Below are 57671 nucleotides of genomic sequence, written 5' to 3'. Positions count from 1 at the left end.
TTGGTAAACTTAACTACATTTTAGAAGATCCAGAAGAAGCTATTAAAGTACTTGTAAAAGCTATAGAAAAACAACGTTTTTCTAAAGACAATATTAATATTGCCGAGACTTACAAAACTTTAGGTCTAGTTTATTTAAACTATAAAAAGGAATACAATTCGGCTATAGACTATTTCAATTCTGCTATTACCATTTTTGACGATAAAGATTTACATGCATACGAAGCCGAAACTATAATGTATAAAGCAGATGCGTATACAGCTTTAAAAAGTTATACCATTGCAGAAGAATTATACGAAGAAGTTATTAGTATTTCTAAAAGATACCAAAACAACAAAGTACTTAGTAGCACTTACATCAAACTAGCTAATGTAAAAGCTGCTTTAGACAAATTAGAAGAAGCCGATAGTCTTGCTAATTTAGGTTTTCAAATTGCCGAAAAAAATAATTTTAAACACATTTTAAATCTAGGATTTAAAATAAAAAGTCAGATTAAAGAAGAAGCTGGAGAATTTCAATCGGCTAATTACCTACTAAAACAACATCTAGCCTTAAACGACTCTTTACTAAAGGCAAAACGCTCTTATCTAGCGCCAGAAAAGCGTTTAACTTTTATGTTTGATAATCACATAGATTATCAAAAAGAACGAGAAGCTAATCTAGAAAAAGAAGTTAGCAGTTCTTGGTTAGAAAAGCTTACTACCATATTAAGTATAGCTTTAATTACAATACTATCACTTTTAACATTATCGTTGTACAAAAACAATAATATTAGATTAAAATCTAATAATATATTACATAAAAAAAATGCCGAGCTTACCATTGCAATGGAAAAAGCAGAATTAGCTACAAAAACAAAAGCTAACTTTTTATCTACCGTAACGCACGAGCTAAGAACACCTTTGTACGCTGTAACTGGATTAACAAATATGTTACTTGAAGAAAACCCAAAACCTGAACAAGTACAGCATTTAAAATCTTTAAAATTTTCTGGAGATTATTTACTAACCTTCATTAACGATATTCTTCAAATAAATAAAATTGAAGCCAATAAAGTAGATATCGAACCGGAAGTTTTCAATCTAAAAAAGAAGGTAGAAAATGTCATATCAGCATTAAATAATTCGGCTTTAGACAATAACATCACGATTCATTTTGAATACGATAGAGAATTACCAGAAAATTTTGATGCCGATCAGTTAAAAATTTCTCAAATACTAATCAACTTAATAGGTAATTCGATTAAATTTACAAAAGATGGCGACATCTGGATAAGAATAATTAAACAAAAGGAAGCTGGAGATAATCTAGAAGTTAGATTTGAAGTTGAAGATAACGGTATAGGAATTAGCAAAGAAAAACAACAAAATATGTTCGAAAGTTTTTCTCAAGGCTCAATTCAAATTAACAGAAAATATGGTGGTACCGGATTAGGATTATCTATCGTAAAAGGTTTAATTGATATCTTAAAAGGAAAAATCTATCTAAAAAGTGAGCTTGGTAAAGGCACAACCTTTTTCTTTGAATTACCTATGAAAAAGAGCCACCAAGAAATTAAAGTATCTAAAACAAACTTCTTTAAAGACGTAGACGAAATCGAATTAAGCAATATAAAAATACTAGTTGTAGAGGATAATAAAATTAATCAAATGATTACTAAAAAAATCCTGAACAAAATGAAATTGTATTGCGATGTTGTAGACAATGGTGAAGAAGCTGTAGACATGGTAAAAATCAACAACTACGATGTTGTACTAATGGATATTCATATGCCAGGCATTAGTGGTATGGAAGCTACTAGAATTATTAGAACTTTTGATAAAGAACTTACCATTTTTGCATTAACTGCTGTAACAATCGAGGATAAAATGCAAGAATTTGAAGATGCTGGTTTTACAGACATTATCCCTAAACCATTTAAACAAGAAGATTTTGAGCGTAAATTATTTAATGCGCTTATGATTACAGATAAAAAATCGTCTTAAGCTGTTATATACTTATTGATTAAACTATCAAAAGCTTCAGAATTAATAATCTCTGTTTGTATTGGTAAATAATACAGTTTATCTTTTAATAAAGATTCATCTTTTAATCTCATGTAATCTTTTTCAGTGGTTACAATCAGATCTAATTCAGATAACTTTTTAATATCATTTGCAGTAAAATTATAATGATCTTTATAGGCTAAGTGGTTAAACTTAAGTGTATTTTTATTTAAAAAATCAACAAAAGGTGTAGCATTTGCAATTCCAGTAACTAAAGTAAAATCCGGTAAATCTTTTAATGCTATTTTGCTAGAGTTATTAAGTACAAAATCGGCATAACTTATATAGCTAAAAAACACATTTTGATAAGATTTTGCGTTTAATTTTAAAACAATTGCTTCCTGTTGTTCTTGACTAATAGTTTCTGGACACTTTGTTACAACTATAACATTTGCTCTTTTATAACCAGATCTTGGTTCTCTTAAATTTCCTGTTGGTAAAACAATATCGTCTACAAATAAATTATGGAAAGTCGTTAGCAATATATTAAATCCAGCGGTTACTTTTCTATGTTGGTAGGCATCATCTAAAATTATAGTTAAAGGCGAATTACAAATTTTAGTTAATTGTGCAATTCCATGTTGTCTATTTTCATCTACTGCAACTTGTATTTCATCTTTAAATTTATGGTAAAATTGAAATGGCTCGTCACCTAATTCAGTCGCTGTAATATTGTCTTCTGCTAATAAAAATCCTTTTGTTTTCCTACCATAACCACGACTTAAAGTAGCTAAGTTAGTTTTATCTTTTAACAGTCTGATTAAATACTCAACCATTGGCGTTTTTCCTGTTCCGCCAGCACTTAAATTACCTACACAAATTACAGGAAAATCGTAAGATTTTGAAGATTTCCAACCTTTATCATAAGCTAAGTTTCTAAACCAAGTTACCAAATAGTAAATAGGTACAACAGGAAAAAGTAAGCGTCTTATTAACTTCATTCAGGATAAAATTTCTGTTTTATTTTAACAGATTACAGTAACGAAAGTAAATATTTTATATTTGTTTTAAATTATTAAACATAAAAAAGTATGCTAATAAAAGACATTATTGAAGCATTAGAAAAAGATGCACCATTACAATACGCAGAAGATTTTGATAATGTTGGTCTTTTGGTTGGCGATAAAAATACTAAAGCAACATCGGCTTTAATCACGCTAGACACAACTGAAGCTGTGGTAGACGAAGCTATTGCAAAAAACTGCAACTTAATAATAAGTTTTCATCCTATCATTTTTAAAGGTTTAAAAAGCTTAACAGGTAAAAACTATGTAGAACGTGCTGTATTAAAAGCTATAAAAAACGATATCGCAATTTATGCAATTCATACCGCTTTAGACAACTACAAAAAAGGCGTTAACGCTATGCTATGCGATCAATTAAACTTAATTAATCAGCGTATATTAATTCCGCAAAAGCAAACCATAAAAAAACTAACAACTTTTGTTCCTAAAGCAGAAGCAGAACAATTACGTAATGCCTTATTTGATGCTGGAGCAGGTAGTATTGGCAATTACAGTAATTGTAGTTTTAATGTAGATGGTATTGGGACATTTAATGCCAACCAAGATGCTAATCCTACAATTGGTAAAAAAGGCGAAACACATTACGAAAACGAAACTCAAATAAACATCACCTTTCCTAAACATTTAGAAACTAAAATTTTAAGCACGTTATTTAAAACACATTCTTATGAAGAAGTTGCTTATGAAATTTCTACATTAGAAAACACAAACCAATCTATAGGAATGGGTATGATAGCTCAATTTGAGCAAGAAATGGAAGAAAAAGACTTTTTAAATTATCTTAAAGATAAAATGAAAGCACCTTACGTAAGACATACGCAATTACTAAATAAAAAAATTAAAAAAGTTGCTGTTTTAGGTGGCTCTGGCAGCTTTGCAATTGGCGCTGCAAAAGCTTCTGGCGCAGATGCTTTTGTAACTGCAGACTTAAAATATCACGACTTTTTTCAAGCCGAAAACAACATTCTTTTAGTAGATATTGGCCATTACGAAAGTGAACAGTACACAAAAAACGGTTTAGTAGCAATACTTACAAAAAAAATTCCTAATTTTGCATTCGTTTTATCAAACACAAATACCAATCCTGTTAAGTATTTTTAAAATATGGCAAAGACAAAAGAAGCAACAGTAGAAGAGCGTTTAAGAGCATTATACGACTTACAATTAATCGACTCTAGAATAGACGAGATAAGAAACGTTCGTGGAGAATTACCTCTAGAAGTTAGTGATTTAGAAGATGAAGTTGCTGGTTTAAAAACAAGACTAGAAAAACTAGATGACAGTCTTGCTAATATTGACTCTGAAATTAGCGCAAGAAAAAATTTAATTGAAGAATCTAAAGCTTTAATTAAAAAATATACAGAGCAACAAAAAAATGTTAGAAATAACAGAGAATTTAACTCTTTAAGCAAAGAAATTGAATATCAAGAATTAGAAATTCAATTAGCTGAAAAGCACATTAGAGAATTTAAAGCTCAAATCGAGCAAAAGAAAGAAGTAATTGCTAAAACTAAAGAACACGCTAAAGATCGTGAAACTCACCTAAAACATAAAAAAGGTGAATTAGATGCTATCTTAAAAGAAACTGAAAAAGAAGAACAAGCATTATTAGAAAAATCTGAAGCTTCTAAAAAGAAAATCGAAGAGCGTTTAGTAAAAGCTTACGAAAGAATAAGAGCTAATGTAAAAAATGGATTAGCAGTTGTTCCTGTTGAAAGAGGTGCATCTGGTGGATCTTATTTTACAATTCCTCCACAAGTACAAATGGAAATTGCTTCTCGTAAAAAAATTATTACAGATGAGCATAGTGGACGTATACTTGTAGATCCAACTCTTGCCGAAGAACAAAAAGAAAAAATGGAAAAATTATTTGCTAAGTTATCTTAAGTCTAATAATCTCTTTAATACAAAAAAAGCCTTCAATAATTTGAAGGCTTTTTTATTTTAAGACAATTTTATTAAAAATAAATTAAGGGTTTAGTAATTTATACGTCTAAACATGAAAAAGAAATTCTCAAATGAAACGATTAATTCCAATCCTATTACTAACATTATTTTTTAGCTGTAATAATCAAGCACAAACCAATCCAAAACAAGATGCTGTAAAAAACGCTAAACCCAAAGAAGTACCTTTAGAAAACGGATTAGCAAAAGCGTATTTTGCTAGTGGCTGTTTTTGGTGCGTAGAAGCTATTTACGAAAGCGTTAAAGGTGTAGAAGAAGCTATTAGCGGTTATTCTGGTGGACATACACAAAATCCAACTTACGAAAAAAGCAACACTGGATTAACAGGTCATGCCGAAGCTGTAGAAGTTATTTATAATCCTAAAGTAGTTAGCTTTTCTACCTTAGTAGATGTGTATTTCGCATCACAAAATCCAACACAAGTTAATGGACAAGGACCAGATCGTGGATCTCAATACCGTTCTATTATTTTTTATCAAAATGAAGCCCAAAAGAACATAATAGAACAGAAAAAATCTGCTTTAGCAAAACAATTAAACGCTACAATTGCTGCTGAAGTCTATCCGTTTCAAAAATTTTGGATAGCAGAAGACTATCACCAAAATTATGAGAAGTTACATCCTGAAAATCCGTATATACAAAACGTTTCTATACCGCGTTTAAAAAAATTTCAAGCTAAAATGCCAGAAGTTTTAAAGGAAAAGCATTAAATTGTATTAAGTTAAGCACAACCCAAATAAACCTAGTCCGTATTTTATGAAAAAAATATTATTTCTAATTACTATAACATTTTTAACAAGCATAAATTCATTTGGTCAAATAAATGACTTTGAATACAATGAAGAATTATATTTAGAATATGCAATTACTGGAATTAAAGAATATTATTATGTTTCTAACATTAAAGAAAAATTTCAAGAGCAATTTGATATTAAAAATTATTTTACAGCAAGTAAAATTATAAGTGACTGTAACCAAAATCCGACTAAAATAATTCTTTACAGTTTTAAAAATTATGAGAGTAATTCTAACGCAAGTATCTACATAGTTATTTCAGATGATAATCTTTTCGATTCATTTTTAATTAGAGGTCATTCTATCATATCTCCTGAAGAGGAGCTAAAACAATTCATCAAAAAAGAAAATAAAGATGAATTATTCAAATGTGGTTTATAATTTATTTAAAACTTATTAGCTTTTATCTCAAAAATTAAAGGATACAATTTGTCTTTAGTAACGTATGTTCCCGATTTAGTTGCTTCTAAATTCGGCAATACATTATACGGACTTTCATCATACTCGTTTAAATAATCAATACGTAAACCAGCTTCGGTTAAGGCGTTAATAACTTCGCTTAAACCATGATTCCAACCGTATTCTTTACTTATCATTTTAGCGTTAGTATCTCCGTAAGTTCCTTCATATTCTTCATAAATGGCTTCATCTTGCATATAACCATATTTCATTTTTGGTTGTCCGTCTAAATAATCAAACATCCAAACTATTGGATGAAACTCGACCATATAAAATGTACCTCCATCTTTTAAACGCTCTGCAATCATTTTTCCCCAAGGTTTTAAATCGGGCAACCAACCTATTACGCCATAACTGGTAAAAACAATATCAAACTGTTCTTTTACATGTTGCGATGTGTCTAAAACATTACAACATACAAAGTTGGCATCTAATTTTAACTGGTTATTTAATTGCTGTGCTAGTTTAACACCTTCGTCACTTAAATCTACTCCAGTACACTTTGCGCCTAACCTACTCCAGCTTAAAGTATCTTGACCAAAATGACATTGCAAATGTAATAACGACTTACCTTTTACGTCTGGCAGAGCGTTTAACTCGTATGCATTAAGCGAGTTTTCACCATTTATAAATGCGTCTAATTTGTAAAAATCACTATTGGCATGCGCTTTTACTTTTTCATTCCAAGTGGCTTTGTTTGTACTAAAGGCGTCGTTTAGGTCTTTCATTATTGTAAATTATTGATGATAAATTTCATCTAAATTAAACTAAAAAAGTGATTCAAAATTTCAATTACGTAACTTTACACAAAAACTTATGAGATTACTTTACACAATTTCTATCCTTTCTTTTTTACTTTTTAGTTGTAAAAACGAAACTAAACCAGCCCAAAAAGAAGAAACAAAACCGCTTACAACTGCTGAAAAAATTGCAAACAATTACGGTTTTAAACACTTTAAAGACATTACCGAAATCGGTTTCACCTTTAATGTAGATAGAGATAGTTCGCATTTTGAACGTTCTTGGATTTGGAAACCAAAATCTAACGAAGTCACCTTAATTACCACAAAAGACACAATTACCTATAATCGTAAATCTGTTGATAGCACAAACATAAAAGCCGATCAAGGATTTATAAATGATAAATTTTGGTTGCTGGCACCTTTTCAGTTAATCTGGGATAAAAGCGCTACAATTAGTGAATTTTCAAAAGAAAATACACCAATTAGCAATGTTGAATCCAACAAAATAACGTTAACCTATCCAGATAAAGGTGGTTACACACCTGGTGATGCTTACGACTTTTATTTTGACGATAATTACCAAATCACAGAATGGGTTTTTAGACAAGGTAACAGCAATGAACCTTCTATGATTAATACTTGGGAAGATTATCAAAATTTTAATGGATTAAACCTTAGTTTAACACATAAAAACAAAGAAGGAAATTTTAAACTTTACTTTACAAATATTAAGGTTGTTAAATAAATATTAAACCCAAACTAACTAACATCCAACATAAAAAAGTACCACGTATATAAAGCATAACAAAGTTAAAATTCCGCGTTATGCGTCTCTATATATTCAAAGCGCTTCATTTAAAAAATGAAGCGCTCTTTTTTTGATTTATTATCCTTATTTTTATACTCAGATTACAAAAATCAACTAAAACCAAACACATTGTCTGACTATAAAACCGGTCTTGATTACGCAAAAACACAAGATCAAAACGATACATTAGCGCAGTACCGCAATCAATTTCATATTCCTAAAGACAAAGAGGGAAATGATTGGTTATATTTTACAGGAAACTCGCTTGGACTACAACCAAAAAGCACGGAAAAGTACATTCAACAAGAGTTAAACGATTGGGCAAATCTTGGTGTAGAAGGTCATTTTGAAGCCAAAAACCCTTGGATGCCATACCACGAATTCTTAACTGAAAGTATGGCAAAAATTGTAGGTGCAAAACCTATTGAAGTTGTGGTGATGAACACGCTAACCACTAACCTACACTTGCTAATGGTTAGTTTTTATCAACCAACAAAGACCAAATACAAAATTGTAATTGAAAGTGATGCGTTTCCGTCAGATCGATATGCTGTACAAACACAACTAGATTTTCATGGTTTTGATGCTAATGAAGGTTTAATTGAATGGCAACCACGCGAAGGCGAAGAATTACTAAACATTGAAGATTTAGAAACCATTTTAGATGAACAAGGTGATGAAATCGCTTTGCTTCTAATTGGTGGCGTTAATTATTACACAGGTCAATATTTAGATTTAAAACGAATTGCCGAATTAGGTCACGCCAAAAACTGTATGGTTGGTATCGATTTAGCTCATGGCGCAGGAAATATTCAACCAGAATTACACAACTCAGGAGTCGATTTTGCAGCTTGGTGTACTTATAAATATTTAAATTCAGGACCAGGTAGTTTAGGCGGACTTTTTGTTCACGAAAAACATGCGCACAATAAAGAGTTAAAACGTTTTGCAGGTTGGTGGAGTCACAATAAAGACACGCGTTTTAACATGCGTCAGCCATTAGACGTTACACCTGGCGCCGAAGGTTGGCAACTCAGTAATCCGCCAATTTTATCTATGGCTGCCATAAAAGCGTCATTAGATATGTTTAATGAGGTTGGTATGAAAGCGTTACGCAAAAAATCTGAACAACTAACTGGTTATTTTGAATTTTTAATTAATGAATTAAACAACGATAAAATAAAAATAATCACACCAACAGATCCAAAACAACGTGGTTGCCAATTATCGATTCAAGTTAAAGATGCCGATAAAAGCTTACATCACAAATTAACCGAAGCTAATATTATTACAGATTGGCGCGAACCTGATGTAATACGTTGCGCACCAGTACCACTTTACAACAGTTTTGAAGATGTATTTAAAATGGTAGAAAAGTTGAAAGAAATTTTGTAGATGAAAAATTTTTTTTCACTAATAAAGGATGAAAATATTTTACTCAAAATCAAGAAGAAATCTGAAGCAAGTTTTTGGGAATATCAAATTTTAGGTCTGTTCTATTATCTTTTTAATTTAAGCTTTGACTATTTTATAATAACTGACAAAAAAATAGTTTATGTAATAAAAGATAAATTAATAAAAATTGCTGAATACAGTGATTTTTCAACCTTAGAATTTAATTCTAAAAACGATATTTTTTCTTATAAAAACATTGATAATCAAGAACAAAAATTAAATTTAAATAGACTTAGATTATCATATGAAGAAATTCAAAAAATAAAGAAAGTATTGAATCATAATATTTAGACACTTGATTAAACAAGGATAAAATAATGAAACAAAAAGAAAATATATTAATCATTGGTGCAGGTTTATGCGGTTCACTTTTAGCACTACGTTTAGCACAACGTGGCTATAACGTTAATGTTTACGAAAGCAGACCAGATCTACGTACAACAGATATTTCTGCAGGTCGTTCTATCAACCTTGCCTTATCAGATCGCGGTTTTAAAGCCTTACGTTTAGCTAATGTTGAAGATAAAGCGCGTGAGATTTGTATCCCAATGAAAGGTAGATTAATGCACGATACCAAAGGTAATACCTTTGCATCCAACTATTCTGGTCGTGACAACGAATACATCAACTCTATTTCAAGAGGTGATTTAAACGGAATGCTACTAACCGAAGCCGATACATACGACAATCTAACCATTCATTTTAATACAGAATGCGAAACGGTAGATCTAGACACCAATACCGTTCATTTTAAAAATCGTAATACAAATGAAGCTTTTAACGTGAATGCAGACGTTATTTTTGGTACTGATGGCGCAGGTTCAGAATTAAGAAAAAGCTACTTTTTACAGCGTAAATTCTTGTTTAGTTTTTCTCAAAATTTCTTAACACACGGTTATAAAGAATTAGAAATTCCTGCAGCTGTAGACGGAAGTCATCAAATCAGTAAAGACTATTTACACATTTGGCCAAGAGGTGAATATATGCTTATCGCTTTACCCAATTTAGATGGAAGTTTTACTGTGACGTTGTTTTTAGGACATGAAGAAGGCGAGTATAATTTCAAAGATTTAGATACAGAAGACAACATAAAAGCCTTTTTCAAAGCGCAATTTCCTGATGCTTTAGCGCTAATTCCAAATATTGCTGATGAATTTGCAAACAATCCAACAGGTGCGTTAGGGACTATAAAATGTTCACCTTGGCATTATCAAGGTAAAACTTTAATTTTAGGTGATGCAGCGCATGCTGTTGTTCCGTTTTACGGACAAGGAATGAATGCTTCTTTTGAAGATGTAGCGGTGTTAGATAGCATTATCGATAAACATGAAGGCGATTGGGAAACCATTTTTAAAACCTATCAATCGGTAAGAAAAGCAGATGCAGACGCTATTGGCGAATTAGCCGAAGAGAATTATTACGAAATGCGCGATCATGTTGCTACCCCAATGTTTAAGACAAAGCGCCAATTAGAAATGCAATTAGAAAAGCATTTCCCAGAACATTATTTTTCAAAATATTCGATGGTAACATTCAATGAAAATATTGGTTATCACGAAGCCATGACCAAAGGTCGTGCGCAAGACAAAGCCATTTTAAATATGATTGCAGATAACGAGATATCGATATCAGCAGATATGACTTATGAGCAATTAGAAAAGGCTTTACAAAAAGTACAAGAAAAAACTAACGATATTATAGACGATGACAACGTTGCAAAAACGATGCATCACTAAATTCCTGCGAAAGCAGGAATCTCATAAAAAAGAATAAACTGTCACTTCGAGCGCAGTCGAGAAGTCTCAGGAAGATAAAATAATCAAAAAATAGATTCTGAATCAAGTTCAGAATGACAATCAATATGAACACAAACGAAGGAACTAAAGTAACACCAAGAGGCGCATATCCTCACGTGAAAATGGTCGGCGATTTCATTTTCGTATCAGGAACCAGTTCAAGACGCGCTGACAATACGATTGCTGGTGTAGAACTTATTGACGAAATGAACACCAAAAAATTAGATATCGAAGTTCAAACTAGAGAAGTTTTAAAAAACATCGATAAAAATTTACAAACCGTTGGTGCAAGCTTGAAAGACGTGGTTGATGTAACTACCTTTTTAGTAAATATGAACGATTTTGCAGGTTACAACAAAGCCTACGCCGAGTTTTTTGAAAAAGCAACAGGACCAACAAGAACAACCGTTGCTGTACACCAATTACCGCATCCAGATTTGTTGGTTGAGATTAAGGTGATGGCGTACAAAAGAAAAGAGTAAAGAGAAGAGAACAGAGAGAAAAGACAAAAACTCTATTTTCTATATTCTTTTCTCTATTATCTGTGAATAAAATGAACATCAAAAACTACATAAACGGAGATTTCTCTCTTCCCATTGCTAATGGGTGGATTGACAACTACAACCCTTCAAATGGAGAAGTCTATGGACAAATCCCAAACTCATCAAAAGAAGACGTAGAACAAGCTTATCAAAGTGCTAAATCTGCTTTTCCTAGTTGGAGTCAAACTACTTTAGAAGAACGTAGCAGAATTCTAATTAAGATTTCAGAATTATTAGAAGCCAATTTAGACCGTTTTGCAGAAGCCGAAAGTAAGGACAACGGAAAACCAGTAAGTCTCGCCAAAATGGTCGATATACCTAGAGCTGCAAGTAATTTCAGATTTTTTGGAAATGCCATTACCCAATTTGCAAGTGAAAGCCACGAAAGCGTTGGTCAAAATGCTGTAAATTATACTCTACGCCAACCTATTGGTGTTGTTGGTTGCATCAGTCCTTGGAATTTACCTTTGTACCTGTTCACTTGGAAAATCGCACCAGCAATCGCTGCAGGTAATTGCGTTGTAGCCAAACCAAGCGAAGTTACACCAATGACTGCTTATTTGTTGGGAGAAATTTGTAACGAAGCTGGTTTACCAAAAGGCGTTTTAAATATTGTTCATGGTTTAGGCACTACGACAGGTCAAGCTATAGTAGAGCATCCAAATATCAAAGCTATTAGTTTTACTGGTGGAACAGCAACTGGCACACATATTGCCAAAGTTGCCGCACCAATGTTTAAAAAATTGTCTTTAGAATTAGGAGGTAAAAACCCAAATATCATCTTTGCCGATTGCGATTATGACGATATGCTGAACACAACGTTACGCTCGTCGTTTGCTAATCAAGGCCAGATTTGTTTATGTGGAAGCCGAATTTTTGTAGAGGAAACTATTTATGAGAAATTCAAAGCCGACTTTGTCGAAAAAGTTAAAAGCTTGAAAGTTGGTCATCCTTCAGAAAAAGACACGAATATAGGTGCTTTAGTTTCAAAACCGCACCTTGAAAAAGTGAAAAGCTACATCGAAATTGCTAAAGAAGAAGGTGCAACTATTTTATGTGGCGGAAACGAAGTTACTGTTAAAGGTTATGAAAACGGCTACTATTTACAACCAACAATTATTGAAGTTAAAACAGACGATTGTCGTGTAAACCAAGAAGAAATTTTTGGTCCAGTAGTGACCATTATGCCATTTAAAACTGAAGACGACGTGTTAGAAATGGCTAATAAGGTGAAATATGGATTATCAGCAACGCTATGGACGAATAACCTAAAACGCACGATGAGAATGAGCAACCAACTACAAGCTGGAATAGTTTGGGTAAACACTTGGATGATGCGCGATTTACGCACACCTTTTGGTGGCGTTAAAGCAAGCGGTGTTGGTCGCGAAGGTGGTTTTGAAGCTTTACGCTTTTTTACTGAGGCTAAAAATGTATGTATAAAGTATTAATGTCATTCCTGCGAAAGCAGGAATCTAAATTTTTAATTATTAAAAATTGTTTAACTAAATTTCAACTTGAAACTCTATTTTAATGCCTACTGTTACGTTTAATAGAATAAGTGAATACGAAAATAGATTTAGGAAAATTCGGTTAGAAGTGAATGGTAAATTATTCACAAAAATAAATAATGGCGAAATAAAAAAACTAGAGTTACCTTATGGTAAACATTATTTTCAAGCAAAAATTGATTGGTGTACTTCAAATATCTTAGAAGTAGAACTTATAGAAGATATCGATATAAAGTTAATGAAAGGTAAAGGGTCAACTCTATATAGGACAACCTTTGGATATAAAAAGTATTTATTATTACAGTTGGAAGTCAATTAAATATAACTTCCAATTAACATTAAAAAAGATTCCTGCCTACGCAGGAAGTTATTATGGACTTAAAACTAAACAACAAATACGCACTAGTTTGTGGTAGCACAGCAGGTATTGGTAAAGCAACTGCTTTAGCTTTAGCTGAAGAAGGTGCAAATATTACACTAGTAGCAAGAAACGAAGACAAGCTAAAAGCTGTTTTAGACGAATTACCAAAACACAGAAACCACGATTATATCGTAGCCGATTTTTCTAATCCGATGGAATTAAAAGAAAAAGTTGAAAGCTATATTAAGAATAATCACGGATTTCATGTCTTGGTAAACAATACTGGTGGACCAGCTGGCGGACCAGTTTTTGATGCAAAAATTGAAGAATTTGAAAGCGCTTTTACACAACATTTAAAATGTAATCATGTATTGGCACAAGCTGTTGTTCCGTTTATGAAAGATGAAGAATATGGACGTATTGTTAACGTAATTTCTACCTCTGTAAAACAGCCATTAGATGGACTTGGTGTAAGTAATACCATTCGTGGTGCTGTAGCCAACTGGAGCAAAACCTTGGCTAACGAGCTTGGACAGTTTAGTATTACTGTAAACAATGTGTTACCTGGAGCAACAGGAACAGAACGTTTAACTGAAATTATTAAAAACAAAAGCGCTAAAACTGGTAAAACAGAAGAAGAATCTGCTAATGCTATGAAAAGCGCTGTACCAGCAAAACGTTTTGCAAAACCAGAAGAATTAGCTGCAGCAATCACCTTTTTAGCAAGTGATAAAGCGAGTTACATTAACGGAATTAACCTTCCGGTTGATGGTGGTAGAACAAAAAGTTTATAAGCCTAATATTTCAAAAATATTATTCTTAATTTTATTGAATTGATGAATCTGCGTTAAGGATTGAAAGGTTTGTTTGAGCTCCTCGCAGAGAGCGAGCCTTGAAAGCCTGACCCGATAGGGTAACGCCCAAAATATTATATTATGAGCAAATTATTTCCGCCTATTAATTTTAAAGCATGGATTGAAGAAAATCGTCATTTACTAAAACCACCTGTTGGTAATAAAGTGGTTTGGAAAGATGCCGATGTTATTGTTATGGTTGTTGGTGGACCAAACGATAGACAAGATTATCACTATAATGAAACACCTGAATTTTTCCATCAAATTGAAGGTGATATGGTCTTAAAAGTGATTGAAGATGGTAAACCAAAAGATATTCATATTAAAGAAGGTGAAATTTTTGTGTTACCGCCAAAAGTACCACATTCACCTCAACGTAGTGCAAACACTGTTGGTTTGGTGATCGAATATCCAAGACCAGAAGGTGTTATGGATAAGTTACAATGGTACTCGGATGAAGATACAAGTTTGATTTATGAAGAAGAATTTATGCTTGATAATATAGAAACTGATATGCCTGCTATTTTTGACCGTTATAACGATATGGTTAAAAAAGGTGCTTTTAAAAAATAAATCAAATTACATCTAATCAACACAAAAACAGTTACTAAAATTTAAGATTTGGTAATCCCTTAAACAAATGAGCAAACGCAAACTAAGAATTAACGGTCATTCACACTTACTGCCTTATCCGGAAGAAATTCCGCAATTTATGAAGGATAAAGGTATTTTTTGGGTAGATAAAGACCGTAAATACATGCTTCAAAAAGATTGGAATAGACCTATTACAGATTCTAGTTTTTTCTTAAACGAAAAATTAGAATGGATGGAGCGCAACAAAATAGACCATGCAGTTGTGCTAAACTTATCTCAGTTATATGGTAATGGTTTGCGTGTTGAAGAAATGAAGCAAGCCTTACGTTTTCAAAATGATTTTAATGCTAAAATTCAGCATGAAAATCCAAGTAAATTTACGACAGGATTTGTAGTGCATCCAGGATTTGTACGTGGTGCTTGTTGGGAAATTGAACGTTGTGTGGAAGAATTAGGTATGCGTTTATTGTGTCTACCAACGCATTACATGGATACGATTGGGACTTGGCGTTGTATTTTTGATGAAGAAAACGAACCTATTTTTGAATTGGCCAATAAATATAATTTAGCTGTTGAAATTCACCCGTACGATGGTGAAAAATTTATTAAATTAGAAAATACCTCGTGGCGATTTCATTTGATTTGGATGTTAGCACAATGTGCAGATGCGTATCACTTTTTAACCTTAAATGGCTATCAAGATAAATATCCAAACATGCGAACTTGTTTTGCGCATGGCGGACAATTGGCACAGATTAATTTAGGACGACGCATACAAGGTTTTGATGGGAGACCAGATTTATTTGAAGGTAAACATCACCCAAGAAAAGCTGTAGCGCATCCTAATATTTTCTTTGATACATTGGTACATGATACTGGCGGACTTCAATTATTGATTAAAAATCAAACATCTAAACAAGTCTTAATGGGATTAGACGATCCATATCCTTTAGGTGAAATGGAAAGCGTAAAACAAAGTTCTTATCCTGGTAAAATACTAGATCTAGCTATAGAAAGAGATATTATTAATGAAACCGAACGTGATGCAATATGGGAAGACAATGTAATACGTTGGCTTTGCGGAAATGATGAAGCTGAAAAAGATAAATTATATAAGCGAATTTTAGGATAATGTATTTTTTACCAGAAAAATTAGACGATTATGTTGTTGCACATTCTGAAGAAGAGCCTGAATTACTACAACAACTAACTAGAGAAACCTACCAAAAAATTTTACAACCAATTATGCTTTCTGGACCGTATCAAGGTCGTGTGTTAAGCATGATTTCTAAATTAGTGCGTCCAAAAACTATTTTAGAATTAGGTACTTTTACAGGTTACGCTACACTTTGTTTAGCTGAAGGTTTAGATAAAAATGGTCAAATCCATACTATAGATATTAATGAAGAATTGCATGATTTTCAGCGTAAATATTTTGACAAATCGGCTTATGGAGATCAAATCATTCAGCATACAGGAAGTGCTTTAGATATTATTCCTGCTTTAGATATGACATTTGATTTAGTATTTATTGATGCCGATAAACCTAATTACGTAAATTACTTTCATTTAATTATTGAAAAGCTAAATCCTGGCGGAATTATTCTATCGGATAACGTCTTATGGCACGGTAAAGTGGTTGAGCCTTTAAACGAAAAAGACACATCTACAAAAGCTGTTTTAGAGTTTAATACACTTTTAAAAGACGACCATCGCATAGAAACTGTCTTACTACCAATACGTGATGGATTGACTATTAGTAGAAAAAAATAGGTTTTATGAAGTTAAGAGATATCATAATATTAATTTTGAAATGGCTACCAACAGTAGCAATCTCTATTTTTTATATATTAAATGCTGTAGATAAAATTATTGATTCAAATCAGACCGAAAAGGTGATTTCTAATTCAAGTGTTATGATTTCTACTGGGATTTTCTTACTTGTTTCAGTGATATTATTTTTTTATAACAAGACGATGTTTATAGGAACTTTTTTACTATCTCTTTACATGACTCTTATAGTATTTATACATATCTATAAGGATAAACCTTTTGAGGTCGCAGCATTAATTGTGATTTCAACCATTTTTGCTTGCTATATAAGAAATCCTAAACAATTCAATTAAAACTAAGAGTAATTACTCTCTTTAAAAGCAAAAAAACCTCTTCAACTTGAAGAGGTTTTTTTGTGACTTATTTCAATTTAATTATTGTACAGCTTGTAAAGCATCTATTGTTCCGTAACCAAAACTAGAATGTTTATTTGGATATAGATGTGCAGATTGTTTTAGTTTATTTAAGACTTGGCTTCTACTCCAACTTGGATATTTAGACCAAACTAATGCAGCAATACCAGCTGTTGTTGCAGTAGCTACAGAAGATCCGCCTGTATATTGTCTTTGTCCGTTATAAAATCCTAAAACTGGCGGATGTTTACTTGTATTGTTATCGCCTTCCATTACGATAGTAAAATCTATTTTATCACCTTCGTGACAAACATCGCAAGTTTCATAATAAGCGCCATCTGTAATTCCAGTTACTGCAACTGTTTCGCTCATAGTTGCCGGAAAAATAACACCATACCAATTGGTAAAACTAGTTGATGTTCCTCCAGCAGCAAAAATTAATTTTCCTTTACTGTATGCGTATTTAACTGCATCTTTTATATTACCAATTGACCACGGATAACCTATTGACATCGAGATTATTTTAACATCACTTCTGTTTCCTAATTGAGTTAATGCATCACTTACACCTTTACGCTCGTGATAATCATTTAAAACTACATCTTCCGTAGCTCTGTAAGCCACAAGGTTTGCATTATAAGCAACACCAACTGGCATTCCGTTATCGTTACGTGGCGCTGCAATAGTCGATCCCATTTGTGTACCATGACCACATTTATCATGTGGACCATCATAATTGCTACTCCACCACCAAGAAGAATCTATAAATGTTCCATATTTTTGAACAAAACGACCGTTTGAATATCCGTCGTTAAATCCAGAACTATTTAATAATGTTTGAGATTGAGATACACCTGTATCTATTAATCCTACAGTAATACCTGATCCTGTTGAATAGTTCCATGCTTGTGGAATATTGTGCTGATAGAAGTGCCAAGACACTTGCGCATTATTTGGCGCTACTGTAGAATAATGTGCAGAATTTATAGTTTCTCCATTTTTAGAACAGCCAGAATCTGACAAAGATCGTTGACTACTAGTGTTAGTAGAATAATATTGGTTATATCCATTAGGCTCTAAATACCTAACACCATTGATTGATTTTAAGCGTTTTATTGTTTCAAAATTTTCAACTTGAACATCGATAACATTAATAATATCGTGCTCTACTAATGTTTTTTCGCTTCGTTTATATCCTTCTGTAGCTTCTACAATTTGAAGAATATTTTCTAGGTTTTGTTTTAGTCTTTCAGATTTTACTTCACTAAAATATTCGTCTTCTTGACCATAACCTATTGTTAAAATATTATTACCGTGTGTAACTGCACTCCAAAGTGTATGTGCATCTACTTGGCTCCAATCAAAATCACCAGTAGTTTCTAAACTATTTGTTATAATAGTATTTATTTCTTGAACAGATAATGGCTCTTTTGCTTCTTCTGATAATGATTCTTCTTGATCATTAAGAATGGGTTCGTCTTGACAAGATTGAATTGTAAGGAATACAAAAAGTAAAGTAAAAAGTTTAAGGGAAAAGGTTTTCATACATATAGGTTTAAATGGTTAATTACCTAAATATATGAATATTTAATAATTATAATTGATTAAAATTAAGAATTAATTAATTTAACTGAAGTTTTTATACGAAAAACAAAATTACTTATTACGTTTTATAGAACCAGTAAATTGTTCTAAATCGTCTTTAACTTTATTAAGTTCTTCGTTTACATCTTTAGTGATACTGGTATCGATGCCATGATTTTCGGCAGATTTGGTAATTTCTTGTTTAATATCGTTAGTCGCATCTTTAAGTGTACGCATTCCTTTACCTAATCCTCTAGCGATTTCAGGAATGTTTTTAGCACCAAATAACATGACTACAACCACAAGAATAAAAAACACTTCTGGAGTACTTATAAATAAAAATGTTGTTGCCTTTATCATGCTACAAATATACTAAGTTGTTTGTTTAGTCCTTAAAAATATACCTCTAAAATTTCTGCATTATTAGACTTTAACAAAACTTGATTAATAGACGCTGGAAAAAGCATGGTTTCTCCTGTTTGTAATACATACTCTTTTTCAGCATGTGTAATACTTAACGCTCCAGAAACACACATATATATTACAAATGAATCTGTGTTTGTATAGTCTTTTGTTACTTCACCCTTAACAGGTAAAAAATTAGTTTTGAAATAAGGCGAATGAATTAGCGTATTTGATCTATTTAATTCTTTATCATATAGTGTTTTATAGCTATTCTCTACATTAAAATCTAGTACTTCTAAAGCTTGATCTGTATGTAAATCTCTTGTTTTTCCGGTGGTTTTATCTACACGATCGTAATCGTAAACGCGATAAGTGACATCTGACGTTTGTTGTATTTCTGCCAACATAACTCCTGCTCCAATTGCATGTATACGACCAGTTGGAATATAAAACGCATCACCTTTTGTAACATTTTCGTGATGCATTACATCTAAAACAGTTTTATCTTCTAAATGCTGTTTAAATTGTGTTTTATCAATTTCTTTTTCAAAACCTACAATAATATTAGCGTCTTGATCTGCTTGCATGATATACCACATTTCGTTTTTTCCAAAAGAATTATGGTGAGTTTTTGCATACTCGTTATTTGGATGAACTTGAATAGATAACGGTGTTTTTGCATCTATAAATTTAATTAGCAACGGAAAAGCTTCACCAAACTGTTTATAAACACTTTCACCAAGAAATTCTCCTTTAAACTCTTGTATTAACTGCTTTAAAGTATATCCTTTAAATTGTCCGTCTGCGACGATAGTTTCATCATTAGGTACATCTGAAATTTCCCAAGATTCGCCAATAGCATCACTATCATAATCTTTATTTAAAACAGATTTCAATTTTTCTCCGCCCCAAATTCTATATTTAAATAACGGAACAAACTTTAATGGAACTAACATATTATAAGTGTTTAGAATACAAAAATAAAATTAATTATTTAGTTTACTATAGTTTTATTTGTTGGTCACTATTTATGTAAATTTTAGTATTTTTACCTATTACAAAGCCTATAGTAATGACATTAAAAAATATCGAAACAAATCCTATTTTAGAGCGATTACCAAAACATCTTACGCAATTTATAAAACCTCAAGATTATGAGGATTATAGTGCAATAGACCAAGCTGTTTGGAGATATGCTATGCGAAAAAATGTAGATTACTTAAGCCAAGTTGCTCATCATTCTTATTTAGACGGTTTAAAACAAACAGGAATTAGTATTGATGCTATACCAAATATGTATGGGATGAATCGTATTTTAAAAGAAATTGGTTGGGCTGCAGTTGCAGTAGATGGATTTATTCCACCTAATGCTTTTATGGAATTTCAAGCTTATAATGTTTTAGTTATTGCTAGTGATATTAGACAATTAGAACATATTGAATATACGCCTGCTCCAGATATTATTCATGAAGGTGCAGGACATGCACCAATTATTGCAAATCCAGAATATGCAGAATATTTAAGACGTTTTGGTGAAATTGGTTGCAAAGCTATAAGTAGCGCCAAAGATTACGAATTATATGATGCTGTAAGACATCTTTCTATAATAAAAGAAGCGCCAAATACGCCAAAAGACGAGATTGATAAAGCCGAAAAAAAAGTTGAAGACTTACAACATAATATGGGCAAACCAAGCGAAATGGCTTTAATAAGAAATTTACATTGGTGGACTGTAGAATACGGTTTAATTGGTACAATTGAACAACCTAAAATTTACGGCGCTGGATTATTATCTTCTATTGGTGAAAGTGCTTGGTGCATGACCGATAAGGTAAAAAAATTACCTTATTCTATAGAGGCAACTTTTCAAGATTTTGATATTACAAAACCGCAACCACAACTATTTGTCACTCCTGACTTTGCGCACTTAAGCTTAGTTTTAGAAGAGTTTGCAAATACTATGGCATTACGTACTGGTGGCGCAAGCGCAGTAAATAAATTAATAGAAAGTAACGCTTTAGGTACAATAGAATTAAGTACAGGTTTACAAATTTCAGGAGTTTTTACTAATGTTATAGAAACTAACGGAAAAGTACATTACATACAAACCACTGGTAAAACTGCATTGGCTAATCGTGATAAAGAATTAGTAGGACATAGTACTTTAGAACATCCAGAAGGTTTTGGATCTCCAATAGGAAAATTAAAAGGTATTAATCTTGCTATTGAAGATATGTCGCCAAGAGATTTACGTGCATATGACATTTATGAAGGTGAAACGGTAACGCTTGAATTTGAAGGTAATATTACCGTAACTGGAGAAATTATTACGGGAACTAGAAACCTACAAGGAAAAATTATATTAATAAGCTTTAAAAACTGTACCGTAAAACACAACGATACGGTTTTATTTAAACCTGAATGGGGACAATATGATATGGCTGTAGGAAAAGAGGTTATTTCTGGATATTCTGGACCTGCAGATTTGCATAGTTTTGATCTGATTTCTCATAAAATTAGTAGCAATACCATTCACGAAGAAAAATCGCCAGAAAAGCTTGAACTTATTTCACTTTACAAACAAGTTAGAGATTACAGAGAAGGTACAAATAAGACCATTTCTAGAACTAAAGTTTTAGAGCAGTTACAAGATAAATTTCCTAACGATTGGCTTTTACCTGTCGAGTTGTATGAATTAGCTTTTAAAGGCAATGAAAAAGAATTATGTACTTCTATTTTAAACCATCTAGAAACTATTAAACAAAACCGACCTAAAATTGGTCATTTAATAGATGACGGTATTAAAATTGTAAATGAAGAAGTTGTTTTAAGTTAAATTACTTATAACTAGCTAGCTTTTCTTTTGTAAAACTACTTAGCACTAATTTACCGCTAATTTTGGCGCGTTCTTTAAGTAACGTCTCCCAATTTTCGGTGTTTTGCCAAAGTACGTTTTTAAGTTCTGATAACGCTTCTGGATTATAATTGGCTAATTTATTTGCGAGTTCGATTACTGCTTGGTCTAATTCTTCTATGGTTTCAAAAACATTTGCATAAAGTCCTTTGTCTTTAGCGTATTCTGCCGAATAAAAGTTTTCGGCATCAATAGTCATTTGCGAAAATGCGGTTGCTCCTATTTTTTTAGAAACAGCTGGCTCAATCACAAATGGTCCAATACCAATACTAATTTCGCTTAATTTAATAGCTGCATATTTTGTTGCTAGACAATAATCTGTTGCACAAGCCAGACCAACGCCGCCACCAACAGCTTTACCTTGCACACGACCAATAATAATTTTACCACAGGTACGCATAGCATTTATAACGTTAGCAAAACCAGAGAAAAATAAATCTCCTGCTTCCAGATTATCTATCGCAATTAACTCTTTAAAACTTGCTCCAGCACAAAACGTACGGTCACCGCCACTTTTTAATACAATTAGCTTAACGTTTTTATCTTGTCCTGCGTTAGTGATTACTTGTGCTAATTCTTTTAAAATCGGACTTGGCATAGCATTGTGTTCTGGTGTGAAAAATTCGATAAATGCTATTTGATTTACAAGTGATTGCTTGACGTAAGCTTGAGCCATAATTTTAAATTTAGTTATTTAATTACAAATTTAAGGGTTTAAAATACAAGTAACAATTGTTACAGTATTAGTATTTGTAATTTGTATTTTTGTAACAAATTTAAACTGCAATTATGGGATTATTTGGTTTCTTATTTGGTAATAAAAACGAAAAGTTAAACGATTTTAAAAATAGAAATGCTATTATTTTAGACGTGAGATCTAAAGCTGAATATGATTCTGGTGCAATTCCTGGTTCTAAGCATATTCCTTTACAATCTATACCTACCAAAATAACAGATATAAAGAAGTGGAACAAACCGGTAATTACCTGTTGCGCAAGCGGAATGCGATCTGGAAGTGCTGCTGCAATTTTAAGTAAAAACGGAATTGAAGCTATTAATGGTGGCGGCTGGCTTAACCTTGCTAAAAAATTAGATTTATAATTTAAGCGTATTAAAATCTTCAGGATTATTAATTGGTGATTGGTTAAATTGTAAAGTCCAACCTAAACTATTTGTTAGAATATAAAATTTTGAAAGTTCGCTAATTAATCTATCCTTAGCGTTATTTTTAAGGTTAGACGCTTCTATTTTTTTTGCTATTTGCTGTTTAACCGTTTTGTTAATAGCGTTATAATCTTCGGCTTGAAAAGGATCTAAAAAATCTGCTTGTACATCGTAATACTCTAATTCTGGATATATTTTAAGTTCTGGTTCTGGTATTTTTGTAATGGTCAATACCTTATTTTCTTCATCTAAATCAAATTCAATTTTACTTAAATCGTAAGCAATTGTTACTTCAGCATTAACAACGACAAGAGCTTTTTTTTCTACTTCTATCAAGTCTCCAAAAATTGCTTTAGATTTTTTATAGCTAAATACTTCACTAAAGTTACCTTCTGTCACTACCAACTTACTAACATTTTTAAGTTGTTTTTCGATTAATGCAGAATGTTCTATAACTTCTGTTTTTTGGTCATTTTTACATTTGTTAAACACAAATAAAACGACCAAAGTAAGACAAATACCAAGTATAACTTTTTTCATAATTTAAAAGTAAACAAAATAAGTATAGCTTTGATTAAAGAAGAAATATTCGATTTAAAATCGAAATAAAAAAAAGCACCAAAACAAGCATAACCGATTGAAAATTAGTCTTATTGGTGCTGTATGAAAATTGATTAATAGCATTATAAATTTACTATTATCTTTTATTGATTATGCTTTTTTTCGATAAAATGAGTATTAATTAGTTTAATTAACAAAATGTAAATAATGCCTTACAATTATTTACGGTTTTAATAGTTACCTCTAAATCAAATTATTACGCTTTGCTTTTTGTACGGCTTCTAATTTAGAATGGACTTGTAGTTTAGAATAGATATTCTCTATGTGTTTTCTAACTGTAGATGGGGACAAAAATAAATTATCTGCAATCACCTTATAACTTAAGCCTTTAGATAATTGTTCTAAAACTTCTACTTCACGATTTGTTAAGTGTATATCTTCTTTTGGTATTTGATCAAAATCTACCGGATTACGCAAAAGCTTTAATGTTTTTAAAGCTATGGATGGATTCATTGCTGCGCCACCATTTAATGTATCAACAATTCCATTAAAAAGTTCATGAGGATTTACATCTTTTAGTAAGTAACCATCTGCTCCAGCTTTAATGGCATTAAAGATATTCTCGTCGTTATCAAAAACGGTTAGCATGATAATTTTTATTTGAGGATACTTTTTTTTAACTGCCAAAGTAGTTTCAATTCCATTTAAAACAGGCATTTCTATATCCATTAATAAGGCATCAAGGTTATGGTTTTTCTCTAACTTTTCTAACAACTCGGCTCCATTTAAGGCAGTAAATTTGATATCTATTTCTTCAAAAAAAGACAGCTTTTCTTTTATAGAAGAAATTAAAAAACTGTTATCGTCTATTATAGCAATTTTCATTTTTTAAAATTATTTAGCGTTAGATATTTCCTCCAATACTCTTAGTTGATTTAAGATAACTGACAATTTAAAATTAATATTTTTTAAATGGTAGTTAGAGTTTTGTTTATCTAAATATGCTTTTTTTTCTTGTTGACTTTTAATTTGTTCTGATAACCTCAACACTAAAATTTCATGTTTGTTCTGAGCTGCTTTTAAAATTAAACTGTGCCAACAAACTAGTGTAATTGTTAGTACAAGAGAAAAAACATACAGAGTGATCATTTTGTAGAGGATTAAAAAATATTACTCTCAAAATTAAAATTGAAAACATAAAAATAAAATAAGGCAATTGCCCTATTTAATAGTTTACATTTCAAATTTTATAGTAATTTGTGTTCCTTGATTGGATGATTTCATTTCAAATTCTGCATCAATTTCGTTGGCTCTTTTTTTCATTGATGATAAACCATTTCCTGCTTCTATTGTTGATTGATCAAACCCTTTTCCATTGTCTATTATCGAGATTTTTAAATCATTACCTTCAATCTCAAAATTGACTACTATTTTGGTTGCTTTTGCGTGTTTTACCGCATTGTTTATTGCCTCTTGAATAATGCGATACACATCTATTCCTTGTAGCGAATTAAGTTTAACGTTATCGGTATTTTTTGGATAATTAAATTCAAAATCAATACCTAATAAAGAGGTTTTTGCTGCTTCTATAAAGTTGGTTGTTCTGGATTTTAGGTCTTCAAAAGTAATTTCTTCTTTATTCATTGCCCAAATTGTATCGCGCAAATCGGTAATTGTACTTCTTGTAAATGTGCTAATTGAATCGAATTTAGAATACAATTTTTCTTTAGTAAAATCGAAGTATTTTAAATTATCTAAAGACGAAATAATAAAAGTTAATTGCGAACCAATATTATCGTGTAAATCTTTAGAAATTGCTAAGCGTTGTTCTTGTAAATTGTTTTGATTTTCAATTTTTATTAAGGCTTGTTTTAATTGGTTTTCTTTTATTATCTGTTTGTTTTTTAAGCGTTGCTGTGTATAGACCAAATATCCTATTAACCCTAAAAACAAGGCTAATCCTAAAGCGTAATAAATTAATGTTGTTCTCTTTTTAATTTTTGCTTCCTTAACTAGAATATCCGACTTGGCTTGCGCTAATTGCTTTTCTTTTTTTTCGGTTTCAAATTGAATTTGCAGCTCTTGTATTTTGTTTTCTGTCTGCACATTATCTGTACTATCTTTTAATGCTTGATATTGCTCTTTATATTGCAAAGCATCTTTAAAATTATCCATCTGCTTATAGCAATAAGCAATGTATTGGTAACAATATTGTTCTAAGTGTTTGTAGTTATACTTGTTAGCTAATGCTGCACACTTTTTGTAATATTCTATAGCTTTTTTATAGTTTTTTTCTTGTTGAAATATTTCAGCTTTATGAACATAATTAACAGTAATTCCATAATTATCTGCGATTTTAGTTCTTATTAAAGAAGAACTATCTACATAAACTTTTGCTAATTGATAGTTACTTTTTTCGGCATAAGTATTTGCAATATTGGCATAACCGTAACCCAAACCAATACTATCTTTTAGCGTCTTTTTAATTGCTAAAGACTTTTTTTGATAGTACAAAGCACTATCCACTTTTTTAGACATACTTAATAAAACACCATAATTATCATACACAGGATTAATAGCTTCCAGGTTGTTTTCTTCTTCTAAATATTTTATGCCTTTACGCATATAATACAACCCTTTTTGCATATCTCTAGTTTTAAGATTGTAACCTAAACCGCCATAAGCAATACCTGCTTTTGTTAAGCTGTTTTGTTGTTCTAGAATACGAATAGCATCTAGTGTTAAGTTTAAACTTTGATCAAATTTATTTTGATATGCTTTTAATTGACCGTATTTAAATAATATTTCACCCAAAGCAACACTATCGCCAGTTGTTGTTGCTAATTCAATTCCTCTTTTAAAAAGAACTTCAGATTTATCTATTTGAGATACAAAAGTACCATAAGGTAAATCTATTATTTGTTGTATTACCTGTTTAGGTTGTTGCGTATCTAAAGAAGTATATAAACTATCTATTGTAGTTGAATTAGTTTGCGCATTTAAAAAATGACATAAAATGAAAAAAATTACTGTAAAGCGATGCATAAATAGTTAGTTTAAAGGCTTATAAAGAAAGTTTAATAAATTTAGATTTCAAAAAAAACTAAAAAATAAACACCAACTTGTAAGATTAACTTACTTTTTTGTTGGTGTTTACCGATTAATAGCGCGTTTTTATATGTTTACATTTACAGCTTATAATTTGTAGGCATAAATGGTATCCTTATTGGCTTTGTAGAAAAGTACGCCAGCAATTTCATCTACATGATATTCTGGTTTTTTATCTTTTAACACAATTTCTTTATCAACTTTACCTGTATCTTTATTTACTTTTACTAATCCAACACCATCGTCTAATTTAGTTAGGATAAATTGAGAATTTTCGGTTGCTGCTGTTGCTTTAAAACGTTGTGACATGATCTTAAAAGATTGATCTGCGATAGATGCAAACATATCTGCAGCTCTTTTATTTTCTTTACCAAAATCGTTGTAATTATCTAAATTATTTGCGCTTCCATATCTTGTTTTATTTAATCCTGCTTGATATGAATGTGCCATAGTCATAGCTGTAGATGCCACAGCAACTACACCAGATAAAACCTTCATGAAACCACTTTTTGATGGTGACTTATAGTATTGATGATACACTTGATTACCATCTTTATCTAAAACCATCATATTTTGTGAAGACGCTAAATAAATATTTCCGTTTCTCATTTCCATTTCATTAGGCTCTTCTTTTTCTTCAAATTTTACTTTTGAAAATTCTTGAGCATCACCAGAGTTAGCATCTATACTAAAAATTGTACCATCTGCTGCAATTAAATATCTATTATTTGCCGAATCAAAAGTTGATGCTACAGATAATGAATTTTTATATTTTAAAGGTTTATCCCAAACTTGATCTCCTGTTTTTAAGTTTACAATATTTGCATCTTCGCTAGTAATGTATATTAATCCTTGCGGCGAATTTGCCATAACCATTATATTTTCTCCTGTTTTTAATGGTTTTTTAAATAATGTTTCGCCATTAAAAGAAATCTTGTTTATTCCGCCTTGTTGTATCCCAAATAAAATTCCATCTTCCTGAACATAAAAATGCTGAACATAACCTTTGGTCTTTGGTGCTTTTTCCCAAAGATCTTCTCCTGTACTAGCACTTAAAAAAGCGATTTCAGATTCGTTTTTTTGAGAAAACACACTTTTGTCTCCACCATCACTTTTATTACTTACTACAGCAATACCTTGTGGTAAAATTTCAAAATTAGAAACAATACCTTTTACTTTTCTATCGTCTTGCCAAAGCGCTTTACCATCGGCTCCTATTTTATGAATTCTTGTATTTTTTCCATTTACTGTAGTCTCAAAACCGTAAATTTCTTTTTCAGTTTTATCAGACACCATCCAATTTATGCCTTTAATTTTAGTAGTCCATAAATCTTGTCCTGAATGTGATTTTGCTATTAAACCTTGTGCTGTTGGCACGATTAAAAAATCTTTTAACAACAAAGGTACACCTGTAACACTAAAATCTTTTGCTACGCCAACTCTACCTGGTTTATCTAAGAAAAAACTAAAATCTAATTGCTGATTACTTAAATTATAAACAGCTACTTTAGGTGTCATCTTTTCGGCTTTTGTACCAGTTTTTTGTATACCACTTACTACTAACTTATTGTCTGGTAAAATGATGTTACAGGTATAAATTTGGTTCCAGTTATCGTCTTCAGAATTAAAGATAACCTTACCAGACACATAATTAATTACCGCTCTTTTGGTTTTTGTTATCCCTGCTAATTTAGAGTTTGCACCTTGAGAAACTATTATGTAAGGAGAATCTTCTACAAACAACGTTTCTTCTGGTGTTAACTTACCAAAATTATTAAATGTAAAAACAGGCGAATTTGTCTCTGGATTTATACCTACTAACCCATCGTTTGTAGCAACCACTAAAACGCCACCAACGGTTAATGTCATTTCGTTTATTGAAGCACCAAGATTATAAGTTTGATCTGGTTGTTCTGCCCTTTGAGCAAATACTATTTGCGTGCAAAAAAGGATTAAAAGTAATTTTAAATTATTCATGATCTTGTACGTATTAAAATATTTTATTTTCAACATCTTTTGTTAATGCTAGGCTAACTGCTTGCTGAAACAATTTTACTGTACTAACTAATGTTTTTGTTGAATATCCTCCATCCATCCAAAAATGATAGAAAAAAGAAACTGTATTTGAAGATTCATTATAATAACATTTGACCATTAATACTTCTTTATTTATGGTATTAAAAATGTCTAAGATTTCGGATTTTGAAACATTGTCTTGAAGATTATAAACCGTATTTAATCCTATAAATCTTTTTTTGTTATCTATATCTAGATAGACTGTTCTAGCATCTTCTATTTTTAAATAAGAGTCTTTTACTTCTGAAACTTTTATATATGCAGATTTAAACAATTGTTCAAGACTACTAGAAGTCACATCTTCTGGAGACATTAACTTATCTTGTGCGAAAGATTGAGTTGTAATACTAAATAATAATAGAAAAAGTAATTTTTGTAAAGTTTTCATTTCAAAATTAGATTAAAAATTATGGTCCAAAATTGAAATAAAACTGGAAGATTATAAATACGTCATTTGGCGTATTTTAACTAAAAGTGATGTGAGGATAAAGTGTTGTTAGTTGATTTTTTTTTAATTCTAATTGCTTCAAAAAGTTTACATGTGCTGAAGAGCTAGGATCAAAAGGCTTATGTGCAATGCCTTTTTGCACATCTTCTACCAATTGTAATGTTGATTGTGTTTTAGGATCTACCCAAACATTTAAAAACTTTTGCCATATATAATCTATGGCTAAATCACTAGGATGAAGCATGTCTTGATTATAAAACCTATAATCTCTTAGCTCGTCCATCATTATTTCATACGAAGGAAAATAATGCAGTTGTTCTTTTTTTAAGACAATACTTTTATCTAAAAAATCATGAATTGCTGTTAACAGATTGGCTTTACTACGCGCATTTTCTACAAAACCATCTTTAATATGTCTTACAGGCGAAACTGTAAAAATAATACGCGCATTTTTATTTACTAAACTAATTAAAGAGACTAAACTTTGTAAACTTCGTTCTATTTGAACAGTAGAAAGTAATTCTTTTTTAAACTGTTTTTGTGATATTTTATGACAATTAGCGACTACTTGTTGTGTATTTAAAAATCGATAAACCCAAGCAGTACCTAAAGTTATTACAATATGCGAAGCCTCTTTTACATCTTGCTTAGTTGTTTGTAATATTGAATTTAGGCTAAGTATTAATTCTGATTTGGAAGTATTACTTAAAGACGAATGTGCATTTAAACAATGGTATTTATCGTTGTTAAACACCAAATCTTTTTCGGTATAACTTTGATCTGTTAATGCTTTTTTAATTAAGGTTTCTATCGCAATTGGATGAAACAAAATACCAAAAGGATTAACCACATGATTAAACTTATAATACTCAAACTTTTTTGCGATATTTTCTGCAAAACAAGAACCTAATAATACCACTTTAGACTTATAATCTATTTGATTATTTGGTATAGGACTAAGTGGTATTTTAGTGTAAAAATTCATTTAAAATAAAAACAGCGATTAGCTATTGTATATATCTAAAAGCTTCTTGTAATGCTTTTTCTATACCTTCTACATGTGGTCCACCTGCAGTAGCAAAAAACGGTTGTCCGCCGCCGCCACCTCTTATTAAAGGTCCTAATTCTCTAACAACTTTTCCTGCATTTAAAGACTTATTTTCTACTAAATCTTTAGAAATATAACATGTTAACAAAGCTTTACCGTTATTTTCAGCACCAAAAATTAAGAACAGATTTTCAAATTGATTTCCTAATTCAAAACATAAATCTTTAATACCAGATGCATCTAAATCTAATTTTTTGGCTAAGAAATTAACGCCATTAATTTCTTTAATTTCAGATTTTAATTGTCCCTTTATATTTTGTGCTTTATCCTTTAACAACTGTTCTATTTGTTTTTTTAAGGCTGTATTTTCTTCTTGTAAATTTTGCAGTGCTTTTACTGGTTCTTTTGCGTTGTTTAGTAAATCTTTCATTTCAAAAAATGCACGATTATTATCGTGGTAATAAGATTTTACCGCATCGTTAGTAATTGCTTCTATACGTCTTATCCCAGAAGCAACAGCACTTTCTGACACGATTTTAAAATGCCAAATATCTGCTGTATTATTTACGTGAGTTCCACCACATAATTCTATAGATTGTCCAAATCTAATGGTACGAACAGCATCACCATATTTTTCACCAAATAACGCCATAGCACCTTCTTCTATAGCTTTTTCCATTGGTACGTTGCGTTGCTCTTGTAATGGTAATTTACTTTCTATCCTTGCGTTTACAAAGTTTTCTACGTCACGTAATTCTTCAACAGTCATTTTAGAAAAATGAGAAAAATCAAAACGCAAATACTTACTATGCACTGCACTTCCTTTTTGCTCTACATGATCACCTAAAATTTCGCGAAGTGCTTGATGTAATAAGTGTGTAGCTGTATGATTACACTCGGTTCTATAACGTTGTTTAGCATCTACAGTTGCTTTAAATTTCTCTGTGATATTAGCAGGTAAATTTTTAGTTAAATGTATAGCGATATTGTTTTCTTTTTTAGTATCTAAAATATATACTACATCGCCATGCTGATCTTCTAAATAACCTTTATCACCAACTTGTCCGCCACCTTCTGCGTAAAATGGTGTTAAGTTAAATACCAATTGGTACATCTCGCCATCTTTTTTAGAGGTAACTTTACGGTATTTGGTAATTTTTACGTTAGTTTCTAGAGTATCATAACCAACAAACTCTTGTTCTTCATCTTCAATTAAAATGGTCCAATCGTCAGATTTTAATTCTGATGCTTTTCTTCCTCTAGATTGTTGCTCTTCAAGACGTTTTTTATAATCTTCTTTATTGTACGTAAATCCTTTTTCACGTAAAATTAAATCAGTTAAATCTTCAGGAAAACCGTAAGTATCTTTAAGTTCAAAAACTTTAGAACCTGAAATTTCTTTAGTTTTTGCTGTTTCTACAATACGATCTAAAATGGTTAATCCTTGCTCTAACGTACGTAAAAATGATGTTTCTTCTTCCTTAATTACGTTTTCTATTAGTTGTTTTTGTGCTTTTAGTTCTGGAAAAGCTTGCCCCATTTTTTCAACTAAAACATTAACTAACCTGTAAATAAATGGTTCGTTTTTATCTAAAAAAGTAAAGCCGTAACGTACCGCACGACGTAAAATACGACGTATCACATAACCTGCTCCATTATTGCTTGGTAATTGTCCATCTGCGATTGAAAATGCTACAGCACGGACGTGATCTGAAATAACGCGAATTGCTACATCTACTTTATCTTCTTTACCATAATCTTTATTAGTTATGGTTTCAATTTCTCTAATTAATGGTGTAAATACGTCTGTATCATAATTTGAAGTTTTGTTTTGCAGCACCATGCATAAACGCTCAAATCCCATACCTGTATCGATATGCTTGTTTGGTAATTCTTCTAAACTTCCATCTGCTTTACGGTTGTATTGCATAAAGACAAGATTCCATATTTCTACCACTTGAGGATGATCTTCGTTTACCAAAGATTTACCGTCTACTTTTGCTTTTTCTTCTGCAGAACGAATATCTACATGAATCTCGCTACAAGGTCCGCATGGTCCTTGATCTCCCATTTCCCAAAAGTTATCTTTTTTATTTCCTTTTAAAATTCGGTCTTCGCTTATAAATTCTTTCCAAATATCATAAGCTTCGGTATCCATATTTAGGTTATCTGCATCATCGCTACCTTCAAAAACAGTGACGTAAAGTATGTCTTTGTCTATTTTGTAGACTTCGGTTAATAATTCCCAAGCCCAAGCAATTGCTTCTTTTTTAAAGTAATCGCCAAACGACCAGTTACCTAACATTTCAAACAATGTATGGTGATAGGTATCGTAACCAACTTCTTCAAGATCATTATGTTTACCCGATACTCTTAAGCATTTTTGTGTATCTGCAATACGATTGTTTTTTGGCTGTGCATTGCCTAAAAAATACTCTTTAAAAGGTGCCATACCAGAGTTAACAAACATTAAGGTTGGATCGTCTTTTAAAACCATTGGTGCAGAAGGCACAATGCTATGCTTTTTGTTTTTAAAAAAATCTAAAAAGGTAGAGCGAATGTCTTGAGAATTCATATTATTATTTTAAAAGGTCTTTATAACAACTATTTATATGTAAATTAAAGACTTTAGTTTTATTTACTTAATTTTAAACTGAAATATTTTTGTAAGTTTGTTCGTTAACAATTTTGTTTTAAACAACAACTTAATCATATTTTAGAACGCAAAAATAGTATAAATTAAGTAATGAGTAAGGTAAAATATTATTATGATTCCGAAACGCTTTCTTACAAGAAAATAGAGCGTAAAAAAAGACGTACTATTAAGTACATTACTTTATTTCTTATTGCTAGTGCTTTATTTGGTTTTTTATTTGTTAGCATTGCTGGTCATTACATAGAATCGCCTAAAGAAAAAGCGTTAAAACGTGAGTTGACTAACTTAGAATTTCAATATGACTTATTAAATAAAAAAATGAGTCAAGCCGAAACTGTACTTGCAAATATTGAAGAACGCGACAACACCATTTACAGATTATATTTTGAAGCCAATCCAATACCCGAAGAACAACGTAAAGCAGGTTTTGGTGGTGTAAACCGTTATAAAAAACTAGAAGGTTTTGATAACTCTGAATTAATAATTAACAGCAACAAACGTATAGACAAGCTTTTAAAACGTATTGTGGTACAATCTAAATCTTTAGATGAAATTGCTGTTTTAGCAGAAGAAAAAGAAAAATTATTAGCTTCTATTCCTGCGATACAACCTGTAAATAATAAAGATTTAACCCGAATGGCTTCTGGTTACGGTATGCGATCAGACCCATTTACCAAACAACGTAAAATGCATTGGGGAATGGATTTTACTGCTCCAAGAGGTACACCAATTTATGCAGCTGGTGATGGCGTAATTGTAAGAGCAGACAGTAATAGTTCTGGATACGGTAAACATATACGAATAGATCATGGCTATGGCTACGTAAGTTTATATGCGCATCTTTACAAATACAATGTCAAGAAAAACCAAAAAGTAAAACGTGGTGATTTAATTGGTTTTGTTGGTAGCACTGGACGTAGTGAAGCGCCACATTTACATTACGAGATTTTTAAAGACGACCAACGTATTAACCCAATAAACTTCTATTACGGAAGTTTAACACCAGAAGAATTTAGCAAATTATTAGAACGCGCTTCTTTAGAAAACCAATCTTTAGACTAATGATAATTGATTTACCAGAAAAAAGGTATTACTCTATTGGTGAAGTTGCCAAAGCATTTGATGTAAACACATCTTTAATACGGTTTTGGGAAAAAGAATTTGACGTTTTAAAACCAAAAAAAAACGCTAAAGGAAATCGTAAATTTACTCCAGAAGATGTAAAAAACTTAAAGTTAATCTACCATTTGGTAAAAGAACGAGGATTTACTTTGGACGGTGCAAAAATTCATTTAAAAGAAGAAAAGAAAAAAACACTAGATAATTTTGAAATAATATCTAAATTAGAAGGTGTAAAACAACAACTTATAAAACTAAAAGAACAACTTTAAAACCAACGTATCATGAAAAAATGGCTTGTTCCAATAATATTAATCGCTTTAGCAATACTATTTGGTGTAAGAGTATATAACTCGACCATCGGATTAGAAGAAAATGTAGAAGAAGCATGGGGAAAAGTAGAAAGCTCTTACCAAAGACGTAGTGATCTTATTGGTAATCTTGTAAAAACAGTACAAGGCGCTGCAGATTTTGAAAAAAGCACTCTAGAATCTGTAATTAACGCTAGAGCAAAAGCTACTGCAGTAAACATAGATCCTACTAACATTACTCCAGAACAGTTACAACAATTTAACCAAGCGCAAAGTGGATTAAGCAGTGCACTATCTAGATTATTAGTAACTGTAGAGCGTTATCCAGATCTAAAAGCAAATCAAAACTTTTTAGAATTACAAAGCCAATTAGAAGGTACAGAAAACAGAATTAATGTAGCAAGAGATAGATTTAATGAAACTGTAAAACCTTACAATAAACACATTAGAACATTTCCTAACAATTTGTTAGCTGGCGTATTTGGTTTTGAAAAGAAAGCTTATTTTGAAGCTGAAGAAGGCAGCGATAAAGCACCAGATGTAGAATTTGATTTTAAATAATAATGTCTCAAGACGTAGAAGCATTTTTAACCACAATTGAAGAACAAGAAATTGTTGAAGCTATAAGAATAGCTGAAAAAAACACGTCTGGAGAAATACGAGTTCATCTAGAAAACACTTGTAATACACCAATAGAACTTCGTGCATTAGAAGTGTTTTCTTTATTAAAGATGAATAACACTAAACAGCGCAACGGTGTGTTAATTTACGTCGCTGTTATGGATCATAAATTTTGTATTTATGGTGATTTAGGCATTAATAAAGTTGTACCTAATAACTTTTGGGACAACACAAAAAACACCATACAAAACCACTTTAAGAAAGGATATTTTAAACAAGGATTAGTAGACGGTATTTTACAAGCTGGTCAGGAATTAAAAGTTCATTTTCCTTCCCAAAGCGATAATCCAAATCAACTTTCTAATACGATTTCTAAAGGATAAAATTAAGTATGCAATATTCAGTAGTCAGTAGTCAATCTTTACGCTTACTTAAAAAAGGAGTATTGAAACTTTTTCTTTTATTCACTTTCTTATCGTTTGTTAAAGTTTCTGCTCAATTTGAAATTCCTAAAAAACCAGATTTTCAAACTAGTGTATACGATTACGTTAATTTATTATCTGCTTCAGAAAAAAGCACTTTAGAAAACAAATTAGTTAAATATTCTGATAGCACTTCTACACAAATTGTTGTTGCTGTCATTGCATCTACTAAAGGTGAATATATCAATTATTTAGCGACAGAATGGGCTCATGAATGGGGAATTGGTCAAGCAAAAGAAGATAATGGTGTCTTTATTTTATTAGCCAGAGATGACCGTAAAATAATGATTGCAACGGGTTACGGTGTGGAACATTTATTAACCGATGCGATGTCACGCAGAATTATTGAGCGAGACATTATCCCTTATTTTAAACGAAACGATTATTATGGCGGCTTAAACCGTGGATCGGATGCTATTTTTGAAGTCTTAAAGGGCGAATATAAAGGCACAAGACAAAGTTCTGGTGGTGATTTTCCTGTTGGAGTTATTTTCTTTTTGATTATCATCTTTATTATTATTCTTATATCCATATCTAAACACAAACGAAATGGCGGTAATGGCGACAACTTTGGTGGCGGTAGAAATGATACAAGAGACATCTTAGAAGCTATTATTTTAAGTAATTCTGGTCGTGGCGGCTATAGAAGAAGTTCTGGCGGTTTTGGTGGCGGTTTTGGTGGATCTTCTGGTGGCGGATTTGGTTCTGGTGGCTTTGGCGGCGGTTTTGGTGGCGGCGGATTTGGCGGTGGCGGCGCTTCTGGTGGTTGGTAGTTCTCTTTACAGTCGTAGTCTTATCTTAGTCTCAGTTGCAGTTAATAGTCTTAATTGCAATTAGTTCTAAATTTCAATATAAATTCTTTTGATGAAACATTTCATTTTTGTTTTAGCTTTCATTTTTTGTATTTCTTGTAAAACAAAACCTAAGCAAACCTCAACATATAACCAAGCAGTTGTTCAAGATTACGCTAATATTTTCACTAAAATTGAACAGGATTCGCTTACTAATTTCATTTTAAATTATGAAAAACTAACTACTAATGAAATTTGTGTAATGACCATTGATTCTTTACCAAAAAACACAAAAGTTTTAAGACATGCGACAAATATTGCGCAAAACTTAGGTGTTGGAAAAGCAGATAAAAACAATGGATTATTACTTTTAATAGCTATACATAACAGACAAGTTGCTTTTGCTACAGGATATGGTACTGAAACTATTTTGACCGATAGTATTTGTTATCATTTAATTGAATCTACACTTATTCCAAATTTTAAAAATCAGATGTATTATAAAGGCGTTATACACGCTTTAGATTCAGTTAAAAGTAAATGGTATTAATCTAGAAAATACATTCCGCCATCACCACTTTCACCTTTAGCTCCTAAGCTATTAAACTTCCAACTAAAGTTAAGCATAAAATACTGTTTTAAAACTGTACTTTGCGTATCTTGAATGTAATCTAAGGTTGCTGTACGTCTTGCATTGGTATTTTGATTAAGTAAATCGTAAACCTTTAAAGTTAGTAATCCTTGATCTTTTAATACTGAATATGATATACTTGCATTCCAAAACCATGCATCTTTTTGAAATCCATCTGCTACATTTGGATTGTAATTATAGTTAATATCATTTCTATACTCTAAACCTTTGGGTAAGAAAAACGCAGTGTTTATAGCTAAATTATGCGATGTAAAGTTTCTATCTTCAAAAGCATCTATATCAAACTTGTTGTTGGTAAAAGATACACGATAGCGTGGTTTAATTTCAAAAATATTATTGTAAACATAATCTACACCTAATTCTGGAGTTACACCTAATACTTTACTGGAGTATTGCACATTATTATTATAGTTTACATTTTCTGAAAAATTACCCCAACTTCCTACTCTTAATCTAATAGATTGTAAGGAATCTAATTTGACGCGTTTTCTAAAACTAAATCCAAAATATCCGCTTTTATTACCATTTACATTATCGTAAGTTGTTGTTCTTGTTAATGTTTCTGGATCTATTGTTGTTCTAGAAACTACTGCATTTCTATCTACAGATATACTAGAATACATGAAAAAACCAGACTTTTCTTGCCAATTGTATGAATTAAAATTAGCGTAAATACTATGTTGGTTTGTTGGCTCTAGATTTGGGTTACCAACTACTGTATTTAATGGATTAGAAACATCTTCAAAAGCTTGTAATTGTCTTAAAGATGGCGGTCTATTTCTTAAATTATAGCCTATAAATGCAGATGATTTTTTACTAAAACTATATCTAAAACTAGAGTTTAATTCTAATGCTTTAAAATCTCGTTCTACATTAAATTGTGGTCTTAATCCATCTTGATTTTTTAAAGTTCTTAACACATAATCTGCACCAATTCTTGCCGACCACTTTTCTTTACGATAACTTAATTCTAATCCTGGCGCATTTCTTAAATCTGTATATTCAAAATCTGTACTTAATGCTTGATTAAAAGCATCGTAATTATTGGTTGTGTTGTTAAAATCGAACGTACTTTGTCTGTTTTTATCTTTATTATATTCAAACTCGTAACCAAATCTTAAAAAGAATTCTTTTGCTTTGATAGGTAATCTATACTCTAAGTCTGTAGCGATGTTAGAACTTTTGTTGTCGCCATCTGTAAATTGATCTCTTATAATTGTTTGCGGCGAATCACCATATACTTCTGTGATAGAATTAATAAAATCATCACTTAAATTCCTATTAAAACTATTGTCTATATTTAATCTTAAAAATGCACCTTTATCACCAAATTTTTTAGTTGCACTAATCTCGTTAGCAAATGTATTTGCTTTAGATTCTACAAACGAACTTAAATTAGATTGGTTAGTTAAGTTTAATTCTTGATCTAAAGTTTCGTCATAACTTACATAATCTGTATTGCTATTAGAAAACGAAAATCTTGGTCTTACATTGATCATAAATGTGGTGTCAATTTCAATTTCGAATTCTGCATTTGCAGTATGACTATCTGTATTATTTTCTGATCTAGAATTAGAATTTGAGAAAAATCTAGAATCTGATAGTATAGTTTCTCTTTGAGAAGACGTTTCATTTTCAGACTTGCTACCAGAATAAAAATAATCTGCCGATGCTTCTAGAGTTTCGCCATAATTATCTGCAAAATTTGCACCTGCTAATCTAGAAGTAGTAATCCCTTGTCCGCCACCAAATTGCCTTCCATTAATACTAAAAGAACCATTACTATTCCAACTACGACTACCATTACCACCAAACATTTTTTCTATCTCACCAAAACTAAATCCTGGCGAATTTATGTTATTACCACCTAATAATACACTAAACCTTTGGTCATTATCAAACCTATTAAACATTCCTGCAAACTCGTACCTTTTATCGGTTCCTGCTCCTGCTGCTACACGACCAAAGACACCTTTATTGTTTTCTTCTTTAATAGTTAAGTTTATGGTTTTGTTTTCGTTACTACCTTCTTCGCCTGTAAATGCTTCACTTTTAGTTTTTGTATCTACTACTTGTATTTTTTCTATTATTTCTTTAGTCAAGTTTTTTGTAGTAATAGAAGGATCGTTCCCAAAAAATGGTTTACCGTTTACTAATATTTGATTTACCTCTTTACCATTTACTTTTATTTTTCCTTCTTCGTCAATTTCTACACCTGGTAATTGCTTTAATAAATCCTCTACTGTAGCATCTTTTTTAGTCTTAAAAGATTTCACATTAAATTCTAAGGTATCTTTTTTAATAGTTACTGGTGCCGAAGTTTTTATTAACACTTCTTCTAAAGCATTACTACTTACCTTTAATTTTATATCGCCTAAGTCTATGACTTTTTTATCTAACTGAATATTTTGCTTAATAGATTGATATCCTACATAAGACACTAATAGGTTTAAAGATCCTTCAGACGTTTGGTCTTCTAGCTGAAAACTTCCATTTTTATCAGAGATTGTATAGGTAACAAGACTACTATCTTTTACTTTCTCTAAGTACACCGTTGCAGCTTCTAAAGGTGAATTATCCTCTTCGGCTAATATAGTTCCTGAAATTTTAAAGTCTTTAGACTGACTAAACGAAGATAAACTACATAACGTAGTTAACACAAATAATAATTTACGCATTGGTTGTTTTTTGATTGATAGAATAGCATAGTTAGGAATGCTTTAAAACCAAAACGAAAATATATTAGTTGTAGTACTTATTATCTTAAAATAAACTTAAATTTATATTAAAGTTACTTTTTACGCATGTAAACGCTTACAGGAACACCTTTAAAATCATAGATTTCTCTAAGTTTATTCTCTAAGTATCTTTTGTAAGGTTCGCGTACATACTGCGGTAAATTACAGAAAAATGCAAATTGTGGTTGTGGTGTAGGTAATTGCATAATGTACTTAATCTTTACAAATTTACCTTTGTATGCTGGTGGCGGATAACTTTCTATTATTGGTAATAACGTCTCGTTAAGTTCACTTGTTTTAATACGTTTTGTACGGTTATTATATACCTCAACAGCAGTTTCTATAGCTTTATAGATACGTTGTTTTGTTAATGCCGAAATAAACACGATTGGTACATCTGTAAAAGGTGCAATTTGTTCTCTAATGTATTTTTCGAATTTTACTGTAGATTTATGATCCTTTTCTACCAAATCCCATTTATTAACAAGTATTACTATACCTTTTCGGTTACGTTCAGCCAACCAAAAAATGTTTTGAACTTGTCCATCAAATCCTCTGTTTGCATCTACCACTAATAAACATACATCTGCATGTTCTATAGCTCTTACACTTCGCATTACCGAGTAAAACTCTAAGTCTTCTTTTACTTTAGATTTTTTACGGATTCCTGCAGTATCTACTAAGTTAAATTCAAATCCAAAACGATTATATTTTGTATCAATAGCATCTCTTGTTGTTCCAGCAATATCGGTTACGATATATCTATCTTCTCCAATTAACGCATTTATAAAAGAAGATTTACCTGCGTTTGGACGACCAACTACAGCAAATCTTGGCAGGATTTCTTCTCTTTCATCTTCTTTTGGTTCTGGTAAAGCTTCAACTAAAGCGTCTAATAAATCACCTGTTCCGCTACCATTTATACTAGCAATTGTGTAATAATCACCAAGTCCTAAGCTATAAAACTCTACAGCATCTTCAGCACGTTTTCCATTATCAACTTTATTAACAACTAAAAAAACGGGCTTTTTCACTTTACGTAGTAATTGTGCTACATCTTCGTCCATTCCAGTAACACCAGATTCTACATCTACCATAAAAATTATAGCATCTGCTTCGTCTATAGCTAATTCTACTTGTTTATCAATTTCAGCTTCAAAAATATCATCACTTCCAACAACATATCCACCAGTATCTATTAAAGAAAACTCACGACCATTCCAGTCTGTTTTACCGTAGTGTCTATCTCTAGTTACACCACTAACAGCATCTACGATTGCTTCGCGACGTTGAATTAATCGATTAAAAAAGGTAGATTTACCAACATTTGGTCTTCCTACAATAGCAACAATACTACTCATAACTTTTTGTTTTAATTTGCATTACATATCCTGTAAGCGATTGCAAAGGTAGTGTTTAGTTGGAGAAAAAATAGTATTTTAGGCTAGAATGAATTAATTATGAACGAAAATTTAAATGATGTTGTACTAAGACCTAGGTTTAAGATAGAGCTTAACTCTAAAAAAGAACCTATTTTAAACGCTTTTGAAACAGATACTAGCAGTGATTTTATTGTTAATAGAGTAGATGATCACGTGTTTATTAAATTTCCTAAATCTAAACAACGTTTTTTTACGCCTCAACTTCATCTAGAAATTAATAATACAGAACACCATAAGTGTTATGTTTACGGTTTATTTGGTCCTAGTCCTACCGTATGGACAATGTTTATGTTTTTGCACTTTGTTGTAGCTGGATTTTTTATCGCTTTTGCTATTTGGGCTTATTCCAATTATGCTTTAAAAACAGATATTCACCTTCAAGTTTGGGGCATGATAGCTATGCTAATCTGTTGGTTTGTATTATATTTTGCTGGTCGATTAAGCAAAACTTCTAACCAGAAAGAAATGACACAATTGTACAATTACATGAGTACTATTTTAGATCTATAAAATAAATTCTTTTAAAAATTTATTCTGTATCCTTTTTTTATTTATTTTAAAAGTGTAAAACAAACACTTATAAATGAAAAACTTACTACTAACTACTACACTACTAGCATTTACAATATTTGGATGCAAGCAAACTAAACAAAATCATGTTTTTGAAAACAAAGAAAAAACGATTGCCTTAACCTTTAATTTAGACAAAAACCAACGTCCTTTTTATACAATTAGCCATAAAAACTCTATTGTTTTAGATACATCTTATTTAGGCATAGACCGAAGCGACAGTAATTTTTACAGTAACTTATCTGTTTTAAATGTTTCTGAAGCAAAAACTATCAAAGATCAATACACTTTATTTCATGGTAAGCAAAAAGAAATCACCTACGAAGCAAAACAATATACCGTATCGTTAAAAAATGAAGATGATAAACAACTAAATATCGTTTTTAATGTATCTGAAGATGGTGTTGCTTTTAGATATGAATTTCCTAAAACTTCAGACAATAGTTATCAAATTAAAGACGAAAAAACCACCTTCAACTTAAATAAAAACACCAAAAGTTTTTTACAACCTATGTCTAAAGCAAAAACAGGTTGGGAACATACTAATCCGTCTTATGAAGAACATTACGATATGGAAATTCCAGTTAATAAACCTTCATCTATAAAAGAAGGTTGGGTTTTTCCTGCGCTATTTAATACTAACCAAACTTGGATTGCGATTACCGAAACTGGTTTAAATTCTAATTACTGTGGAAGTAGATTACAATACAACAATACAGATGAAGCGTTGAAGATAACATTTCCTCAAAAAGAGGAAGTTTTTACAGATGGCGCACTACTTCCAGAATCAAAAACACCTTGGTTAACACCTTGGCGTGTCATTGCTATTGGCGATCTAAAAACTATCACCGAAAGCACTTTAGGAACAGATTTAGCAGATAAAGCTATTAACATGGATACGTCTTTTATAAAAAGTGGATTAGCATCTTGGAGTTGGGCTTTACTTAAAGACGATTCTGTTAATTACGACACCACAAAACAGTTTATTGATTATGCCTCTACCATGCAATGGAGCTATTGCTTAATAGACGTTAATTGGGACACAACCATTGGCGATGAAAAGATGAAAGCACTTGCAGATTATGCAAGAACTAAAGACGTAAAGCTTATTGTTTGGTACAATTCTTCTGGAGATTGGAACACAACACCTTATCACCCAAAAAGTAAATTATTGACTCACGAAGATCGAGTTAGAGAGTTTAAACGCATGAACAAATTAGGAATTTCTGGTGTGAAAATTGACTTTTTTGGAGGCGATGGTCAATCTATGATAGCCTACTATCACGATATTTTAAAAGATGCTGCAGATTATAAATTACTAGTTAATTTTCATGGTGCTACTTTACCTCGAGGTTGGCATCGTACTTATCCGCATTTAATGACTGTAGAAGCTATAAAAGGTCAAGAATTTATCACATTCTTTCAAGATATAGCAGATTTACAGCCTAGTCATTGTGCTACATTACCATTTACTAGATTGTCCCATATCCTACTACAACTACTTCTTCCTGATTAGAAACATCTTCTACTAGTTGAGCTTCGATATATGTTTGATTACCTACTGCAATTTCTTGTTCTTTAAATCCAAGAAATTTAAATACTAAAACATCTGAAGATGATGCTTGAATAGAAAAGTTACCATCAAAATCTGAAGAAACACCTTTATCTGTTCCTTTTATAACCACATTTACACTAGGTAATCCAATACCATCGGTAGAAGACGTTACTTTTCCTGTAACTGTTTTTTCTTGAGCATAAATGCTAGAAGAAAAAATAACAGCAACCAATAAAAGTAATCCCTGTTTTAGCTTACCTTTTAATTGACTACCATAACCACTTTTAGTTGTTATCATATTTGTTAGTTTTTAGTTGAAAAAAATTATAAGTGTTTATTTTACACTTATCAAAAGAAGCATATTTTTTTTAATTAACCAAATTTTAACACTTATTTTTATTAATTTAACATTAAATAGCTGAAAAATTCTATTATTGATAATTGTATTTTTTACATTTAAGTTTGTAAAACCATTAAGTTTGTGTTGTTTTGTAACAACTAAACTTCAAATTTTGAACAAAAACCAATTTATGTTAAATAACTATTCTAATGAAGACAAAGTATTACTTGCAGTAGACTGCATAATCTTTGGCTTTGAAAAAGACCAACTAAAAATATTACTTATTAAAAGAGATTTTGAACCCGAAAAAGGAAAATGGTCTTTAATTGGTGGTTTTTTGAAAAAAAATGAAACATTAGACCAAGCTGGTAATAGAGTTTTAAAACACTTAACTGGTTATGATAATATTTACATGGAACAGTTTAATGCCTATAGTGAAGTAGATCGTGATCCTGTAGATAGAACAATTTCTGTTAGTTATTATGCTTTAATTAATATTGAAACACATAGCGCTCTTGAAGAACAATATGCGGCGCAATGGTTTGCTATAGACGATATACCAAAATTAATTTTTGACCATGACATTATGGTTAAACATGCGTTAAACAGACTACGTTATAGAGCAACACATAAACCAATAGGCTTTGAGTTGCTTCCGGAGAAATTTACCATGAAACAACTACAAAAACTTTATGAGTCTATTTTAAATACTAAACTTGATAAAAGAAATTTTACAAGCAAAATTAATGGTCTTGATATCTTAGTTAAGTTGGAAGAAAAAGATATGAATTCTTCTAGAAAAGGTTCTTTTTTATATATGTTTGATGAAACCAAGTATAAGAAAAAAGTAGAAGAAGGATTTACGTTTAAAATTTAAAACAACAAAAAAGCTTCAGTAAATACTGAAGCTTTTTTTATTCTGTTATTGTAGATTTTCATAAAAACTAACAGTTCCACTATCTTCGTTAGAGACTACTAATATATCTTTACCTGTTGGACTATCTTCTGCAGGAATAATCATTAATCCTTCAGGAGCTTCGTCACCTTCATGAGATAAAATAGTTAAAAATGTTGGCGAATTTGGATTAGTAATATCGTATACCATGATTTGGTCTGTACGTTCTAATCCTACAAATAAAATATAACGTTGATTAGCTATGTTTAACACTTCTACACTTTCTGGCTCTGCACCTTTGTCATCACTTCGTTTGTCTTCATCATTAAAAGTAGATGGTGAAGTAGCTAGTGTTTCTGCAGCAATACTATTACCACTATCGTAAACTAAAGTTCCGTTTGCACTCCAAATTGTAAAAGATCTTGCTCCATAAGAGTATAAGTAATCATAATCACCGTCGTTATCTATATCACCTTCAGATAACATCACGTTTAATCTACCTAAATTAGCTTCGTTTTGATAATCTTCTGATAACGGAAACGCCGAAGGATCTAAATTTATGTCTTTAACTCTATCTATTCCTATATAACCTGGCGTACCTTCGTATTCTCTTGCATCACCTTCGTTAGCAGAAATTACATAATCAACACCATTAATATTAACAGATACTATTGCATCTGGCTGATACAATCCTCTAATTGGCCAATTTTTAAGTACAGTTTCATTATCTTCATTACTAGCATCAAGGCTATTTTGAGCTAATAAGTGATCTTTATAACCTAAAGGATAAATGGCTTCTATGGTTTTAGACAGTAGATTAATCTTAGCAATTCCGTTGTTTTCTTGTAAAGAAACCCAAGCGGTTTGAGAATCTTCTGACACTGCAATATATTCCGGCTCTACATCTTGCGCTAAGCTAGCATTTGGTCCAAAAACTCTAAAATGATTAGATTCTAGCGCTAATTCTTCAGAATTAAAATTTGAAAAATCTAATGTTGTTACCGTATTACTATTAACATCTATAATACTTATTGTTCCATTTGGATCTACCGTATAATCTGCATTAGGTTCGCCTTCATTTGCTGTTAAAATAAAATTTCCATCTTTAGAAAACGTAACCATATCTGGTAATGCACCAACTGTAAATGTTTGTAATAAATACATTGTTTGCGTGTCATAAAGTAATACAAAACCAGGATTTTGTTTTACTGGTGCTTCTAAAGCAATTGCTAATTTTCCGTTTAAAACAGACACACTATTTGGAGCACCTTGTGCAGATAACGCTATAGACGATTGTTGTATAGGATTATTTATTTCTGAAATATCAAATATTGAAATTTCGTTTGCTTGAGCATTTGTTACAAATAGTTTTTTTGTAATTGGATCAAAAGCTGAAATTTCGGCAGATGCTTCTCCGCCTACTTGAATTGTAGTTTTATATTGAAAATTAACTGTTGTGTTTACTTCTGGCTGATCAACCTCTACCGAAGTATCATCGTCTGCACAATTAAATAAGCATAAATTTAAAGCAAGTGTTAAGAGTAATGTTGAAGAAAATAATAGATTGTGTTTAGTGTGTTTCATTAGTTTGGTTGGATTAATTATTAAATTCCAAAATTGAAACACTTACATTAACTTAAAGTTACCTAAAACCTATTTAAAGTTTACTATTTACTTTTGATTGTAACCAAATCGTTTTAATTGTCTTTGGTCGCTTCTCCAGTTTTTGTTCACTTTTACATACAATTCTAAATGAATTTGTTTACCAAAAAAGATTTCTAAATCTTTCCTTGCCTCTACACCAACTTTTTTTATCGCTGCGCCTTTATGCCCAATTATAATTCCTTTTTGTGTATCGCGTTCGACCATAATTACAGATCGAATTCTTATAATTTCTTCTTCTTCAAAAAACTCTTCTGTATCTACTTCTACAGCATACGGAATTTCTTTTTTGTAATTAAGAAGTATTTTTTCTCTAATTTTTTCGTTTACAAAAAAACGTTCTGGCTTATCTGTTAATTGATCTTTTGGATAAAATGGCGGACTTTGAGGAAGTAATTCGATAATTTTCTCAAAAACTTCTTTGACATTAAATCCTTCTAAAGCAGAAATTGGATATAACATCGCATTTGGTACTTTTTCTGCCCAAAGTTTTACTTGCTCTTCAAGTTGTTCTTGATTTGAAATATCAATTTTATTGATAAGCAATAAAACAGGTATTTTAGAATTAGTTATTTTTTTAAAAAAGGCTTCGTCTTTTAATTCTTTTTCGCCAATTTCTACCATGTAGATTAGCACATCTGCATCTTCAAAAGCAGATTTAACAAAATCCATCATCGAAGATTGCAGCTCGTAAGCAGGTTTGATAATTCCTGGTGTGTCACTCAAAACTACCTGAAAATCATCTCCGTTAACAATACCTAAAATACGGTGTCGTGTTGTTTGCGCCTTAGATGTTATTATAGATAATTTTTCTCCTACAAACGCATTCATTAAGGTAGATTTACCAACGTTTGGATTTCCTATAATATTTACAAAACCTGCTTTGTGATTCATTTTTATATTTTTATTTGGTTGCAAAGTTACGACCTTGGTTTGTTAATTCCTCTATCATACATCACAATACTTCCTGCGACAGATACATTTAAGCTTAATTCAGACTTAAATTTAACTAAAAAATGACTTTTCTCTATAGCCGCATTTGACAATCCATGATCTTCTGCACCTAACAGATATACGCAACGTCTTGGATGATTAAAGGTTTCTAACGGTTGAGCGTTTTCTGTAAGTTCTACACCAACCAATCTTGCGCCTTTAGGAAGATGTTTATAAAATTCTTCAAAATTTTCATAATGAAAATAAGGCATAGCCTTTACAGCATTATGTGTATCGCAAGCTTGCTTTGCATACCTATTACCTATCGTGAATATAAAACTTGCGCCTAAATTTTGAGCAGATCGCCACAAAACACCAAGATTTTCTGGTGTTTTTCCGTTTTGAATACCTATTCCAAAATATTCGTTTTCAAAATTATCAATCATGTTGCAAAAATACATTTTTAACGACAAGATCTAAAGTGAACTAATTAGTAAATTATGATTGATGAATTTTCTATTTTTTTAATGAATTTATAGAAAAAACGTGTTGATTAACCATAAATTATAATAAGAAAACTGAGGAATAATTTATACAGAAATTGTTATTATTGACTTAACAAAAGGGGAGAAAAATGGCTTCGGGTTATGAGTTTGACCTCTAAAGCCGAAAAACGCCTGTTTACAAGGCTTCCCAGAGCTACCGTATTCTAAATCGTATGCATAATCGTATGCACTTTTTTAACGTATTTGCGCTTCTGTTTTACAATAAATAATTACTCAAATCTACACATTTTTTTCGATTAATTTTGATGCTTTTTAGCAGTTTTTTCAAAACACCTAATCGCTTAAATATCAGTAGTTTAAAAATTTATAAAAATCTAATTCTAAAATTAATTTTTCATTAATTAGAATTAAAAATTTGAAAAAAATTACAATCTAAATTGAATACAAAAACGGTTTAAAAATCGGGAAATATTAAACTTTTTTTAAAATTTAAAAATTATCACTAAAAATTGAAGCTTTTATATACCTTTACGTTAGCAAAAAACAAATCGAAATTAATCTACTTTAAAACTATTTATGAAAAAAAATTACTTTAAAAACATTGCTACGTATTTAACTGTAGCATTATTATCAACTACAGCTATTTTCGCTCAAGTAAATGACGAAAATTTTGATGCCTTAACTCCTGCGCTTAGAGGTTTGGATTATACGACAAACGGAATTAGATTTCAGCAAATTTCTCCAAACTCTATTAGTCAAATGGCTTCTTTATCTGAACCTTCTGATTTTATAATTACTCCAACACCTACAGATCTTGGAATGTTATTTAACATCGATAACTCTGGTACTATTAACGGACCAAATATTGGCGCATTTGATTACAGAATAGGAAGCGCAGATGGATCTGAATTTAAAATTGAAACTATGGAAGCCGATATGTCTGCTAAAAGTTCTGCCAATGGTTATGCTTTTACAGCAACTATCACTGGTTATAGAGATGGTGCAGCAATTACAACAGACAATATAGATTTTACGGTAAGTGACACTAATGGTTCTGTAACCTATACAAAAGATGCAAATCCTGCTGCAAATGGCGGTGTATTAACTTTTAACGCAGCATGGAGCAACATTGACGAAATTAGATTTACTGGCGGAAATTCAAGTTCAATTTCGCTTTTAATGATTGATGTTTTAGATTTTTCTTCACCAACTTTAAGTGTAGCTAAACAAAATATTGACACTGATTTTTCAGTTTACCCTAATCCAACTAATGGACTTGTGAACTTAAAATTAGGAAATTCTAAAAACGTTAAAATAAAAGTGATTAATACTTTAGGTCAAGTTGTTTATAAAAAAGAAAATATTAACAGTTCTACTTTTAAGTTTGATTTTAACCAGCCAGCTGGAATTTATTTATTACAAATAGAATCTAAAGAGAAAAGCAAAACTATGAAACTTATTAAAAATTAAGTTTTAATACATTAACAAAAAAGCGGATCAATGACCCGCTTTTTTTATATTGTTTTTTTTCTCGTGATTAAAATTCATATTGTACCTAGTTATATTAATTACATCGATTAATTTATGATCGTTGTATATTAATTACATTTGTTTTTCTATATTTATCTCAGCTATTAACAATAACCCTAATACGGATTACCGTAAAATAAAAACTATTGCTTGTATTATTTTTGAGAATATATAATATCTTGTTGTAATTATTAGATATTAGGAATTATTTGATTGATAATATGAGTTGTATGCAATTACTAACCAAACTAAATGAAAAAAAATTACAAGAAAATTAAATACAAAAAATGGCACGATAAAAGAAGCCAAAAAATTGGAAAAAAACCCAAAAGGAATAAACCTTATGACCCAAACAAATTACCGATTTATAAAAATTCTAGAATTGAATTTATAAAAGCAGAACCAGTAATTGCACCAAAAAATATCTGCTTACTTTCAGAAACACATAAATCATTGGAATTCTACAGAGAACTAAGAAGAGAGAGAAATATTTCTAAAATGGGTAGAAATTGCTTTGTACAAATGGACATTTCTAAAGTTGAAGAATTTGACTATAGCTCTATTTGTGTTTTAATTGCAATAATTAGAGATTTAAAGTCAAAAGGAATATCATTAAGAGGTAATTATCCAGATAATCTTGAATGTAAAAATAAGATTATTGAATCAGGAATATTAACTTTTATGTTTGACAATAATGGTAAACCATTTAAAAAATCCGAAAAATCAGATTTACTATTTATTGAAAAAGGTTCAAAAATGTTGTCTAGAGAAGACAATATTCGTATCAGTAAAACTGTAACAAAAGTTGTAAAACATTTAACTGGTAATGAAAGTCATTTACCAAAATTAAGAACTATACTTTTAGAAATATGTGGTAATTCAATTGAATGGGCAGAGACATATAATAAACAATGGCTATTTGGCGTAAAATATGATGATGATAAAGCTATTTTTACAATTACAGATGTTGGTAAAGGGATTTTAAAAACCTTAAATAAAAAATTTAAGCATAAACTACGAGATACATTTTTAATGAAACAAGATGATGAAATTTTGCAAGGTGCGTTTATAAAAAAATATGGTTCTAGTTCAAGAAAAGTAAATAGAAATAAAGGACTACCTTCAATTAAAAATGGAAGTGATATCGGAATAATACAAAATCTTAAAGTAGTTACTAATAACGTAATCTTACATTATGACAATGAATTTAAATCGGAACTTTTAGATAAACACGAATTTCGTGGAACTTTATATAGATGGGAGGTAACTGCAAATACAATATTAAAAGCTAGCTAATGGAAAATACAATATACATAAAAGATTTTACTGAATATCCAGGTTTACGTCACTGTTCTATAAGTGATGATTCCGGAGAAGAATATTATCATTCAATACTAAATCAAGCATTTAAAAACTCTTATGAAAAAAAAGAAAAATTAGTTTTAAATCTGGATTTTACAGCTGGATACGCACCTTCTTTTTTGGATGAAGCTTTTGGAAATTTAATCTACGATTTTGGAATTGATACAGTCAATAATCATTTAGAAATAATCTCTGAGCAAGAGCCTGACCTTAAAGAAATGATAATATCTGAAACATTTCCACAATGGGAAGAAAGAAGAAACAATAATGACGAACCGAAAAAAACTAAAGAACACAAAGAATGGTTTAGATTAGTTGATGGTAAGTTATCAATTAAAAACAGTTAATTATGTGTTGTCCTAGTTCAATTTCTCTAGAAGCAAGTGATATAATTGCTATAATTGGAGTCATAATAAATTCATTTCTTGCTATTTGGATTGTGAAAACCTTACAAAACAATCTTGCTAACAAAAGATACTTAAAAGACCATTTAATTCAAGAAGTCAAAGACTTACGTAGTGAATACAAAAAGTTTTTGAATGAACTTTACCAAGGTAAATTAAGACCAAAACAAATTCTTCCATGGTTTAAATTAATGAATATAAAAACTCAAGATGTTATGGAAATAGTTAACCAAAAATATGGTCTTGATAAAGATGTTTTGAGAAACTATCAAATTGAATTAAGGAATATTGTTACAGAACAAGAGGAATTCAATGAAAACTTTAAAGAAAATAAATGTTTTCCTCTAAAAGAAAGTTCTTTAAAAGAAATACTTCAGTTTCAACAGAATAACAATTCTAAATTTAACAAACTGATTATAGAAATAAACGATAAAAAATAACTGCATACAACAATGGCTATAAGTAATTGCTTGTTCTCGCCTACTTCTGAAAATCCTCGTGGATTTTCAGTTTGGTGTGTACTTGCTAAGTTTCGTGCTAAACCACGCAACTACTCATAGCCGAGACCGTTAGCCGCAATAAAAACCAACGATAATGAACAAATTAAAACTACTACTAATTTCAATCTTATTGATTTCTTGCAATAACTCTGAAAAAGAGAATCAACTTGCGAAGGAAAATGAAATTCTTAAACAGAAATTAGAACAAAAAGAAAAAACGGAAATAAAAATGCAGAATATTAATGACTTTATTCCGAGCGGATTTGAAATTGTCGAATCTGGAAATGAGTTGAATAAAATAATGTCTGATTTAAATAAAGATGGAATTTCTGATTATGTAGTTTTATTAGCAAGTGGAAAAAACAACAAAGATTATTCTAATTCAAAAAATGTTCGACTTGCGATTTTCGAGGGACAAAATAATGGTTCATATAAATTAAAGAGTCAATCAGGTAACTTAACTTCATCATTTTTACACAAGAATCCTAACAAAAGAATAAAAGTTGCCAATAAAAACGTTATCAGCCTTAAACATCAATCAATGAGACACGATTATGAATTGAAATTCAGATACGAAAGCAAATATAAAAACTATATGCTTATTGGTTCTGAATACAATAATTACGGAAACGCTATGCAAGATGGAGCTGGAAATATTAGTTCGAACTTTCTTGCTGGAAAAAGAATTTCGACAATCGACGGAAAGAAAACTACGAAAGTGGATAAGGATTTAAAGCCAATTTCTGCAATTGACGATTATAATATTTACGAATTAATTAGTGAATAATACTGTGGCTAACAACGTATAAAAATAATTGCTATTTTGTGCTTAAATAAAGGTAGTTGCGTATTTGCTACATCTGAATTTCCTTCGGAAATTCCTCGCACGCAAACACGCAACTATTCTTATACAAGACCGTTGTAAATAATGCAAAACAAACATTACGAATAAATGAGTAAATTTTTAACTGGCAAAGATCTAGACGATGCAATTTGTGATATAATTTGGGATACGGAACGAACTTTATTAATTGTTTCACCATATATTAAGCTTGACGATTACTTTAAAAAACTGTTTGATAAACATGAAAACAATCCAAAGATTCATTTGATTTTAGTATTCGGTAAAAATGAAAGAGCAGTTAAAAAAAGTTTAAGTAAAGCTGATTTTGACTATTTCAAAAAATTTTTAAATGTTAGTATAATTTACGTTCCTAACTTACACGCCAAATATTATGGAAATGAGAAGAAAGGAGTAATTACATCAATTAATTTATATGATTACTCTTTTATAAACAACATAGAATTTGGTGTTTTCAGAGAACAAAGCATAATGGATAATTTCACTAAATCTGCGGACAAAGATGCTTGGGACAAATGCATCGACATTGCAGAAACTAATGATGTTGTCTTTATAAAAAGACCTGTGTTTGAAAACAAAAAGATGATTATCAACCTTGGAAAAAGCTATGTGAAATCTGATATTTTGTTTGACTCAACCGATAAATTTTACGGATATAGACGTAAAAGAAATGAAGAAGATAAAAGACTTTCTGATTTTCCAGACGAGCTTGAATTAGGTTCAGTCTTTTCAGAAAGACCTGCGAGAGAATCAGAGAAAAGAAAACAAAATGATTTTGGTTATTGCATTCGTTCTGGCGAAAAAATTAAATTTAATCCAAAACAACCTATGAGCAGAAATTCGTGGAAAATTTGGAATGAATATGGAAATGAAGATTTTCCTGAAAACTATTGTCATAAAACAGGCAAGAAATCGAATGGAAAAACATCGATGAGAAAACCAATATTATGAAAAAAGTACTATTTACAACAACGTAAAACAACAATTGAGGCTTCGTGTCCTGCGGACACAACCGCGCAAGCATAAAAGTCGGGAATTTTAGCTATCTTAGTTTTAACCAATTCGCAACTATTTGTCATACAAAACCGTTCTATCTAATAGAATGAGAGTTGTTTACAGGTAAAATAAACAAGACTAAAGCACTACTATGAAATATTTAATAATTCTATTTTTTGCATTTAACTTAAATGCTTATTCACAAACTACAGGGTGGAAATTGCTTAATGAAAATGAAGAACTTAAAATCTTTATTAAAGATCATTCTAAAAAATCAGCCTGGTATATGATTGAATATAAAAAGATAAAAATTAACGAAACTATTTTTGGTGATAAACAGAAAATAAAAAAAATTCTTACGCTTCATGAGTTTGATTGTGAAAATAAAATGATTGGAACTTTAGCTGAAATAAGCTACGATGAAAATGGTGATATTATAACCTCATCTGATTATGGAAAACTTGCAGATTTAAAACATGTTATTCCTGATACACTTGGAGAAATGATTTTATATAATTTCTGTAATTAAAGATTAAAAATTTTACTTACAACAATATCTATAAGTAATTGCTTGTTCTCGCCTAATCCTTAAAAATCAGTATTATAAATATAATTCTTAGTTTAGCGTAAATTATACGTTTAATTTACGCTAAATATCTATGTTAGATCCAAAACACTATACATGTAACTATTGCCAACAGGATTTTATTCCAAAACGACGTCGTGTACAAAAATACTGTAGTAATTCTTGCAGGTCTTCTGCATATCAATTAAGAAAGGGTAATAAAAATAATTTACCTGTAGCAAATAATACAAAACCTGTTACAGAACAAAATGATAAAATGACTTTAGCTGGTGTTGGTAATGCTGCTGTTGGATCTATGGTTGCAGGAGGACTTGTAAAACTTTTTACAAACGAAAAAAACAAACCAGCAACTAAAGGAGATATAGATTTGCTTTTACAAAAATTAGGAGGTCGTTATCATTTAGTAAAAAATTTACAACCTAATGCGCAAGGTGCTTTACCCTACTATGATTTGATAGATGGCAATATTGTATATCTAAATTATAAAACATATGACATATAGTAATAAAAATTTATATATAAGGATAATCATACTAATAATAGCATTAATTGTAGCTATTTATTGTTTTATGATAAAACTACCTGTACCTTTTAGAAAAGTAGATACAGAATTACATGCTCTATTTTATTTCTCTGCAGCTGCTTTTATCAATATTCTATTCCTAATTAGAACTATTAAAGATCACATTTTAGTTTTAAGTCTATTGTTTTTGTTCAGTGCTTTGGTAGAATTTGCTCAAGAATATTCAAATACATTTTATACTAAAAGAATACATGGCAACTTTGATCCAATAGACTTAAAATTTAACTTAATTGGATTAGTATCATTTTCAATATTTTGGTTCCTCTTTTATATCAGTTTAAAATCTCAAAATAAGGATTAAATTAACTTGTTTTCTGTTAATTTGGACAAACATATTTATTTATAATATAGTTAGTTATTGGTTTTAATGTTTTACCTGTTAATGGGTGTAACCCTAAACTAGAAAAAAAATTTATTTCCTTATTTTTATTTTTTCCATACCAATATCTAACCGATCCATCTTCATTAAAAAAATCTGAATCACAGTTTAATTCTACTTGTCTAAAATTTTCTATTCTATCACTTTTGTAGATTTTTAACTGATTTAAGTTATATTTCTTAGCATCAAATTTGACCTCAACATAGCGGTCATTTTCCCAAACCATCCATCTATTACTATCTGAATTTAAGAATACCACTCCTACAATTATTAAAATTGCTAATACTCCTCCAATAATAAGAGTTTTAGAGTTTTTATTAATTGTGTTAGATGTTAATTTAAAATCGCCATTATTGTGACTCCTATAATAGTCATGATAATTATCAAAGCCTAAATACATACTTAGACCATTCGCTACAAATAGTTTTAAATTTATGCTATCTCCTTCGACTGCTTTGTTGTGTTTATTTCTTAACGATTTTTCTCCATAAACTGTATTAGTATTTTCCTGAATATAATCTGATAAGAATTTTGAAATATTAGTTTTCACAGTTATACCTTCTTCACTCTTGACTTTTTCAAAAGCATCTAATATTAATTGGCTATACATTTTATATGGTTTATTTTTTTGATTATTAGCGAATTATAATTTAGGAAATTAATTACCAAGACATTTCCATGTCTTTTCCATGCTTTTTCCATAACAAAAAAAAGAATAGTACTTCTTTTGAAATGAAAATAGAATTGATCCCAATTTAAATATTTCGAAATATATCAATTCTCTAATTGTAATACAAAGTAAAGCGATTGTTTCCACGGGAAAAAGCAACACTTTTCTTCTGTATTAATGCTTTCCCGACATCATACGCCTTGGCGTAAAATTTAAAAATCCGAATTCATCGGACAGGAACCTTATTGTCAAATTTTAACACATTAAAATGGAAAAAACATTAAAATCAATCGCTTTATTATCAATGATAATTTTTTTAAATTCTTGCACACCAACAAGTTTAAAAGAAGAGTATAAAGAATTAAACCAAATGGAAAATTGTTGCGGAGAAGATGGAGACATACCACCTCCACCTCCGCCACCACCAACAGAAGATTAAATTCTATAAAAACAGAGATAAATATTTATCTCTGTTTTTTTAACTGAATCTCAATTTGATTACGGAATACCTTACAACTAATCCATCATATTTAGGTAATTTTAGTTATTAAATAAATCATTCACCATGAGAATTTTTTTTCTAATAATTTCATTTATAAACTTTAGTATTGTAACCAGTTGCGATCAAATTAAAAACAGTAATAATTATAGTCCTGGAAGCAAATTAGATAGTTTAAATGGTGTTTATGTCTATTTCAATGGATCAATGAGGAATGTATCTGGTCGTAATACAACTCCAGATGGCTATAATCTTGGTTTAAAGTACCAGTGTGTAGAATTTGTTAAAAGGTATTACTACAAACACTATAATCACAAGATGCCAAATAGTTGGGGACATGCAAAAGACTTTTACAAACAAGGTGTTTCTGATGGAAAAATTAATAATGATCGTAATCTAGTACAGTTCTCAAACTCAAGTAAAACAAAACCAAAGGTTGGTGATTTAGTTGTTTACAAAGGTTCTGCTTTAAATTCTTTTGGTCATGTTTCTATTATCTCATTAGTCAAGAGTAATAAAATAGAAGTCATACAACAAAACGTAGGCACTCGATCTAGAGAAAAATTTAGACTTAAACACAACAATAATAAATGGTATATTGATAATGACAGAATAGTTGGTTGGCTGAGAATGAAAGGCTAAATTTTACTTTACAACTAAAACATTTTATAGTTGTAAAAAATTACCCAGTCATCCCTTCTAAAAAGACCTGAACAAACTCCTTCATTTTTAAAATGATACGTTCGCCTATCTCTCTTGCTTTTAAAATGCTTGGTCTGTTATCCAAACATTTAAAAACCTCATCTCGTATAGGTTCTTGACCGCTATATACATAGCTATCTATTAATGCGTTAAATTGTAGTTGATCTAATCCTTCCTCTTCACATAGTTTTGATAATGCTATGACTTTTTCTTGTTGCCAGAACTTTTCAAACTCGTCTGGTATATCATCAGGATTTTCAATATGTGGTAGATTTTCTTCAATAAACTTCTCTATAAGTTCTCGTTTGCTACGTAACTCTACTTCGCCACCAAGTAAGTCGATAATAGCTTTTTTCTGTGCTTTAGCTTCTGATGGTTTTGACTCTTTTAATTTAGCTAATAGCTGTAAAATGTAAGCAACATTAATTTCGTCACGATGAATTAACTCCAACTCAAAGTCAATATCATCAAGAATAGACGTTTTATGTTTTTGCTTGTCGGTTTTTACTTTATCGTATAAGTCTAAGTATTTACTTTTATAATCCTCAAAAGTTTGCTCGTCAATACCTAAATCATCCCAATCGAAATCTACATACGATTCTAATACGTTTTTAGCTCGTAATAAGCGTCTGAATGCTGTAACAAATTCTAGTTCTTGGTTTTCGTCACGTAAATCGTCAACACTTTGGTAGGTTGGTGTAATTTGAAGTAAGTTTTTTAAGGCTTCATCAAATTTTGATGCGATAGACTCATAAGGTGGTAAAATGATTTCTTCTTTGGCTTCTTTATTAGAAAACAACGTGATGGCTTCATCTGTAGCGCCTTTTAAATTCCTAAAGCAAATAATATTTCCTTGCGATTTTTGTTCACCTAAAATT

At 30.8% G+C, this 57671-nt stretch carries 60 protein-coding genes (2 of these 60 only partly in view); 39 read left to right on the top strand and 21 right to left on the bottom strand.

The annotated features are described in order from the left end of the window. Positions 1 to 1985 carry the 3' portion of an ATP-binding protein gene (locus IFB02_RS08430; RefSeq protein WP_191072667.1) on the top strand. It extends 250 nt beyond the left edge of the window, so only the last 1985 of its 2235 coding nucleotides appear in the window; the start codon falls outside the window, past its left edge; its stop codon occupies positions 1983 to 1985. Here the strand turns inward: IFB02_RS08430 and lpxK are convergent. Next, complete coding sequence (gene lpxK, locus IFB02_RS08425; RefSeq protein ID WP_106687726.1) at positions 1982 to 2986, bottom strand: tetraacyldisaccharide 4'-kinase; 1005 nt, start codon at positions 2984 to 2986, stop codon at positions 1982 to 1984. The two genes, IFB02_RS08430 and lpxK, sit on opposite strands and share 4 nt — an antisense overlap. 90 nt (positions 2987 to 3076) lie before the next feature. On the opposite strand from lpxK, the gene IFB02_RS08420 reads away from it, so the two are divergent. From IFB02_RS08420 to IFB02_RS08405, 4 genes are all read left to right on the top strand, one after another. Beyond that, positions 3077 to 4171, top strand: a complete 1095-nt coding sequence (locus tag IFB02_RS08420) for a Nif3-like dinuclear metal center hexameric protein (RefSeq protein WP_106687727.1) — start codon at positions 3077 to 3079, stop codon at positions 4169 to 4171. Between the two features lie 3 nt (positions 4172 to 4174). Beyond that, positions 4175 to 4957: a zinc ribbon domain-containing protein gene (locus IFB02_RS08415; RefSeq protein WP_106687728.1), complete on the top strand. Its 783-nt coding sequence runs from the start codon at positions 4175 to 4177 to the stop codon at positions 4955 to 4957. Positions 4958 to 5088: 131 nt separating this feature from the next. After that, positions 5089 to 5745, top strand: coding sequence for a peptide-methionine (S)-S-oxide reductase MsrA (gene msrA, locus IFB02_RS08410; protein WP_191072666.1), 657 nt, complete (start codon positions 5089 to 5091; stop codon positions 5743 to 5745). 46 nt (positions 5746 to 5791) lie between these two features. Next, positions 5792 to 6211: a hypothetical protein gene (locus IFB02_RS08405; RefSeq protein WP_106687730.1), complete on the top strand. Its 420-nt coding sequence runs from the start codon at positions 5792 to 5794 to the stop codon at positions 6209 to 6211. A 5-nt stretch (positions 6212 to 6216) separates the two neighbouring features. Here the strand turns inward: IFB02_RS08405 and IFB02_RS08400 are convergent, their stop codons facing one another. Further along, the gene (locus IFB02_RS08400; protein WP_191072665.1) at positions 6217 to 7017 is read right to left on the bottom strand and encodes a class I SAM-dependent methyltransferase; all 801 of its coding nucleotides are present in this window, start codon (positions 7015 to 7017) and stop codon (positions 6217 to 6219) included. 88 nt (positions 7018 to 7105) lie between these two features. Here IFB02_RS08400 and IFB02_RS08395 point away from each other — a divergent pair, with 88 nt between their 5' ends. The 12 genes from IFB02_RS08395 to IFB02_RS08340 all read left to right on the top strand — a co-directional run bounded on the left by IFB02_RS08395 (position 7106) and on the right by IFB02_RS08340 (position 17079). Then, positions 7106 to 7777 carry a hypothetical protein gene (locus IFB02_RS08395; protein WP_191072664.1) on the top strand — a complete coding sequence of 224 codons (672 nt, stop codon included), beginning with the start codon at positions 7106 to 7108 and terminating at the stop codon, positions 7775 to 7777. Positions 7778 to 7969: 192 nt separating this feature from the next. Beyond that, positions 7970 to 9235, top strand: coding sequence for a kynureninase (kynU, locus tag IFB02_RS08390; RefSeq protein ID WP_191073170.1), 1266 nt, complete (start codon positions 7970 to 7972; stop codon positions 9233 to 9235). Continuing rightward, positions 9236 to 9586, top strand: coding sequence for a hypothetical protein (locus tag IFB02_RS08385; RefSeq protein ID WP_106687734.1), 351 nt, complete (start codon positions 9236 to 9238; stop codon positions 9584 to 9586). 26 nt (positions 9587 to 9612) lie between these two features. Then, positions 9613 to 11031: an FAD-dependent oxidoreductase gene (locus tag IFB02_RS08380; protein ID WP_191072663.1), complete on the top strand. Its 1419-nt coding sequence runs from the start codon at positions 9613 to 9615 to the stop codon at positions 11029 to 11031. Between the two features lie 125 nt (positions 11032 to 11156). Beyond that, entirely contained in the window at positions 11157 to 11573 is a 417-nt protein-coding gene (locus tag IFB02_RS08375; RefSeq protein ID WP_191072662.1) for a RidA family protein, read from the top strand. A 71-nt stretch (positions 11574 to 11644) separates the two neighbouring features. Further along, a complete protein-coding gene (locus tag IFB02_RS08370) occupies positions 11645 to 13084 on the top strand; it encodes an aldehyde dehydrogenase (protein WP_191072661.1) in 1440 nt (479 codons plus the stop codon). Positions 13085 to 13166: 82 nt separating this feature from the next. Continuing rightward, positions 13167 to 13463, top strand: a complete 297-nt coding sequence (locus IFB02_RS08365; protein WP_191072660.1) for a hypothetical protein — start codon at positions 13167 to 13169, stop codon at positions 13461 to 13463. Between the two features lie 53 nt (positions 13464 to 13516). After that, complete coding sequence (locus IFB02_RS08360) at positions 13517 to 14299, top strand: SDR family oxidoreductase (protein ID WP_191072659.1); 783 nt, start codon at positions 13517 to 13519, stop codon at positions 14297 to 14299. Positions 14300 to 14440: 141 nt separating this feature from the next. Continuing rightward, positions 14441 to 14932 (top strand): 3-hydroxyanthranilate 3,4-dioxygenase, encoded by a 492-nt coding sequence (locus tag IFB02_RS08355; protein ID WP_106676654.1) that lies wholly within the window; start codon positions 14441 to 14443, stop codon positions 14930 to 14932. Positions 14933 to 14999: 67 nt separating this feature from the next. After that, positions 15000 to 16085, top strand: coding sequence for an amidohydrolase family protein (locus IFB02_RS08350; RefSeq protein WP_191072658.1), 1086 nt, complete (start codon positions 15000 to 15002; stop codon positions 16083 to 16085). Then, complete coding sequence (locus IFB02_RS08345; RefSeq protein WP_106676652.1) at positions 16085 to 16726, top strand: O-methyltransferase; 642 nt, start codon at positions 16085 to 16087, stop codon at positions 16724 to 16726. Before IFB02_RS08350 ends, IFB02_RS08345 begins: the two co-directional genes overlap by 1 nt. A 5-nt stretch (positions 16727 to 16731) precedes the next feature. Beyond that, positions 16732 to 17079: a hypothetical protein gene (locus tag IFB02_RS08340; RefSeq protein WP_191072657.1), complete on the top strand. Its 348-nt coding sequence runs from the start codon at positions 16732 to 16734 to the stop codon at positions 17077 to 17079. Positions 17080 to 17160: 81 nt separating this feature from the next. Here IFB02_RS08340 and IFB02_RS08335 read toward each other — a convergent pair whose 3' ends face one another. From IFB02_RS08335 to IFB02_RS08325, 3 genes are all read right to left on the bottom strand, one after another. Next, complete coding sequence (locus IFB02_RS08335) at positions 17161 to 18684, bottom strand: S8 family peptidase (protein ID WP_191072656.1); 1524 nt, start codon at positions 18682 to 18684, stop codon at positions 17161 to 17163. Between the two features lie 111 nt (positions 18685 to 18795). Then, positions 18796 to 19083, bottom strand: a complete 288-nt coding sequence (locus tag IFB02_RS08330) for a Sec-independent protein translocase subunit TatA/TatB (RefSeq protein WP_106687741.1) — start codon at positions 19081 to 19083, stop codon at positions 18796 to 18798. A 32-nt stretch (positions 19084 to 19115) separates the two neighbouring features. Continuing rightward, positions 19116 to 20084 carry a type I phosphomannose isomerase catalytic subunit gene (locus IFB02_RS08325; protein WP_191072655.1) on the bottom strand — a complete coding sequence of 323 codons (969 nt, stop codon included), beginning with the start codon at positions 20082 to 20084 and terminating at the stop codon, positions 19116 to 19118. 116 nt (positions 20085 to 20200) lie between these two features. On the opposite strand from IFB02_RS08325, the gene IFB02_RS08320 reads away from it, so the two are divergent. After that, positions 20201 to 21964 (top strand): aromatic amino acid hydroxylase, encoded by a 1764-nt coding sequence (locus IFB02_RS08320; protein WP_191072654.1) that lies wholly within the window; start codon positions 20201 to 20203, stop codon positions 21962 to 21964. 1 nt (position 21965) lies between these two features. On the opposite strand, the gene IFB02_RS08315 is transcribed toward IFB02_RS08320, so the two are convergent. Continuing rightward, a complete protein-coding gene (locus IFB02_RS08315) occupies positions 21966 to 22718 on the bottom strand; it encodes an enoyl-CoA hydratase/isomerase family protein (protein ID WP_191072653.1) in 753 nt (250 codons plus the stop codon). Between the two features lie 113 nt (positions 22719 to 22831). On the opposite strand from IFB02_RS08315, the gene IFB02_RS08310 reads away from it, so the two are divergent. After that, positions 22832 to 23143 carry a rhodanese-like domain-containing protein gene (locus tag IFB02_RS08310; RefSeq protein ID WP_106687745.1) on the top strand — a complete coding sequence of 104 codons (312 nt, stop codon included), beginning with the start codon at positions 22832 to 22834 and terminating at the stop codon, positions 23141 to 23143. On the opposite strand, the gene IFB02_RS08305 is transcribed toward IFB02_RS08310, so the two are convergent. From IFB02_RS08305 to alaS, 7 genes are all read right to left on the bottom strand, one after another. Next, positions 23138 to 23746, bottom strand: coding sequence for a DUF4230 domain-containing protein (locus IFB02_RS08305; RefSeq protein WP_191072652.1), 609 nt, complete (start codon positions 23744 to 23746; stop codon positions 23138 to 23140). The genes IFB02_RS08310 and IFB02_RS08305 overlap by 6 nt on opposite strands. A gap of 264 nt (positions 23747 to 24010) precedes the next feature. Then, complete coding sequence (locus IFB02_RS08300) at positions 24011 to 24652, bottom strand: response regulator (protein ID WP_106687747.1); 642 nt, start codon at positions 24650 to 24652, stop codon at positions 24011 to 24013. Positions 24653 to 25000: 348 nt separating this feature from the next. Continuing rightward, positions 25001 to 26812 (bottom strand): ATP-binding protein, encoded by a 1812-nt coding sequence (locus IFB02_RS08295; protein WP_106687749.1) that lies wholly within the window; start codon positions 26810 to 26812, stop codon positions 25001 to 25003. A 150-nt stretch (positions 26813 to 26962) separates the two neighbouring features. Continuing rightward, complete coding sequence (locus IFB02_RS08290; RefSeq protein WP_106687879.1) at positions 26963 to 28852, bottom strand: PQQ-binding-like beta-propeller repeat protein; 1890 nt, start codon at positions 28850 to 28852, stop codon at positions 26963 to 26965. A gap of 13 nt (positions 28853 to 28865) precedes the next feature. Next, positions 28866 to 29339 carry a hypothetical protein gene (locus IFB02_RS08285; protein ID WP_106687750.1) on the bottom strand — a complete coding sequence of 158 codons (474 nt, stop codon included), beginning with the start codon at positions 29337 to 29339 and terminating at the stop codon, positions 28866 to 28868. A 76-nt stretch (positions 29340 to 29415) separates the two neighbouring features. Then, positions 29416 to 30384, bottom strand: coding sequence for a GSCFA domain-containing protein (locus IFB02_RS08280; RefSeq protein ID WP_106687751.1), 969 nt, complete (start codon positions 30382 to 30384; stop codon positions 29416 to 29418). Between the two features lie 22 nt (positions 30385 to 30406). Next, complete coding sequence (alaS, locus tag IFB02_RS08275) at positions 30407 to 33022, bottom strand: alanine--tRNA ligase (protein WP_191072651.1); 2616 nt, start codon at positions 33020 to 33022, stop codon at positions 30407 to 30409. A gap of 171 nt (positions 33023 to 33193) precedes the next feature. Between alaS and IFB02_RS08270 the strand changes: the two genes are divergently transcribed. The 6 genes from IFB02_RS08270 to IFB02_RS08245 all read left to right on the top strand — a co-directional run bounded on the left by IFB02_RS08270 (position 33194) and on the right by IFB02_RS08245 (position 36977). Continuing rightward, positions 33194 to 34165, top strand: coding sequence for a M23 family metallopeptidase (locus IFB02_RS08270; RefSeq protein ID WP_106687753.1), 972 nt, complete (start codon positions 33194 to 33196; stop codon positions 34163 to 34165). Beyond that, positions 34165 to 34494, top strand: coding sequence for a MerR family transcriptional regulator (locus IFB02_RS08265; RefSeq protein WP_106687754.1), 330 nt, complete (start codon positions 34165 to 34167; stop codon positions 34492 to 34494). The genes IFB02_RS08270 and IFB02_RS08265 overlap by 1 nt, the downstream gene beginning before the upstream one ends. Before the next feature lie 12 nt (positions 34495 to 34506). Beyond that, positions 34507 to 35094: a LemA family protein gene (locus tag IFB02_RS08260; RefSeq protein WP_106687755.1), complete on the top strand. Its 588-nt coding sequence runs from the start codon at positions 34507 to 34509 to the stop codon at positions 35092 to 35094. Positions 35095 to 35096: 2 nt separating this feature from the next. Next, positions 35097 to 35537, top strand: coding sequence for a TPM domain-containing protein (locus tag IFB02_RS08255; RefSeq protein WP_106687756.1), 441 nt, complete (start codon positions 35097 to 35099; stop codon positions 35535 to 35537). Positions 35538 to 35545: 8 nt separating this feature from the next. Next, on the top strand, positions 35546 to 36409 hold the full coding sequence (locus IFB02_RS08250) for a TPM domain-containing protein (RefSeq protein WP_106687757.1): 864 nt from the start codon (positions 35546 to 35548) through the stop codon (positions 36407 to 36409). 91 nt (positions 36410 to 36500) lie between these two features. Next, positions 36501 to 36977 carry a TPM domain-containing protein gene (locus IFB02_RS08245; RefSeq protein ID WP_106687758.1) on the top strand — a complete coding sequence of 159 codons (477 nt, stop codon included), beginning with the start codon at positions 36501 to 36503 and terminating at the stop codon, positions 36975 to 36977. Here the strand turns inward: IFB02_RS08245 and IFB02_RS08240 are convergent. Both IFB02_RS08240 and der read right to left on the bottom strand, forming a co-directional pair. After that, the gene (locus tag IFB02_RS08240) at positions 36974 to 39757 is read right to left on the bottom strand and encodes an outer membrane beta-barrel protein (RefSeq protein ID WP_191072650.1); all 2784 of its coding nucleotides are present in this window, start codon (positions 39755 to 39757) and stop codon (positions 36974 to 36976) included. The two genes, IFB02_RS08245 and IFB02_RS08240, sit on opposite strands and share 4 nt — an antisense overlap. A gap of 113 nt (positions 39758 to 39870) precedes the next feature. Further along, positions 39871 to 41178 (bottom strand): ribosome biogenesis GTPase Der, encoded by a 1308-nt coding sequence (gene der, locus IFB02_RS08235; RefSeq protein ID WP_106687760.1) that lies wholly within the window; start codon positions 41176 to 41178, stop codon positions 39871 to 39873. Between the two features lie 99 nt (positions 41179 to 41277). Here der and IFB02_RS08230 point away from each other — a divergent pair, with 99 nt between their 5' ends. Beyond that, entirely contained in the window at positions 41278 to 41769 is a 492-nt protein-coding gene (locus tag IFB02_RS08230) for a GTP-binding protein (RefSeq protein ID WP_106687761.1), read from the top strand. Positions 41770 to 41842: 73 nt separating this feature from the next. Continuing rightward, positions 41843 to 43345, top strand: coding sequence for a glycoside hydrolase family 97 N-terminal domain-containing protein (locus tag IFB02_RS08225; RefSeq protein WP_106687762.1), 1503 nt, complete (start codon positions 41843 to 41845; stop codon positions 43343 to 43345). On the opposite strand, the gene IFB02_RS08220 is transcribed toward IFB02_RS08225, so the two are convergent. Further along, positions 43302 to 43682, bottom strand: coding sequence for a carboxypeptidase-like regulatory domain-containing protein (locus tag IFB02_RS08220; RefSeq protein WP_106687763.1), 381 nt, complete (start codon positions 43680 to 43682; stop codon positions 43302 to 43304). The two genes, IFB02_RS08225 and IFB02_RS08220, sit on opposite strands and share 44 nt — an antisense overlap. Positions 43683 to 43914: 232 nt before the next feature. Here IFB02_RS08220 and IFB02_RS08215 point away from each other — a divergent pair, with 232 nt between their 5' ends. After that, entirely contained in the window at positions 43915 to 44601 is a 687-nt protein-coding gene (locus IFB02_RS08215; protein ID WP_106687764.1) for an NUDIX hydrolase, read from the top strand. A 45-nt stretch (positions 44602 to 44646) separates the two neighbouring features. Here IFB02_RS08215 and IFB02_RS08210 read toward each other — a convergent pair whose 3' ends face one another. From IFB02_RS08210 to IFB02_RS08200, 3 genes are all read right to left on the bottom strand, one after another. Then, positions 44647 to 46203 (bottom strand): choice-of-anchor I family protein, encoded by a 1557-nt coding sequence (locus tag IFB02_RS08210; RefSeq protein ID WP_106687765.1) that lies wholly within the window; start codon positions 46201 to 46203, stop codon positions 44647 to 44649. An 87-nt stretch (positions 46204 to 46290) separates the two neighbouring features. Further along, positions 46291 to 47175, bottom strand: a complete 885-nt coding sequence (era, locus tag IFB02_RS08205; RefSeq protein WP_106687766.1) for a GTPase Era — start codon at positions 47173 to 47175, stop codon at positions 46291 to 46293. 26 nt (positions 47176 to 47201) lie between these two features. After that, complete coding sequence (locus IFB02_RS08200) at positions 47202 to 47660, bottom strand: RNA methyltransferase (protein WP_106687767.1); 459 nt, start codon at positions 47658 to 47660, stop codon at positions 47202 to 47204. A gap of 636 nt (positions 47661 to 48296) precedes the next feature. Here IFB02_RS08200 and IFB02_RS08195 point away from each other — a divergent pair. The 9 genes from IFB02_RS08195 to IFB02_RS08155 all read left to right on the top strand — a co-directional run bounded on the left by IFB02_RS08195 (position 48297) and on the right by IFB02_RS08155 (position 54844). After that, the gene (locus IFB02_RS08195; protein WP_191072649.1) at positions 48297 to 49190 is read left to right on the top strand and encodes a T9SS type A sorting domain-containing protein; all 894 of its coding nucleotides are present in this window, start codon (positions 48297 to 48299) and stop codon (positions 49188 to 49190) included. Between the two features lie 312 nt (positions 49191 to 49502). Next, complete coding sequence (locus IFB02_RS08190; RefSeq protein ID WP_191072648.1) at positions 49503 to 50546, top strand: hypothetical protein; 1044 nt, start codon at positions 49503 to 49505, stop codon at positions 50544 to 50546. After that, positions 50546 to 50959 carry an STAS-like domain-containing protein gene (locus IFB02_RS08185; RefSeq protein ID WP_191072647.1) on the top strand — a complete coding sequence of 138 codons (414 nt, stop codon included), beginning with the start codon at positions 50546 to 50548 and terminating at the stop codon, positions 50957 to 50959. Before IFB02_RS08190 ends, IFB02_RS08185 begins: the two co-directional genes overlap by 1 nt. 2 nt (positions 50960 to 50961) lie before the next feature. After that, entirely contained in the window at positions 50962 to 51456 is a 495-nt protein-coding gene (locus IFB02_RS08180; RefSeq protein ID WP_191072646.1) for a hypothetical protein, read from the top strand. Positions 51457 to 51610: 154 nt separating this feature from the next. Then, positions 51611 to 52303 carry a hypothetical protein gene (locus IFB02_RS08175; protein ID WP_191072645.1) on the top strand — a complete coding sequence of 231 codons (693 nt, stop codon included), beginning with the start codon at positions 51611 to 51613 and terminating at the stop codon, positions 52301 to 52303. A 165-nt stretch (positions 52304 to 52468) separates the two neighbouring features. Beyond that, on the top strand, positions 52469 to 53329 hold the full coding sequence (locus IFB02_RS08170; protein WP_191072644.1) for a phospholipase D family protein: 861 nt from the start codon (positions 52469 to 52471) through the stop codon (positions 53327 to 53329). A gap of 196 nt (positions 53330 to 53525) precedes the next feature. Continuing rightward, on the top strand, positions 53526 to 53903 hold the full coding sequence (locus IFB02_RS08165; RefSeq protein WP_191072643.1) for a surface-adhesin E family protein: 378 nt from the start codon (positions 53526 to 53528) through the stop codon (positions 53901 to 53903). A gap of 130 nt (positions 53904 to 54033) precedes the next feature. Next, entirely contained in the window at positions 54034 to 54462 is a 429-nt protein-coding gene (locus IFB02_RS08160) for a hypothetical protein (protein ID WP_191072642.1), read from the top strand. Positions 54463 to 54529: 67 nt separating this feature from the next. Beyond that, the gene (locus IFB02_RS08155; RefSeq protein ID WP_191072641.1) at positions 54530 to 54844 is read left to right on the top strand and encodes a hypothetical protein; all 315 of its coding nucleotides are present in this window, start codon (positions 54530 to 54532) and stop codon (positions 54842 to 54844) included. Positions 54845 to 54860: 16 nt separating this feature from the next. On the opposite strand, the gene IFB02_RS08150 is transcribed toward IFB02_RS08155, so the two are convergent. Next, the gene (locus IFB02_RS08150) at positions 54861 to 55532 is read right to left on the bottom strand and encodes a hypothetical protein (RefSeq protein WP_191072640.1); all 672 of its coding nucleotides are present in this window, start codon (positions 55530 to 55532) and stop codon (positions 54861 to 54863) included. A 328-nt stretch (positions 55533 to 55860) separates the two neighbouring features. Here IFB02_RS08150 and IFB02_RS08145 point away from each other — a divergent pair, with 328 nt between their 5' ends. Beyond that, a complete protein-coding gene (locus IFB02_RS08145; RefSeq protein WP_181256099.1) occupies positions 55861 to 56031 on the top strand; it encodes a hypothetical protein in 171 nt (56 codons plus the stop codon). A 126-nt stretch (positions 56032 to 56157) separates the two neighbouring features. Then, on the top strand, positions 56158 to 56733 hold the full coding sequence (locus tag IFB02_RS08140) for a CHAP domain-containing protein (protein WP_191072639.1): 576 nt from the start codon (positions 56158 to 56160) through the stop codon (positions 56731 to 56733). A gap of 40 nt (positions 56734 to 56773) precedes the next feature. Here the strand turns inward: IFB02_RS08140 and IFB02_RS08135 are convergent, their stop codons facing one another. After that, positions 56774 to 57671, bottom strand: the 3' end of a protein-coding gene (locus IFB02_RS08135) for a type I restriction endonuclease subunit R (RefSeq protein ID WP_191072638.1). 1976 nt of this gene lie beyond the right edge of the window; the window shows 898 of its 2874 coding nt (coding positions 1977–2874); its start codon lies off the right edge, out of view; the stop codon is at positions 56774 to 56776.

This window comes from Mesoflavibacter profundi (assembly GCF_014764305.1).
Classification (GTDB): Bacteria; Bacteroidota; Bacteroidia; order Flavobacteriales; family Flavobacteriaceae; genus Mesoflavibacter; species Mesoflavibacter profundi.
The sequence above is the reverse complement of the archived record's forward strand: the minus strand, read 5'-3'. Positions and strand labels throughout refer to the sequence as shown.

Bases quoted from the DNA above. Each gene is read 5' to 3' on its own strand.
- lpxK (WP_106687726.1), bottom strand. From the start codon at position 2,986: ATGAAGTTAATAAGACGCTTACTTTTTCCTGTTGTACCTATTTACTAT.
- IFB02_RS08420 (WP_106687727.1), top strand. From the start codon at position 3,077: ATGCTAATAAAAGACATTATTGAAGCATTAGAAAAAGATGCACCATTA.
- IFB02_RS08415 (WP_106687728.1), top strand. From the start codon at position 4,175: ATGGCAAAGACAAAAGAAGCAACAGTAGAAGAGCGTTTAAGAGCATTA.
- msrA (WP_191072666.1), top strand. From the start codon at position 5,089: ATGAAACGATTAATTCCAATCCTATTACTAACATTATTTTTTAGCTGT.
- IFB02_RS08405 (WP_106687730.1), top strand. From the start codon at position 5,792: ATGAAAAAAATATTATTTCTAATTACTATAACATTTTTAACAAGCATA.
- IFB02_RS08400 (WP_191072665.1), bottom strand. From the start codon at position 7,017: ATGAAAGACCTAAACGACGCCTTTAGTACAAACAAAGCCACTTGGAAT.
- IFB02_RS08395 (WP_191072664.1), top strand. From the start codon at position 7,106: ATGAGATTACTTTACACAATTTCTATCCTTTCTTTTTTACTTTTTAGT.
- IFB02_RS08385 (WP_106687734.1), top strand. From the start codon at position 9,236: ATGAAAAATTTTTTTTCACTAATAAAGGATGAAAATATTTTACTCAAA.
- IFB02_RS08380 (WP_191072663.1), top strand. From the start codon at position 9,613: ATGAAACAAAAAGAAAATATATTAATCATTGGTGCAGGTTTATGCGGT.
- IFB02_RS08375 (WP_191072662.1), top strand. From the start codon at position 11,157: ATGAACACAAACGAAGGAACTAAAGTAACACCAAGAGGCGCATATCCT.
- IFB02_RS08370 (WP_191072661.1), top strand. From the start codon at position 11,645: ATGAACATCAAAAACTACATAAACGGAGATTTCTCTCTTCCCATTGCT.
- IFB02_RS08365 (WP_191072660.1), top strand. From the start codon at position 13,167: ATGCCTACTGTTACGTTTAATAGAATAAGTGAATACGAAAATAGATTT.
- IFB02_RS08360 (WP_191072659.1), top strand. From the start codon at position 13,517: ATGGACTTAAAACTAAACAACAAATACGCACTAGTTTGTGGTAGCACA.
- IFB02_RS08355 (WP_106676654.1), top strand. From the start codon at position 14,441: ATGAGCAAATTATTTCCGCCTATTAATTTTAAAGCATGGATTGAAGAA.
- IFB02_RS08350 (WP_191072658.1), top strand. From the start codon at position 15,000: ATGAGCAAACGCAAACTAAGAATTAACGGTCATTCACACTTACTGCCT.
- IFB02_RS08345 (WP_106676652.1), top strand. From the start codon at position 16,085: ATGTATTTTTTACCAGAAAAATTAGACGATTATGTTGTTGCACATTCT.
- IFB02_RS08340 (WP_191072657.1), top strand. From the start codon at position 16,732: ATGAAGTTAAGAGATATCATAATATTAATTTTGAAATGGCTACCAACA.
- IFB02_RS08335 (WP_191072656.1), bottom strand. From the start codon at position 18,684: ATGAAAACCTTTTCCCTTAAACTTTTTACTTTACTTTTTGTATTCCTT.
- IFB02_RS08330 (WP_106687741.1), bottom strand. From the start codon at position 19,083: ATGATAAAGGCAACAACATTTTTATTTATAAGTACTCCAGAAGTGTTT.
- IFB02_RS08325 (WP_191072655.1), bottom strand. From the start codon at position 20,084: ATGTTAGTTCCATTAAAGTTTGTTCCGTTATTTAAATATAGAATTTGG.
- IFB02_RS08320 (WP_191072654.1), top strand. From the start codon at position 20,201: ATGACATTAAAAAATATCGAAACAAATCCTATTTTAGAGCGATTACCA.
- IFB02_RS08315 (WP_191072653.1), bottom strand. From the start codon at position 22,718: ATGGCTCAAGCTTACGTCAAGCAATCACTTGTAAATCAAATAGCATTT.
- IFB02_RS08310 (WP_106687745.1), top strand. From the start codon at position 22,832: ATGGGATTATTTGGTTTCTTATTTGGTAATAAAAACGAAAAGTTAAAC.
- IFB02_RS08305 (WP_191072652.1), bottom strand. From the start codon at position 23,746: ATGAAAAAAGTTATACTTGGTATTTGTCTTACTTTGGTCGTTTTATTT.
- IFB02_RS08300 (WP_106687747.1), bottom strand. From the start codon at position 24,652: ATGAAAATTGCTATAATAGACGATAACAGTTTTTTAATTTCTTCTATA.
- IFB02_RS08295 (WP_106687749.1), bottom strand. From the start codon at position 26,812: ATGCATCGCTTTACAGTAATTTTTTTCATTTTATGTCATTTTTTAAAT.
- IFB02_RS08290 (WP_106687879.1), bottom strand. From the start codon at position 28,852: ATGAATAATTTAAAATTACTTTTAATCCTTTTTTGCACGCAAATAGTA.
- IFB02_RS08285 (WP_106687750.1), bottom strand. From the start codon at position 29,339: ATGAAAACTTTACAAAAATTACTTTTTCTATTATTATTTAGTATTACA.
- IFB02_RS08280 (WP_106687751.1), bottom strand. From the start codon at position 30,384: ATGAATTTTTACACTAAAATACCACTTAGTCCTATACCAAATAATCAA.
- alaS (WP_191072651.1), bottom strand. From the start codon at position 33,022: ATGAATTCTCAAGACATTCGCTCTACCTTTTTAGATTTTTTTAAAAAC.
- IFB02_RS08270 (WP_106687753.1), top strand. From the start codon at position 33,194: ATGAGTAAGGTAAAATATTATTATGATTCCGAAACGCTTTCTTACAAG.
- IFB02_RS08265 (WP_106687754.1), top strand. From the start codon at position 34,165: ATGATAATTGATTTACCAGAAAAAAGGTATTACTCTATTGGTGAAGTT.
- IFB02_RS08260 (WP_106687755.1), top strand. From the start codon at position 34,507: ATGAAAAAATGGCTTGTTCCAATAATATTAATCGCTTTAGCAATACTA.
- IFB02_RS08255 (WP_106687756.1), top strand. From the start codon at position 35,097: ATGTCTCAAGACGTAGAAGCATTTTTAACCACAATTGAAGAACAAGAA.
- IFB02_RS08250 (WP_106687757.1), top strand. From the start codon at position 35,546: ATGCAATATTCAGTAGTCAGTAGTCAATCTTTACGCTTACTTAAAAAA.
- IFB02_RS08245 (WP_106687758.1), top strand. From the start codon at position 36,501: ATGAAACATTTCATTTTTGTTTTAGCTTTCATTTTTTGTATTTCTTGT.
- IFB02_RS08240 (WP_191072650.1), bottom strand. From the start codon at position 39,757: ATGCGTAAATTATTATTTGTGTTAACTACGTTATGTAGTTTATCTTCG.
- der (WP_106687760.1), bottom strand. From the start codon at position 41,178: ATGAGTAGTATTGTTGCTATTGTAGGAAGACCAAATGTTGGTAAATCT.
- IFB02_RS08230 (WP_106687761.1), top strand. From the start codon at position 41,278: ATGAACGAAAATTTAAATGATGTTGTACTAAGACCTAGGTTTAAGATA.
- IFB02_RS08225 (WP_106687762.1), top strand. From the start codon at position 41,843: ATGAAAAACTTACTACTAACTACTACACTACTAGCATTTACAATATTT.
- IFB02_RS08220 (WP_106687763.1), bottom strand. From the start codon at position 43,682: ATGATAACAACTAAAAGTGGTTATGGTAGTCAATTAAAAGGTAAGCTA.
- IFB02_RS08215 (WP_106687764.1), top strand. From the start codon at position 43,915: ATGTTAAATAACTATTCTAATGAAGACAAAGTATTACTTGCAGTAGAC.
- IFB02_RS08210 (WP_106687765.1), bottom strand. From the start codon at position 46,203: ATGAAACACACTAAACACAATCTATTATTTTCTTCAACATTACTCTTA.
- era (WP_106687766.1), bottom strand. From the start codon at position 47,175: ATGAATCACAAAGCAGGTTTTGTAAATATTATAGGAAATCCAAACGTT.
- IFB02_RS08200 (WP_106687767.1), bottom strand. From the start codon at position 47,660: ATGATTGATAATTTTGAAAACGAATATTTTGGAATAGGTATTCAAAAC.
- IFB02_RS08195 (WP_191072649.1), top strand. From the start codon at position 48,297: ATGAAAAAAAATTACTTTAAAAACATTGCTACGTATTTAACTGTAGCA.
- IFB02_RS08190 (WP_191072648.1), top strand. From the start codon at position 49,503: ATGAAAAAAAATTACAAGAAAATTAAATACAAAAAATGGCACGATAAA.
- IFB02_RS08185 (WP_191072647.1), top strand. From the start codon at position 50,546: ATGGAAAATACAATATACATAAAAGATTTTACTGAATATCCAGGTTTA.
- IFB02_RS08180 (WP_191072646.1), top strand. From the start codon at position 50,962: ATGTGTTGTCCTAGTTCAATTTCTCTAGAAGCAAGTGATATAATTGCT.
- IFB02_RS08175 (WP_191072645.1), top strand. From the start codon at position 51,611: ATGAACAAATTAAAACTACTACTAATTTCAATCTTATTGATTTCTTGC.
- IFB02_RS08170 (WP_191072644.1), top strand. From the start codon at position 52,469: ATGAGTAAATTTTTAACTGGCAAAGATCTAGACGATGCAATTTGTGAT.
- IFB02_RS08165 (WP_191072643.1), top strand. From the start codon at position 53,526: ATGAAATATTTAATAATTCTATTTTTTGCATTTAACTTAAATGCTTAT.
- IFB02_RS08160 (WP_191072642.1), top strand. From the start codon at position 54,034: ATGTTAGATCCAAAACACTATACATGTAACTATTGCCAACAGGATTTT.
- IFB02_RS08155 (WP_191072641.1), top strand. From the start codon at position 54,530: ATGATAAAACTACCTGTACCTTTTAGAAAAGTAGATACAGAATTACAT.
- IFB02_RS08150 (WP_191072640.1), bottom strand. From the start codon at position 55,532: ATGTATAGCCAATTAATATTAGATGCTTTTGAAAAAGTCAAGAGTGAA.
- IFB02_RS08145 (WP_181256099.1), top strand. From the start codon at position 55,861: ATGGAAAAAACATTAAAATCAATCGCTTTATTATCAATGATAATTTTT.
- IFB02_RS08140 (WP_191072639.1), top strand. From the start codon at position 56,158: ATGAGAATTTTTTTTCTAATAATTTCATTTATAAACTTTAGTATTGTA.